Source organism: Stenotrophomonas sp. 78350_Sma (genome assembly GCF_056482105.1).
Map to the genome: position 1 here is coordinate 1,598,519 of NZ_CM151182.1, position 55,417 is coordinate 1,653,935.

At 65.2% G+C, this 55,417-nt stretch carries 55 protein-coding genes, 5 tRNA genes and 2 pseudogenes (2 of these 62 cut by a window edge); 50 read left to right on the forward strand and 12 right to left on the reverse strand.

Annotated features, from left to right (window positions below):
- The 6 genes from ACZK4H_RS07320 to ACZK4H_RS07345 form a co-directional block, all read left to right on the forward strand.
- Positions 1 to 573: the 3' portion of a lytic transglycosylase domain-containing protein gene (locus tag ACZK4H_RS07320; RefSeq protein ID WP_099552705.1), read on the forward strand. It extends 318 nt beyond the left edge of the window; only the last 573 of its 891 coding nucleotides appear in the window; its start codon lies beyond the left edge, outside the window; it ends in the stop codon at positions 571 to 573.
- Between the two features lie 200 nt (positions 574 to 773).
- On the forward strand, positions 774 to 1,394 hold the full coding sequence (gene petA, locus ACZK4H_RS07325; protein ID WP_004151998.1) for a ubiquinol-cytochrome c reductase iron-sulfur subunit: 621 nt from the start codon (positions 774 to 776) through the stop codon (positions 1,392 to 1,394).
- On the forward strand, positions 1,394 to 2,653 hold the full coding sequence (locus ACZK4H_RS07330; RefSeq protein WP_006429450.1) for a cytochrome b: 1,260 nt from the start codon (positions 1,394 to 1,396) through the stop codon (positions 2,651 to 2,653). Before petA ends, ACZK4H_RS07330 begins: the two co-directional genes overlap by 1 nt.
- Positions 2,646 to 3,395, forward strand: a complete 750-nt coding sequence (locus tag ACZK4H_RS07335; RefSeq protein ID WP_099552704.1) for a cytochrome c1 — start codon at positions 2,646 to 2,648, stop codon at positions 3,393 to 3,395. The genes ACZK4H_RS07330 and ACZK4H_RS07335 overlap by 8 nt, the downstream gene beginning before the upstream one ends.
- 134 nt (positions 3,396 to 3,529) lie before the next feature.
- Positions 3,530 to 4,165, forward strand: a complete 636-nt coding sequence (locus tag ACZK4H_RS07340; protein WP_005408842.1) for a glutathione S-transferase N-terminal domain-containing protein — start codon at positions 3,530 to 3,532, stop codon at positions 4,163 to 4,165.
- Between the two features lie 84 nt (positions 4,166 to 4,249).
- Entirely contained in the window at positions 4,250 to 4,702 is a 453-nt protein-coding gene (locus ACZK4H_RS07345; RefSeq protein ID WP_099552703.1) for a ClpXP protease specificity-enhancing factor, read from the forward strand.
- A gap of 85 nt (positions 4,703 to 4,787) precedes the next feature.
- On the opposite strand, the gene ACZK4H_RS07350 is transcribed toward ACZK4H_RS07345, so the two are convergent.
- The 4 genes from ACZK4H_RS07350 to ACZK4H_RS07365 all read right to left on the reverse strand — a co-directional run bounded on the left by ACZK4H_RS07350 (position 4,788) and on the right by ACZK4H_RS07365 (position 7,440).
- The gene (locus ACZK4H_RS07350; protein ID WP_049436544.1) at positions 4,788 to 5,138 is read right to left on the reverse strand and encodes a DUF3301 domain-containing protein; all 351 of its coding nucleotides are present in this window, start codon (positions 5,136 to 5,138) and stop codon (positions 4,788 to 4,790) included.
- A 68-nt stretch (positions 5,139 to 5,206) separates the two neighbouring features.
- The gene (locus ACZK4H_RS07355) at positions 5,207 to 6,208 is read right to left on the reverse strand and encodes a DUF2272 domain-containing protein (RefSeq protein WP_099552702.1); all 1,002 of its coding nucleotides are present in this window, start codon (positions 6,206 to 6,208) and stop codon (positions 5,207 to 5,209) included.
- A gap of 114 nt (positions 6,209 to 6,322) precedes the next feature.
- Positions 6,323 to 7,174 carry a carboxylating nicotinate-nucleotide diphosphorylase gene (nadC, locus tag ACZK4H_RS07360; RefSeq protein WP_099552701.1) on the reverse strand — a complete coding sequence of 284 codons (852 nt, stop codon included), beginning with the start codon at positions 7,172 to 7,174 and terminating at the stop codon, positions 6,323 to 6,325.
- Complete coding sequence (locus ACZK4H_RS07365) at positions 7,171 to 7,440, reverse strand: Trm112 family protein (RefSeq protein ID WP_049432560.1); 270 nt, start codon at positions 7,438 to 7,440, stop codon at positions 7,171 to 7,173. The genes nadC and ACZK4H_RS07365 overlap by 4 nt, the downstream gene beginning before the upstream one ends.
- Before the next feature lie 58 nt (positions 7,441 to 7,498).
- Between ACZK4H_RS07365 and purE the strand changes: the two genes are divergently transcribed.
- From purE to ACZK4H_RS07380, 3 genes are all read left to right on the forward strand, one after another.
- Positions 7,499 to 8,002 carry a 5-(carboxyamino)imidazole ribonucleotide mutase gene (gene purE, locus ACZK4H_RS07370; protein ID WP_005412808.1) on the forward strand — a complete coding sequence of 168 codons (504 nt, stop codon included), beginning with the start codon at positions 7,499 to 7,501 and terminating at the stop codon, positions 8,000 to 8,002.
- Positions 7,999 to 9,147, forward strand: coding sequence for a 5-(carboxyamino)imidazole ribonucleotide synthase (locus tag ACZK4H_RS07375; RefSeq protein ID WP_099552700.1), 1,149 nt, complete (start codon positions 7,999 to 8,001; stop codon positions 9,145 to 9,147). The genes purE and ACZK4H_RS07375 overlap by 4 nt, the downstream gene beginning before the upstream one ends.
- A gap of 112 nt (positions 9,148 to 9,259) precedes the next feature.
- Positions 9,260 to 9,601 (forward strand): carboxymuconolactone decarboxylase family protein, encoded by a 342-nt coding sequence (locus tag ACZK4H_RS07380; protein WP_004152082.1) that lies wholly within the window; start codon positions 9,260 to 9,262, stop codon positions 9,599 to 9,601.
- 114 nt (positions 9,602 to 9,715) lie between these two features.
- On the opposite strand, the gene ACZK4H_RS07385 is transcribed toward ACZK4H_RS07380, so the two are convergent.
- Positions 9,716 to 10,294, reverse strand: coding sequence for a superoxide dismutase (locus ACZK4H_RS07385; RefSeq protein WP_099552721.1), 579 nt, complete (start codon positions 10,292 to 10,294; stop codon positions 9,716 to 9,718).
- A 121-nt stretch (positions 10,295 to 10,415) separates the two neighbouring features.
- Here ACZK4H_RS07385 and grxD point away from each other — a divergent pair, with 121 nt between their 5' ends.
- From grxD to ACZK4H_RS07440, 11 genes are all read left to right on the forward strand, one after another.
- On the forward strand, positions 10,416 to 10,736 hold the full coding sequence (gene grxD / locus ACZK4H_RS07390) for a Grx4 family monothiol glutaredoxin (protein WP_005408852.1): 321 nt from the start codon (positions 10,416 to 10,418) through the stop codon (positions 10,734 to 10,736).
- On the forward strand, positions 10,733 to 11,509 hold the full coding sequence (locus ACZK4H_RS07395) for an SDR family NAD(P)-dependent oxidoreductase (RefSeq protein ID WP_099552699.1): 777 nt from the start codon (positions 10,733 to 10,735) through the stop codon (positions 11,507 to 11,509). Before grxD ends, ACZK4H_RS07395 begins: the two co-directional genes overlap by 4 nt.
- A 232-nt stretch (positions 11,510 to 11,741) precedes the next feature.
- A complete protein-coding gene (locus ACZK4H_RS07400; protein ID WP_099552698.1) occupies positions 11,742 to 14,987 on the forward strand; it encodes a TonB-dependent receptor in 3,246 nt (1,081 codons plus the stop codon).
- Between the two features lie 252 nt (positions 14,988 to 15,239).
- Complete coding sequence (ppnN, locus tag ACZK4H_RS07405; RefSeq protein ID WP_099552697.1) at positions 15,240 to 16,628, forward strand: nucleotide 5'-monophosphate nucleosidase PpnN; 1,389 nt, start codon at positions 15,240 to 15,242, stop codon at positions 16,626 to 16,628.
- A 161-nt stretch (positions 16,629 to 16,789) separates the two neighbouring features.
- Positions 16,790 to 17,305, forward strand: a complete 516-nt coding sequence (locus ACZK4H_RS07410; protein ID WP_099552696.1) for a GspH/FimT family pseudopilin — start codon at positions 16,790 to 16,792, stop codon at positions 17,303 to 17,305.
- Positions 17,302 to 17,802 (forward strand): type IV pilus modification protein PilV, encoded by a 501-nt coding sequence (pilV, locus tag ACZK4H_RS07415; protein WP_099552695.1) that lies wholly within the window; start codon positions 17,302 to 17,304, stop codon positions 17,800 to 17,802. Before ACZK4H_RS07410 ends, pilV begins: the two co-directional genes overlap by 4 nt.
- Positions 17,799 to 18,968, forward strand: coding sequence for a PilW family protein (locus ACZK4H_RS07420; protein ID WP_099552694.1), 1,170 nt, complete (start codon positions 17,799 to 17,801; stop codon positions 18,966 to 18,968). The genes pilV and ACZK4H_RS07420 overlap by 4 nt, the downstream gene beginning before the upstream one ends.
- A gap of 3 nt (positions 18,969 to 18,971) precedes the next feature.
- Entirely contained in the window at positions 18,972 to 19,493 is a 522-nt protein-coding gene (locus ACZK4H_RS07425; protein WP_099552693.1) for a pilus assembly PilX family protein, read from the forward strand.
- Positions 19,494 to 19,504: 11 nt separating this feature from the next.
- Positions 19,505 to 23,293, forward strand: coding sequence for a pilus assembly protein (locus ACZK4H_RS07430; protein ID WP_099552692.1), 3,789 nt, complete (start codon positions 19,505 to 19,507; stop codon positions 23,291 to 23,293).
- 13 nt (positions 23,294 to 23,306) lie between these two features.
- Complete coding sequence (locus ACZK4H_RS07435; RefSeq protein WP_099552691.1) at positions 23,307 to 23,732, forward strand: type IV pilin protein; 426 nt, start codon at positions 23,307 to 23,309, stop codon at positions 23,730 to 23,732.
- Between the two features lie 47 nt (positions 23,733 to 23,779).
- Positions 23,780 to 23,856, forward strand: a tRNA-Asn gene (locus tag ACZK4H_RS07440).
- Positions 23,857 to 23,905: 49 nt separating this feature from the next.
- Here the strand turns inward: ACZK4H_RS07440 and ACZK4H_RS07445 are convergent.
- A complete protein-coding gene (locus ACZK4H_RS07445; RefSeq protein ID WP_099552720.1) occupies positions 23,906 to 24,400 on the reverse strand; it encodes a GspH/FimT family protein in 495 nt (164 codons plus the stop codon).
- Between the two features lie 171 nt (positions 24,401 to 24,571).
- On the opposite strand from ACZK4H_RS07445, the gene uvrB reads away from it, so the two are divergent.
- From uvrB to ACZK4H_RS07460, 3 genes are all read left to right on the forward strand, one after another.
- Positions 24,572 to 26,596 carry an excinuclease ABC subunit UvrB gene (uvrB, locus tag ACZK4H_RS07450; RefSeq protein WP_099552690.1) on the forward strand — a complete coding sequence of 675 codons (2,025 nt, stop codon included), beginning with the start codon at positions 24,572 to 24,574 and terminating at the stop codon, positions 26,594 to 26,596.
- 107 nt (positions 26,597 to 26,703) lie between these two features.
- A tRNA-Val gene (locus ACZK4H_RS07455) sits at positions 26,704 to 26,778 on the forward strand.
- Positions 26,779 to 26,876: 98 nt separating this feature from the next.
- Positions 26,877 to 26,951: transfer RNA gene (locus ACZK4H_RS07460), tRNA-Val, on the forward strand.
- A 95-nt stretch (positions 26,952 to 27,046) separates the two neighbouring features.
- On the opposite strand, the gene ACZK4H_RS07465 is transcribed toward ACZK4H_RS07460, so the two are convergent.
- The 3 genes from ACZK4H_RS07465 to ACZK4H_RS07475 form a co-directional block, all read right to left on the reverse strand.
- Positions 27,047 to 27,379, reverse strand: a complete 333-nt coding sequence (locus ACZK4H_RS07465; RefSeq protein WP_099552689.1) for a hypothetical protein — start codon at positions 27,377 to 27,379, stop codon at positions 27,047 to 27,049.
- 257 nt (positions 27,380 to 27,636) lie between these two features.
- Positions 27,637 to 27,825, reverse strand: coding sequence for a hypothetical protein (locus tag ACZK4H_RS07470; protein WP_005408865.1), 189 nt, complete (start codon positions 27,823 to 27,825; stop codon positions 27,637 to 27,639).
- Between the two features lie 112 nt (positions 27,826 to 27,937).
- Entirely contained in the window at positions 27,938 to 28,507 is a 570-nt protein-coding gene (locus ACZK4H_RS07475; protein ID WP_099552688.1) for a TlpA family protein disulfide reductase, read from the reverse strand.
- Between the two features lie 162 nt (positions 28,508 to 28,669).
- Between ACZK4H_RS07475 and ACZK4H_RS07480 the strand changes: the two genes are divergently transcribed.
- Complete coding sequence (locus tag ACZK4H_RS07480; RefSeq protein WP_173364575.1) at positions 28,670 to 28,810, forward strand: hypothetical protein; 141 nt, start codon at positions 28,670 to 28,672, stop codon at positions 28,808 to 28,810.
- Between the two features lie 42 nt (positions 28,811 to 28,852).
- Here the strand turns inward: ACZK4H_RS07480 and ACZK4H_RS07485 are convergent, their stop codons facing one another.
- Together ACZK4H_RS07485 and ACZK4H_RS07490 are read right to left on the reverse strand one after the other, a co-directional pair.
- A complete protein-coding gene (locus ACZK4H_RS07485; RefSeq protein WP_088025549.1) occupies positions 28,853 to 29,137 on the reverse strand; it encodes a hypothetical protein in 285 nt (94 codons plus the stop codon).
- Positions 29,138 to 29,167: 30 nt separating this feature from the next.
- A complete protein-coding gene (locus ACZK4H_RS07490; protein WP_099552687.1) occupies positions 29,168 to 29,935 on the reverse strand; it encodes a MipA/OmpV family protein in 768 nt (255 codons plus the stop codon).
- A 145-nt stretch (positions 29,936 to 30,080) separates the two neighbouring features.
- Between ACZK4H_RS07490 and ACZK4H_RS07495 the strand changes: the two genes are divergently transcribed.
- The 17 genes from ACZK4H_RS07495 to ACZK4H_RS07575 all read left to right on the forward strand — a co-directional run bounded on the left by ACZK4H_RS07495 (position 30,081) and on the right by ACZK4H_RS07575 (position 47,166).
- Positions 30,081 to 30,752, forward strand: coding sequence for a response regulator transcription factor (locus ACZK4H_RS07495; RefSeq protein WP_057503598.1), 672 nt, complete (start codon positions 30,081 to 30,083; stop codon positions 30,750 to 30,752).
- A 1-nt stretch (position 30,753) separates the two neighbouring features.
- Positions 30,754 to 32,097, forward strand: a complete 1,344-nt coding sequence (locus ACZK4H_RS07500; protein ID WP_099552686.1) for a sensor histidine kinase — start codon at positions 30,754 to 30,756, stop codon at positions 32,095 to 32,097.
- 59 nt (positions 32,098 to 32,156) lie between these two features.
- Complete coding sequence (locus ACZK4H_RS07505; protein WP_099552685.1) at positions 32,157 to 34,556, forward strand: DNA internalization-related competence protein ComEC/Rec2; 2,400 nt, start codon at positions 32,157 to 32,159, stop codon at positions 34,554 to 34,556.
- 3 nt (positions 34,557 to 34,559) lie between these two features.
- Positions 34,560 to 35,222, forward strand: coding sequence for a MotA/TolQ/ExbB proton channel family protein (locus tag ACZK4H_RS07510; protein ID WP_049432517.1), 663 nt, complete (start codon positions 34,560 to 34,562; stop codon positions 35,220 to 35,222).
- A gap of 3 nt (positions 35,223 to 35,225) precedes the next feature.
- Entirely contained in the window at positions 35,226 to 35,648 is a 423-nt protein-coding gene (locus ACZK4H_RS07515; protein ID WP_004152323.1) for an ExbD/TolR family protein, read from the forward strand.
- Positions 35,645 to 37,393 carry a lipid A export permease/ATP-binding protein MsbA gene (gene msbA, locus ACZK4H_RS07520; protein ID WP_099552684.1) on the forward strand — a complete coding sequence of 583 codons (1,749 nt, stop codon included), beginning with the start codon at positions 35,645 to 35,647 and terminating at the stop codon, positions 37,391 to 37,393. Before ACZK4H_RS07515 ends, msbA begins: the two co-directional genes overlap by 4 nt.
- A complete protein-coding gene (lpxK, locus tag ACZK4H_RS07525) occupies positions 37,393 to 38,412 on the forward strand; it encodes a tetraacyldisaccharide 4'-kinase (RefSeq protein ID WP_099552683.1) in 1,020 nt (339 codons plus the stop codon). Before msbA ends, lpxK begins: the two co-directional genes overlap by 1 nt.
- A 74-nt stretch (positions 38,413 to 38,486) precedes the next feature.
- Positions 38,487 to 39,260 carry a 3-deoxy-manno-octulosonate cytidylyltransferase gene (gene kdsB / locus ACZK4H_RS07530; RefSeq protein WP_099552682.1) on the forward strand — a complete coding sequence of 258 codons (774 nt, stop codon included), beginning with the start codon at positions 38,487 to 38,489 and terminating at the stop codon, positions 39,258 to 39,260.
- On the forward strand, positions 39,257 to 39,745 hold the full coding sequence (locus ACZK4H_RS07535; protein WP_099552681.1) for a low molecular weight protein-tyrosine-phosphatase: 489 nt from the start codon (positions 39,257 to 39,259) through the stop codon (positions 39,743 to 39,745). Before kdsB ends, ACZK4H_RS07535 begins: the two co-directional genes overlap by 4 nt.
- Positions 39,742 to 41,154: a hypothetical protein gene (locus tag ACZK4H_RS07540; protein WP_099552680.1), complete on the forward strand. Its 1,413-nt coding sequence runs from the start codon at positions 39,742 to 39,744 to the stop codon at positions 41,152 to 41,154. Before ACZK4H_RS07535 ends, ACZK4H_RS07540 begins: the two co-directional genes overlap by 4 nt.
- Positions 41,151 to 42,995 (forward strand): excinuclease ABC subunit UvrC, encoded by a 1,845-nt coding sequence (gene uvrC, locus ACZK4H_RS07545; protein ID WP_099552679.1) that lies wholly within the window; start codon positions 41,151 to 41,153, stop codon positions 42,993 to 42,995. Before ACZK4H_RS07540 ends, uvrC begins: the two co-directional genes overlap by 4 nt.
- 18 nt (positions 42,996 to 43,013) lie before the next feature.
- On the forward strand, positions 43,014 to 43,640 hold the full coding sequence (gene pgsA, locus ACZK4H_RS07550) for a CDP-diacylglycerol--glycerol-3-phosphate 3-phosphatidyltransferase (RefSeq protein WP_010486073.1): 627 nt from the start codon (positions 43,014 to 43,016) through the stop codon (positions 43,638 to 43,640).
- Between the two features lie 236 nt (positions 43,641 to 43,876).
- A tRNA-Gly gene (locus tag ACZK4H_RS07555) sits at positions 43,877 to 43,952 on the forward strand.
- A gap of 228 nt (positions 43,953 to 44,180) precedes the next feature.
- Positions 44,181 to 44,501: an Arm DNA-binding domain-containing protein gene (locus tag ACZK4H_RS07560; RefSeq protein WP_239503709.1), complete on the forward strand. Its 321-nt coding sequence runs from the start codon at positions 44,181 to 44,183 to the stop codon at positions 44,499 to 44,501.
- An 81-nt stretch (positions 44,502 to 44,582) separates the two neighbouring features.
- Positions 44,583 to 45,407, forward strand: coding sequence for a tyrosine-type recombinase/integrase (locus ACZK4H_RS07565; RefSeq protein WP_478470209.1), 825 nt, complete (start codon positions 44,583 to 44,585; stop codon positions 45,405 to 45,407).
- A gap of 33 nt (positions 45,408 to 45,440) precedes the next feature.
- A complete protein-coding gene (locus tag ACZK4H_RS07570; RefSeq protein ID WP_239503707.1) occupies positions 45,441 to 46,013 on the forward strand; it encodes a hypothetical protein in 573 nt (190 codons plus the stop codon).
- A 145-nt stretch (positions 46,014 to 46,158) separates the two neighbouring features.
- Complete coding sequence (locus ACZK4H_RS07575) at positions 46,159 to 47,166, forward strand: hypothetical protein (RefSeq protein WP_143567644.1); 1,008 nt, start codon at positions 46,159 to 46,161, stop codon at positions 47,164 to 47,166.
- 62 nt (positions 47,167 to 47,228) lie between these two features.
- On the opposite strand, the pseudogene ACZK4H_RS07580 reads toward ACZK4H_RS07575, so the two are convergent.
- Positions 47,229 to 47,645: pseudogene (locus ACZK4H_RS07580) on the reverse strand (SOS response-associated peptidase family protein); the annotation flags it as partial.
- A 365-nt stretch (positions 47,646 to 48,010) separates the two neighbouring features.
- On the opposite strand from ACZK4H_RS07580, the gene ACZK4H_RS07585 reads away from it, so the two are divergent.
- From ACZK4H_RS07585 to ACZK4H_RS07625, 9 genes and pseudogenes are all read left to right on the forward strand, one after another.
- A complete protein-coding gene (locus tag ACZK4H_RS07585; RefSeq protein ID WP_099552676.1) occupies positions 48,011 to 48,238 on the forward strand; it encodes an AbrB/MazE/SpoVT family DNA-binding domain-containing protein in 228 nt (75 codons plus the stop codon).
- 40 nt (positions 48,239 to 48,278) lie between these two features.
- A complete protein-coding gene (locus ACZK4H_RS07590) occupies positions 48,279 to 48,647 on the forward strand; it encodes a PIN domain-containing protein (protein WP_239503706.1) in 369 nt (122 codons plus the stop codon).
- An 84-nt stretch (positions 48,648 to 48,731) separates the two neighbouring features.
- Positions 48,732 to 50,033, forward strand: coding sequence for an RES family NAD+ phosphorylase (locus ACZK4H_RS07595; RefSeq protein ID WP_099552719.1), 1,302 nt, complete (start codon positions 48,732 to 48,734; stop codon positions 50,031 to 50,033).
- Positions 50,034 to 50,233: 200 nt separating this feature from the next.
- Positions 50,234 to 51,232, forward strand: coding sequence for a type II toxin-antitoxin system VapC family toxin (locus tag ACZK4H_RS07600; RefSeq protein ID WP_197577768.1), 999 nt, complete (start codon positions 50,234 to 50,236; stop codon positions 51,230 to 51,232).
- Positions 51,233 to 51,394: 162 nt separating this feature from the next.
- Positions 51,395 to 51,697, forward strand: a pseudogene (locus tag ACZK4H_RS07605) (NAD(P)/FAD-dependent oxidoreductase); the annotation flags it as partial.
- Positions 51,698 to 51,811: 114 nt separating this feature from the next.
- Positions 51,812 to 51,887, forward strand: a tRNA-Gly gene (locus ACZK4H_RS07610).
- 605 nt (positions 51,888 to 52,492) lie between these two features.
- Entirely contained in the window at positions 52,493 to 53,956 is a 1,464-nt protein-coding gene (locus ACZK4H_RS07615; protein WP_099552673.1) for an efflux transporter outer membrane subunit, read from the forward strand.
- The gene (locus tag ACZK4H_RS07620) at positions 53,953 to 55,092 is read left to right on the forward strand and encodes an ABC transporter permease (protein WP_099552672.1); all 1,140 of its coding nucleotides are present in this window, start codon (positions 53,953 to 53,955) and stop codon (positions 55,090 to 55,092) included. Before ACZK4H_RS07615 ends, ACZK4H_RS07620 begins: the two co-directional genes overlap by 4 nt.
- Positions 55,093 to 55,102: 10 nt before the next feature.
- Positions 55,103 to 55,417: the start of an ABC transporter ATP-binding protein gene (locus ACZK4H_RS07625; RefSeq protein WP_099552671.1), read on the forward strand. Its footprint extends 414 nt past the window's final position; 315 of the gene's 729 nt are visible here — the first part of the coding sequence; the start codon lies at positions 55,103 to 55,105; the stop codon falls past the right edge of the window.

A 55,417-nucleotide genomic window follows, 5' to 3' on the forward strand; every position in this document is an offset into this window, starting at 1 on the left:
AGCGGCCAGGTCTATTCCTTCATGAAGGATGGCGTGCGCCACTACACCAGTGCGCGGCCGACCCAGGTGGCCAACCTCGGCCCGGTGCGCACCATCCGTTACAGTTTCATGGAGCGCTGCTACGCCTGCGGCGTCAACCCGCGTGTGGACTTCGGTTCGGTGCGCTTGAACACCACCGCGTTCCAGACCGAGATCACCTCGGCCGCACGCGAGTTCGGCGTCGACGAAGCCGTGGTACGCGCCATCATCCATGCCGAGTCGGCCTACAACCCGACCGCGCTCAGCCGTGCCGGCGCGCAGGGCCTGATGCAGCTGATGCCGCCAACCGCCGCGCGCTTCGGGGTCAGTGACTCCTATGATGCCGGGCAGAACATCCGTGGTGGCGTGCAGTATCTTGCGTGGTTGCTGAAACGCTTCAATGGTGACCTGACCCTGGCCGCAGCCGGCTACAACGCCGGCGAAGGCGCGGTCGACCGCCACGGTGGCGTGCCGCCCTACAGCGAGACCCAGTACTACGTACGCCGGGTCGGGCAGCTGGCCGAACGTTACCGCACCGCATTGACGCACCAGTAGTGTTGGCCGCTGGCCGGCAATCCCAGGGCAATGGCCGGTACTGACCGGCCGCTGGGCGGCAACCCCGCAATCAATGTTGTTGCAATGCGTTGTGTGGCGCGCGACGGTTCCGCTACACTCGCCCATGATTCAATGCGGCTCTGGCCCCCACCGGATCCGCTGGCAGCCTTAAAGCTACCTAATCAATATCGGAGTGCCGGATGGCCAACGATGGGGTACACGATCCAGTCAACACCGGACGTCGGCGTTTTCTTTCTGCCACCACAGCCGTGGTGGGTGCCGTCGGCGTCGGATTCACCGCAGTTCCTTTCATCAAATCCTGGAACCCCAGTGCCCGCGCCAAGCTTGCCGGCGCACCGGTGGTGGCCGACATCAGCGCCCTGCAGGAAGGCCAACGCCTGATCGTGGAATGGCGTGGCCAGCCGATCTGGATCGTCAAGCGGTCCAAGGCCATCCTCGATGCGTTGCATGGGCTGGATGGCCGTCTCAAGGACCCCGAGTCCGGCGAGAAGGACCAGCAGCCGGACTACGTGCTGAAGCAGAACCCCGAGCTGCGCTCGATCAAGCCGGACATCTCCGTACTGGTCGGCCTGTGCACGCACCTGGGCTGCTCGCCGGAAATGGTCGCCGAGATCCGGCCTGAACCCTACGACCCGCAGTGGAAGGGCGGCTACTTCTGCCCCTGCCACAAGTCGCGCTTCGACATGTCCGGCCGCGTCTTCAAGGACGTGCCGGCGCCGATCAACCTGAAGGTGCCCGCGCACCATTACCAGGACGACAACACCATCATCATCGGTGTCGATCCGCAGGGGGCTGCCTGATGGCCAATATCCTCAGCCGTACCGCCAGCGGCGTGGCCGACTGGGTCAACGCCCGCGCGCCCGGCCTGATGCCGGTCTACCGCAAGCACGTCAGCGAGTACTACGCGCCGAAGAACTTCAACATCTGGTACTACTTCGGTTCGCTGGCGCTGCTGGTGCTGGTCAACCAGATCGTCACCGGCATCTTCCTGACGATGCACTACAAGACCAACGCCGCCGAAGCGTTCGGTTCCATCGAGTACATCATGCGGGACGTGGAGTGGGGCTGGCTGATCCGCTACATGCACTCCACCGGGGCCTCGCTGTTCTTCATCGTGGTCTACCTGCACATGTTCCGCGGCCTGCTGTACGGCAGTTACCAGAAGCCACGCGAGCTGGTGTGGATCCTCGGCATGCTGATCTACCTGGTGCTGATGGCCGAAGCCTTCATGGGCTACGTGCTGCCGTGGGGCCAGATGTCGTTCTGGGGTGCCAAGGTGATCATCTCGCTGTTCGGCGCGATACCGGTGATCGGCAACGGCCTGACCGAATGGATCATGGGCGACTACCTGCCCAGTGACGCCACGCTCAACCGCTTCTTCGCGCTGCATGTCATCGCATTGCCGCTGGTGCTGTTGCTGCTGGTGGTACTGCATCTGGGTGCGCTGCACGAAGTGGGTTCGAACAACCCCGATGGCGTGGAGATCAAGAAGGGGCCGAAGGGCAACCGCTGGTCGCCGAACGCGCCGGCCGACGGCATTCCGTTCCACCCGTACTACACGCTCAAGGATGGCGTCGGTGCGGGCTTCCTGCTGATCATCGCCGCCTTCATCATCTTCTTCGCGCCCGGTTTCGGTGGCCTGTTCCTGGAGCATGACAACTTCACCGAGGCCAACCGCCTGGTGACCCCGGAACACATCAAGCCGGTCTGGTACTACACGCCGTACTACGCGATGTTGCGGGTGGTGCCGAACAAGCTGGGCGGCGTGCTGGTGATGTTCTCGGCCATCGCGATCCTGTTCCTGGTGCCGTGGCTGGACAAGGCGCGGGTGAAGTCGGTGCGCTACCGCGGCTGGATCTCGAAGGTGATGCTGGGCGTGCTGGCGGTGTGCTTCGTGTGGCTGGGCGTGATCGGCTCCGGTCCGGGCACCGACGTGCACGAAACCTACATCGGGCGGGTGCTGACCTTCCTGTACTTCGCGTTCTTCATCACCATGCCGCTATGGACACGGTTGGACAAGACCAAACCGGTACCGGAGAGGGTGACCACCCATGACTGATCGCTGGATGGTCCGGCTGGCCCTGACGGCCGCCCTGATGCTGGGCAGTTTCCTGGCCTCCGCCGCCGAAGGTGGCACCAAGCTTCTGCAGGCCGGCAACGACCTGGGTGACCGTGCCTCGCTGCAGCGCGGCGCGCAGCTGTACATGAACTACTGCTCCGGTTGCCACGCGCTGAAGTACCTGCGCTATTCGCGGATGGCGCAGGACCTGGGCCTGACCGAAGAGGAGGTGATGAACAACCTCAACTTCACCGGCTCGGCGATCGGCGACCCGATCCCGGTGGCGATGCCCAAGGAGAACGCCGAGAAGTGGTTCGGCAAGATGCCGCCGGACCTCAGCCTGATCGCGCGCGTGCGCGGCAGTGACTGGGTCTACACCTATCTCAAGTCGTTCTACCTGGACAGCAGCCGGCCGCTGGGCTGGAACAACGCGCTGTTCGCCAACGCTTCCATGCCCAACCCGCTGTGGGAGATGCAGGGCCTGCAGCATGCCGTGCATGGCAAGCCGGAGGCGCCGGGGATGGACCCGCCGGTGACCGGCCTGAGGATCGAAACGCCGGGTTCGGTCGATGCCGGGCAATACGACCAGGCCGTGCGGGACATCACCAACTTCCTCGAATATGCCGGTGAACCGGCCGCGCTCAAGCGCCAGCAGCTGGGCGTGTGGGTGATCCTGTTCCTGGCCCTGCTGACCTTCCTGCTGTACCTGTTGAAGAAGGAATACTGGAAGGACGTTCACTGATTCTGCTGCCGGCCATCGCATGGGCCTATTGGCTTTTGTGATGGTCGGTTGCACACTCGGGGAGGAGTCGATCGCCGGCACGGTGCCGGCGGCGCCGATGCGGCAGGCGGTCTCCTGTCGTGGGAGAGCCTTTGATGGCGGCGAGCGTACGCATGCGCAATACACTGACGCTGTTTTCCTCGAACGACGATGTACTGTGCCACCGTGTACGTCTGGTCCTGGCGGCCAAGGGGGTCACGTTCGACTTCGTTCCGGTCGATCCGCAGAACCCGCCTGAAGACCTGATCGACCTCAATCCGTACCATTCGGTGCCGACCCTGGTCGAACGCGAGCTGGTGCTGTACGCCGCATCGGTGGTCAGCGAGTACCTGGACGAACGTTATCCGCATCCGCCGCTGATGCCGGTCGATCCGCTCTCGCGTGCACGCATCCGCCTGGCGATGCTGCGCATCGAGCACGACTGGGTGCCGCAGGTGCAGGCCATCCAGCTGGGCAACAAGACCCAGGCCGAGGCCGGTCGCAAGCGCCTGAAGGAGCTGCTGACCGCCTCGCTGCCGCTGTTCAAGGCCAGCAAGTTCTTCCTCAATCCGGAAATGAGCCTGGCCGACTGCGCGATGGCGCCGATCATCTGGCGCCTGCAGTCGCTGGATGTACCGCTGCCGAAGGACGGCAAGGCGATCGAGGATTATGGCAACCGCATCTTCCGCCACCCCGGCTTCGTCCGCAGCCTGACCGATCAGGAAAAGAAACTACGCGATCTGCCGGTCTGATCCAGCCACGCGTTACCCGTCTGCACGCCGACCGGCGTGCAGGCGATCCGCCCCGGCGGGCCGCCGGGCGCGTACACTTCACGCATGACCGAAGACTTCTTCCACATGACCAGCCACCGCCCGTACCTGCTGCGGGCGCTGGTGGAATGGATCAACGACAACCAGCTGACCCCGCACATCCTGGTCGACGCCGGCGTTCCCGGCGTGCAGGTCCCGCCTTCGGCGGTCAAGGATGGCCGGGTCGTGCTCAACATCGCCGAACGTGCTGTCGTACGGCTGATGATCGACAACGAGATGGTGAGCTTCTCGGCGCGCTTCTCCGGCACCAGCTATCCGGTACAGGTACCGATCAGCGCCGTGCTGGCCGTCTACGCCCGCGAGACCGGGCAGGGCATGGCGCTGCCGGACGATATTCCAGGCAACGACACCGCGCCGACCAGCGACGAGCTGCTGCACGATGAAGGTACGCCGCCGGACGATACGCCGCCGGCCAATCCGCCGCCCAAGGGCCGCCCGAACCTGCGCGTGGTCAAGTAATGTTTCCGACGCCGCCCCGATGGGCGGCGTTTTCCTTTGCAGGATTTACCGGTGGGTGCAGACCGTTGGTCGGCACTCAAAGCCCTTACACATCCTCGGCATCATCCACATCCGGCCGGATCTGGCTGATCCGCGCCGCCCCCGGGCCGGTGAACGAGATCAGCTGGTCGCCGCGCAGCACCATGCGGCCCACGTGGCGATCGATGCCATCGTAGGAATACTCGAACTTGAAGGTGCGCTCGAATCCGAGCCGTCCATCCTCGCCACGCGACAGTCGCAGGCCGGTGGCATGTACCGCCTGATCCAGCCATTGCACGTCGGCTGCGCGGCAGGCATTGCGCCCCAGCTCGACCGCGCGCTCGGCGGCCGAACGCGCCGCGTTCCAGAAGAAATAGATGATTCCGCCGGCAATCAGCAACAGCAGCAGGGTGGGCATGGCGTCAGCCGTCAGAGGTCGATCCCGCAAAGATGGCGGCGAACGCGCGCTGGATCAAGCGCCTGGCATCAGCGCGTTGGTTCTGGGCCAGTTGAGACCGGTTGAGGCGGTATGACGACCGGTTGCGGCACCGGCGTGGGTTGCATCGGCGTGGCAGTGGGCGAGGGCATCACCAGCGGTGATGTGGCAGTCAACTGCAGCAGCGCTGCCCAGTCCTGCCGGTTGAAGCTGCATTCGTCCTCGCGCCCCGGTGTGCAGCTGGGATCGATGCCGGTGCTGTTGCGTTCGCGTGCCGGAGGCAGCTTGATCAGCCCCGTACGATCCAGCTGCAGCAACCGCATCGCCACGGTGTTCATCACGTTGCCACCGACCAGGTACAGGGTCTGGTCGCCCCCCAGGTTGGCGGCCACCACTACTTCGCAATGCGATTTCCAGTGGCCCACCGAGCCGTTGCCCAGTGCCTGCACCAGCCCGCTGTAGCTAAGCGTGGTGCCGCGGTCGCGCAGGAAGCACAGCAGGTCGCCCGGTGCGGGCTTTGCGGTCGCGGGATCGACCAGCCGGTACGGCACGCCCGAGGGGCCGCCCTGGTACGCGGCACGGATGTAGTCGATGTGGCGTGGCGACGTGTTGAAGCCGGGAACGCCGGACTGCACCATCACCCAGGAAATGAAGGCGGCCGACCACGGGTTGTCGATCAGGAAGGCGCGGCAGTCACTGTCGGTGTAGCGCGTGCCCAGCGGTGCCAGGCAGCTGCTGGCGCCTGCGATGCTGCCCATCGCGTTGAGCGTGCCGCTGTTGCGCCAGTAGCCGGCCACTCGCCGCCAGGCGATCAGGCCGTTGTCGGCCAGGTGATCGCTTTCGGCTTCGGTGACGCTGAGGCTGGCCGCACGGCCATCACGATCGATGAAGGGGCGGAACCACAACCGGTGCTCGTTGCAGGCGGTGTTGCGGATGGCCACCGCCAATGGGCTCAGGCCGAAGCGCGGTGGCACATCGCAGGCTTCGGCGGCAGCCGCAGACAGCGGGGTCGCGGCCAGCAGCAGGCAGGCAGGCAAGAGCATCCGGCGCATGCGCGGCTCCTGTGGGGGATGACCGCAGCGTCGCAGCGCCGTCGTGAACGCCGGGTGTGAGAACGGGGTCAGATCCCTTTTCCACGGGAAAAGGGATCTGACCCCGGCCAGGCCTCAACCCGGCGGCGGGCCCAGCTTCAGGGAAAGATCGATGGCCTGCACGTGCTTGGTCAGTCCACCGATGGAGATGCAGTCCACGCCGTCTTCGGCGATCGAACGCAGGCCACCCAGTCCCACGCTGCCGGAGACTTCCAGCGGAATGCGGCCCGCCGTGATGCGCACTGCCTCGCGGCGCAGGTCGGGGCTGAAGTCATCCAGCAGGATGCGCTCGCAACCGGCTTCCAGCGCCTGGCGCAGCTGGGCCAGGTCCTCGACCTCGACCACCAGCGGCAGCGCGGGCCATTGCCGGCGCGCGGCGGCCACCGCCGCGGCCAGCGAACCGGCGGCACGGATGTGATTTTCCTTCAGCATCACCGTGTCGTAGAGGCCGAAGCGGTGGTTCTCGCCGCCGCCACAGCGCACCGCGTACTTCTGCGCCAGGCGCAGGCCGGGCAGGGTCTTGCGGGTGTCGAGGATGCGCGTGCCGGTACCGGCCACGGCGGCCACGTAGCGGGCCGTAGTGGTGGCGGTGCCGGACAGCGTCTGCAGGAAATTCAGCGAGGTGCGCTCGGCACTGACCAGGCTGCGGCTGCGGCCGTGCAGCAGGGCCAGCACGGTGCCGGCAGTGACCGCGTCACCTTCGGAGACACGCCATTCGATGCGCACGTCCGGGTCGAGCGCGCGGTGGGTGGCGTCGAACCATGGGCGGCCGGCGATCACTCCATCCTGCTTGCACAGCAGGTAAGCGCTGTCGGCCTGGTCGGGCAGCAGGGCGGCGGTGACGTCGCCGCTGCCCAGGTCCTCGGCCAGCGCACGCGCGACATCGGCGGCGACAACGGCCGCATCCGGCGTCGGCAGCGCGCTCATGCGGCCGGGAAGTCGGTGATCTGGGCGGTCGGGATGGCTTCCTCGGCCAGCAGCACCGGAATGCCGTCGTCAACGCGGAACACCTGCTTGCGGTCGCGGGTGACCAGCGCTTCGCGCAGCGGCTGCGCCAGCGGGTTGCCATCGGCCTTGTTCACCGCGCCGGCGGAAATGGCCTTGTTGAGGGCTTCCAGGCCCTTGCCATCCAGCAGGGACAGGGGCTGGCGGGTGTCCGGCGACACCAGCAGGTCGAGCAGCTTGCGATCCATGGTTCTTCGTCTTGCGTGGAAGATGGCTAGAATACGTCTTTAAGGCAGGTGACGGCCAATGACCCCCAACCCGATCGCGCCGCTTGTCGGCATCGTCATGGGTTCCCGTTCCGACTGGGAAACCATGCAGCACGCCGCCCAGAAGCTTGAAGCCCTGGGTGTTCCGTTCGAAGTGAAGGTGGTGTCCGCGCATCGGACGCCGGATGTGTTGTTCAGTTACGCCGAGCAGGCGGGCCCGCGTGGCCTGCGCGCCATCATCGCCGGTGCCGGCGGGGCCGCGCACCTTCCGGGCATGATCGCCGCCAAGACCGCCGTGCCGGTGCTGGGCGTGCCGGTGCAGTCCAAGGCCCTCAACGGCATGGATTCGCTGCTGTCGATCGTGCAGATGCCGGCCGGCATCCCGGTCGCCACCTTCGCCATCGGTAATGCCGGCGCGTCCAACGCCGCGCTGTTCGCCGCTGCGATGCTGGCCAGCGACCAGCCGGCGATCGGCCAGGCGCTCGACGCGTTCCGTGCGCGCCAGACCGAAGACGTGATGGCCCACGACGATCCGCGCCAATGAGCCTGACCGTCGGCATCCTGGGCGGCGGCCAGCTCGCCCGCATGATGGTCCTGGCCGGTGCGCCGCTGGGATTGCGCTTCGAACTGTACGACCCGGCAGCCGACGCCTGCAGCGGCCCGCTGGCGCCGCTTACCGTCGGTGCCTTCGATGACCGCCAGGCGCTGGCGGAGTTCGCTGCCAAGGTCGATGTGGTCACCTTCGATTTCGAGAACGTGCCCGCTGACAGCGCGCAGTTCCTGGCCGACCGCGTACCGGTGTATCCGCCGCCGGCCGCACTGGCGGTGGCCCAGGACCGGTTGAGCGAGAAGACCCTGTTCCAGCAGCTGGGCATCCCGCTGCCGGCCTTTGCCGATATCCGCAGCCGTGACGAGCTGGCTGCGAAGGCGGCTGAGTTCGGCCTGCCGTGCATCCTCAAGACCCGCCGCCTTGGTTACGACGGCAAGGGCCAGTTCCGCCTGCGCAGCGAGGCCGACATCGACGCCGCGTGGGATGCACTGGGTGCGCAGGTCGAGCGTACCGGCCTGATCCTGGAAGGCTTCGTGGCGTTCCAGCGCGAGGTCAGTGTGGTCGCTGTGCGTGGCCGCGATGGCAGCTTCGAGGCCTGGCCGGTCACTGGCAACTGGCATGTCGACGGCGTGCTGTCGGCCAGCGTGGCCCCGGCCGTGCTGGCCGATGCCGAGCAGCAGGCCGCGATCGGCTATGCCCGCCGTGTCGCCGAACACCTGCAGTACGTCGGCGTGTTCGCGCTGGAGCTGTTCTGCCGCGATGGCGAGCTGCTGGCCAACGAGATGGCGCCGCGGGTGCACAACTCCGGCCACTGGACCATCGAAGGCAGTGAGACCTCGCAGTTCGAAAACCACCTGCGCGCCGTGCTGGGCCTGCCGCTGGGCAGCACCCGCATGCTCGGTCATGCCTGCATGCTGAACTGGCTGGGCGAGATGCCCGACCCGTTGCCGGTGCTGGCCCAGGCCAGCGGTCACTGGCACGACTACGGCAAGGAAGCGCGCGAAGGCCGCAAGGTCGGCCACGCCACCCTGCGCGACGATGATGCCGCTGCACTGGCCGATGCGCTGGACCAGGTTGGCCTGGAGCTGGACCGCCAGGCCCAGGTGGCGCCGGCGGTGCACGCGCTGCGCAACCGCTGAGCCCGGTAGTGCCGGCCGCTGGCCGGCAGTGCAACGCTGTGACGCGCCGGTGCAGGCATCGGCGCAACATTCCCGGTGGTAGCGTGGAGCTCCTTTCTCAGGAGTCACCCCCATGCTCGACTGGAATGCCTACCGCAAGGAACTGAAGGGCCGCATCGGTGAGATCGGCAAGCTCTCGCCGGACACGGTCAAGGGCTACGCAACCCTGGCTAACGCTGGCGCGCAGACCAACCACCTCGATGCGAAGACCCGCGAGCTGATCGCGCTGGCGGTGGCGGTGACCACCCGCTGCGACGGCTGCATCACCGTGCACGTCGACGCGGCGCTGAAGCATGGTGCCAGCCGCGAGGAAATCGCCGAGGCGCTGGGCGTGGCGGTGTCGCTCAACGCCGGCGCCGCGCTGGTGTACTCGGCACGGGTGATGGACGCAGTGGCCGCACACGAAAGCGCGTGATGCCACGCTCTGCTTCCCGGTAGTGCCGGCCGCTGGCCGGCAGATTCGCCATCTCTGTACACCGATGGGGATGCCGGCCAGCGGCCGGCACCACCCCGGGGCGGAGCCGTTGCCTCAGCGTAGCTGGCTCTCAGCAAATTCCCAGTTGACCAGCTGCCAGAACGCGTCCAGGTAACGCGCGCGGTCATTCTGGTAGTCGGTGTAGTAGGCGTGCTCCCAGACATCGCAGCACAGCAGCGGCGTGCTTTCACCCGTCAGCGGCGTGCCGGCATTGCGGGTGGCCTGGATGCCCAGCTGCCCGCCCGGATGCTGCACCAGCCACACCCAGCCGGAGCCGAACAGGCCCAGCGCTGTGCGGTTGAATTCCTCGCGCAGGCGCTGCACGTCGCCGAACTGGCGCTTCACCAGCTCGCCCAGGCGACCCTGCGGTTCGCCACCGCCACGCGGCCGCAGGCACTGCCAGTAGAAGCCGTGGTTCCACGCCTGGGCGGCCGCATCGAACAGCTTTCCCTGGGCCTGGCGGACGATCTCCTCCAGTGACGCTTCTTCCCACTCGGTGCCGAGGATGCCGGCATTGACTGCATCCACATAGGCGCGATGGTGGCGGCCGTGGTGCAGTTCCAGGGTCTGTGCGGACAGGTGCGGCTGCAGGGAGCCGGAAAGGTAGGGCAGGGCAGGCAATTCGACAGGCATGGACAGGTTCGTGGCCAGAGGGGCGGCGGCAGCCGGTTCCATCCGCTTACAATGGCGGCTACCGTGGGCAGTCTAGCCGACCACCGCGGTCGGTTTGTCCGGCGAAGCAAGGAGTGAGGTTGTGGCGGTAATGCAGCAAATCCAGGCCGAGGTCGATCGTTACCCGCTCGTGCTGTTCATGAAGGGCACCCCGCAATACCCGATGTGCGGCTTCTCCAGCCGCGCCGTACAGGCGTTGATGGCAGCCGGCGCGGTCACCCTGCGCACCGTCAACGTGCTGGAAGAACCCGAGATCCGCGCCAACCTGCCGCGGTTCTCCAACCTGCCGACCTTCCCGCAGCTGTTCATCAACGGCGAGCTGATCGGCGGCTGCGACATCGTCCTGGAACTGTTTGAAGCCGGCGAACTCAAGCGCATCGTCGAAGAGGCGACCCAGGGATGAGTGCCTGGCCATCGACGTCACCGACCAACGGGGCGCTCGATGGCCGCCCGTTGCAGGATCGCGTGGTGCTGGTTGCCGGCGCCGGTGGTGGGCTGGGCAGTGCGGCAGCCGTTGCCGCCGCCGCTGCCGGGGCGACCGTGGTCCTGCTGGGCCGCAAGCCGCGCCGCCTGGACCGTGTCTATGCCCAGGTCCAGGCCGTCGGCCCGGAACCGCTGCTGTATCCGCTGGATCTTGAGGGGGCGGGCCCCGACGACTATGCCGAACTGGCCCAGGCCCTGCAGCGCGAGCTGGGGCGGCTGGATGGGCTGCTGGTCTGTGCCGCCCATTTCCCCGGATTGACCCCGTTCGAACTGGCCGACCCGGCCAGTTTCGCCCGTGCGGTGCATGTCACCCTGACTGCTCCGGCGTGGCTGGCGCAGGCCTGCCTGCCGCTGCTGCGGCAGCGCGAGGATGCGGCCCTGGTGTTTGCGGTCGATGCCTCCGAACGGGTGGGGCAGGCCTACTGGGGTGGGTACGGCGTGGCCCAGCATGGCCTGCGCGGGCTGATCACCAGCCTGCACGACGAACTCGGCCGCAGCCCGGTGCGGGTCAGCGGCCTGTACCCTGGCCCCTTGCGCACGGCGCTGCGCGCCCGCGCCTATTCCGTCGACCAGGACCCGGCCGCGCAGGGCCCGGAGGTGGCCGCCGCTGCGGCCGTGGCGCTGCTGTCCAGCGCTGGCAGCGCCTGGCGGGGCCAGATTCTCGATGCCAGCGGGGCAATTCCCGGCGAGTGAGCCCCGGGGAAAGACGGAGTGAAGAACCCGTCACGATTGCGTTGCGATCCGGTGCCGTTTGTCGCACAACCGTCACATTGATGGCGTAGCGTGTTAATCTAGTGTTAACCGTTATGGCTGCCTTCAGCCAAGCGGTAGGGAACCCCAGATAAATCTCCGACCAGCCACCCGCAGGGCTGTTTGGATGCGCTTTTTTTCCGCCATCGCCAACTCGCATCGAGGCTACCGAAAAATGACCCACCCACTCCGGATGTCCAAGCTTACCCTTGGTCTCGTGGCCGCACTTGCCGCCGCTCCCGCCTTCGCCCAGAGCACCTCTGCCGGTGTCGGCGGTCAGGTGATGTCCGCCGCAGGCCAGCCTGTCGCCGGCGCTGAAGTCACCATCACCCACACCGAGTCGGGCACTGTTTCGCGTGCCACCACCGATGCGTCGGGTCGATACAACGCGCGCGGCCTGCGCGTGGGTGGTCCGTACACCATCACCATCACCAAGTCCGGTGAAGGCACCAAGACCGAAGAGGGTGTCTACCTGAACCTGAACCAGGTCAACACCGTCAACGCCAACCTGGGCGGTGACCTGGCTGCGACCAACCTGGACGCGGTGAACGTTGTTGCGACCGCCGGCGGCCTGGACCTGTTCAGCGCCAACAAGATGGGCACCGGCAGCAACGTGACCCGCGAAACGATGGACGCGCTGCCGTCGGCCAACCGCAACATCCAGGACTACATCCGCCTGGACCCGCGCATCTCGCAGGTCAGCAAGGCTGACGGCGCGATCTCGGCCGGTGGCCAGAACACCCGCTACAACGCCATCCGCATCGACGGTATCAGCGCCTCCGATCCGTTCGGCCTGGGCTCCAACAACCTGCCGACCGAGCGTCAGCCGGTGTCGATGGACGCCATCCAGGAAATCAACATCGACCTGGCCAACTACGACACCACCATCGCCGGTGGTACCGGTGCGGTGATCAACGCCGTCACCAAGTCGGGTACCAACGAGTTCCACGGCACCGTGTACGGCTCGTACCGCGACAAGGACATGATCCGTACGCGCCTGGAAGGTGACACCACGGACTTCAACGGCTTCAAGGACGAGAAGACCTACGGCATGACCCTGGGCGGCCCGATCGTCAAGGACAAGCTGTTCTTCTTCACCAACTATGAAAAGTACGAGCGTAGCGGCGGCGGCGTGAGCCTCGGCGAAACCCCGTACAACAAGCCGAACGGCATCAGCGACGCCGACATCGCCCGCGTGCAGAAGCGCATGTCCGATCTGGGCTACCCGGTTGGCGGCATCGGTGCGCTGGACAACAAGACCTCGATCGAAGAATACGCGATCAAGCTCGACTGGAACATCAACGAGAACCACCGCGCGGCCCTGCGCTACAACAAGATGAAGCAGGACGTCGTCCGCTTCCCGCAGGTCAACAACAGCGCCATCTCGCTGAGCGACTTCTGGTACACCCAGCCGACCCAGTACGAAACCTGGATGGGTGAACTGTTCAGTGACTGGTCCGAGAACTTCTCGACCGAGTTCAAGGTTTCGCACAAGGACTACTCGTCCAACCGCGTTGCTGCCTCGCACCTGCCGCAGATCCGCGTGCGCTTCGGCAACAACTCGCTGTACCTGGGTACCGAGCAGAACACCCACACCAACATCGTCGAGTCGAAGGAACTGAGCGCCTTCGGTGCCGGTACCTGGTACATCGGTGACCACACCGTCAAGTTCGGTTTCGACTATACCGACAACGACCTGATGAACTTCTACGGCCGCAACCTGTACGGCGCGTACGAGTTCGCCGACCTGGCTGCGTTTGAAGCCGGTACCCCGTCGGCCTACCAGGTGCGCGTGCCGCGCGCCGGCGGCAGCGTTGACGACATTCCGGCCAAGTTCCACCTGAAGAACACCGGCCTGTTCATCCAGGACACCTGGGCGATCAACTACAACCTGAGCCTGATGTTCGGTATCCGTATCGACATGCCGGACTTCAGCACCCAGCGCCTGTACAACCCGCGCATCGAACAGCTGTACGGCTTCAACAACACCCAGCTGGTCGACAAGAAGCTGTTCCAGCCGCGCGTCGGCTTCAACTACACCTTCGACACCGATCGTCCGACCCAGCTGCGCGGTGGCGTTGGCCTGTTCGGCGGCGCTGCTCCGAACGTGTGGCTGGCAGGTGCCTACCAGAACACCGGCCTGAACTACTCCGAGTACAACCTGACTCGCAACCCGGGTGGCTTCAGCTTCGACGCTGACAACCCGTACATCCCGAACCCGTCGCTGGCCTCGGCCCGCCAGAACGTCGACCTGATCGCTCCGGGCACCCGCCTGCCGTCGGTGTGGAAGGCCAACCTGGCGTTCGACCATGAGCTGCCGTGGTACGGCATCGTGGCGTCGGCTGAAGTGCTGTTCACCAAGGTCAAGGATGGTCTGTACTTCGACCGCCTGGACGTGATGTCCCCGAATGCCAAGCGTTCGGTCGGTCAGGATGGTCGCGCGCTGTACTGGAACGACTACGGCATGAACGGTGCCAATGCCGGCCCGAACGGCATGCAGGCTGGCCAGAAGAATGGTCGCGCCTGCTCGGCGACCGATCTGACCTGCCCGGGTGACCGCGTCAACCGTCCGGGTGACATCGGCGACGTGATCCTGCTGCGCAACACCGACAAGGGTCGTGGTTCGCAGGCTACCTTCTCGCTGGCCAAGCCGCTGACCGAGAACTGGGGCTGGTCGCTGGGTTACACCTACACCCAGTCCAAGGAAGTGAGCCCGCTGTCCAGCTCGCAGAACACCTCGAACTGGAACAACACGCTGAGCCTGAACGCCAACGACAACGTTGCGTACAACTCGCGCTACGCGATCAAGGACCGCATCACCGGCACCCTGGAGTGGAAGCACAACTTCTTCGGTGACAATGCCACCCGCGTTGGCCTGTTCTATGAAGGCCGTTCGGGCCGTCCGTACAGCTACGTCTACTACAACGACGTGAATGGCGACGGTGCCGGTACCAACGACCTGTTCTACGTGCCGAAGGGCCCGGGTGACGTGATCTTCACCGGCGGTGCCGACATGGAGAAGAAGTTCTTCGAATGGCTGGCGCAGAATCCGGAGCTCGAGGCCTACCGTGGCAGCGTGGTCCCGGCCAACTCGCACCGCGCCAAGTGGGTCAACAGCTTCGACGTCCGTATCAGCCAGGAATTCCCGGGCTTCGTGAAGGGTCACAAGGGTGAAGTCGCCCTGGACATCATGAATGTCGGCAACCTGCTGAACAAGAAGTGGGGCCTGATCGACGACTACGGCTTCTACGCCACCCGTCGCGTTGCCAACTACTCGGGTATCGACCCGGCTACCGGCAAGTACCTGTACAACTTCACCGGCCGTACCGACAATTCCTCGATCCAGGAAAACAACAACGACAAGGGCAACACCGCCGTGTCGCGTTGGTCGATGCAGCTGACCCTGAAGTACAAGTTCTGATCCGTCAGAGCCTGACGCAGTAAGTGAAAACGGCCGGGGAAACCCGGCCGTTTTCCGTTCAGGCGAAAGTCCTTGCAGGCCACTCTGCATCGGCGTAGCATCCAGAAATGTGCGCGGTGCCAACGCCGCCGATGCGGTCCCGGAAAGGCGAACGCGGGGAGCACACATCCAACGGTCGGGCTTCCCGGCCGTTTTGCTTTTTAAGGGGGCGGCAGTACAGTCGGAAACCTTGAAGGAAGCGAAAAATTGGATATGACCACGAACGAAAAATCAGCCCGCGCACTGCCGGTGCAGGACGCGCGGATCTACCCGCGCGGTGGGCTGGATGTGCTGTCGCGGGCCGAAGTGGCCCGCCTGCGCGATGCGTCTGCCGGCGGCATGCACGAGCTGCTGCGCCGCTGTGCGCTGGCCGTGCTGACCAGTGGCAGCGCCTCTGACGATCCGCGCGCGGCACGCGATCTGTATCCCGATTTCGACATCCAGGTGGCGCAGCAGGATCGCGGCGTGCGCATCGACCTGGTCAACGCGCCGGCGATGGCCTTCGTCGATGGCGAGATCATCCGCGGCGTCGCCGAACTGCTGTTCGCGGTGGTGCGTGACCTGGCCTACATGGCCATCGAGATGGGCCCGGCCTACGCGGCCGAACTGGAGTCGTCCGAAGGCATCACCAATGCCGTGTTCGGCCTGCTGCGCAATGCGCGCATCCTCAATCCGGGCGACCCGAACCTGGTGGTCTGCTGGGGCGGCCACTCGATTTCGCGCGACGAGTATCTGTACACCAAGCAGGTGGGCTATGAGCTGGGCCTGCGTGGTCTGGACATCTGCACCGGCTGCGGCCCGGGTGCGATGAAGGGCCCGATGAAGGGGGCCACCATCGCCCATGCCAAGCAGCGCAGGACGGTCACCCGTTACATCGGCCTGACCGAGCCGGGCATCATCGCCGCCGAGTCGCCGAACCCGATCGTCAACCACCTGGTGATCATGCCGGACATCGAGAAGCGCCTTGAGGCCTTCGTCCGCATCGGCCACGGCATCATCGTGTTCGCCGGTGGCGTCGGTACCGCCGAGGAAATCCTGTACCTGCTCGGCATCCTGCTGCGCGAGGAAAACAAGGACCTGCCGTTCCCGCTGATCCTGACCGGCCCGACGGTGGCGGCGCCGTACTTCGAGCAGATCGACCGCTTCATCCGCCTGACCCTGGGTGATGAAGCCGCCGAGCGCTACGAGATCATCATCGGCGACCCGGTTGCGGTGGCGAAGAAGATGGCCAATGGCATCAAGCGCGTGCGCGAGCACCGCCTGGCGCAGAAGGACTCGTTCTTCTTCAACTGGTCGATCGAGATTCCGTGGGAGTACCAGCAGCCGTTCGTGCCGACCCACGAAGCAATGGCCGCGCTGGACCTGCACCACGGGCGTGCGCCGCATGCGCTGGCGGCGGACCTGCGCCGGGCGTTCTCGGGCATCGTCGCCGGCAATGTGAAGGAAGACGGCATGCGTCGCATCGAGCAGTTCGGGCCGTTCCAGATCCATGGCGACCCGGACATGATGCAGGCCCTGGACGGGCTGCTGCGTGCCTTCGTCGAGCAGCGCCGGATGAAGATCTCCGGCGAGTACCAGCCCTGCTACCAGGTGCTGGCCTGAGCCCGCGCCGGCGCGATGGGGATCGCGCCGGGACAGGTAGGGGAGGGCGGGCCGTCAAGGCGTTGACGCCCGTCGCCCCGGATTGACCGTTCATCCTGCCGCCGCTTGCCGGTGGCGGGACGATGGCCCATCGTGGCCATCAACACGCTGGGGAGCGTCCAATGTCTTTGCGCCGGCAAAACGGCTTCACGCTGGTCGAGTTGATGATCACGCTGGTCATCCTGGTCATTCTGGCCAGCATCTCCTATCCCAGCTTCCGCACCGCGATGCGCTCGAACCGGCTGACCACCACCAACAACGAGGTGATCGGTCTGTTGTCGCTCGCCCGCAGCGAGGCCATCCGCAACCGCCATGGTGGCGGGGTCTGCGGCAGCAGCAACGGCACGTCCTGCGACGGCGAGTGGAGCAAGGGCATGCTGGCCTGGGGCGATGCCGATGGCGATGGCTCCATCAGTGGCAGCGAAAGCGTGCTGCGCTTCTCCAAGGGCAGCAGCAGCCTGGCGGTCGAGGCTCCCAGCCCAACCGTCATCACCTTCGATTCCCAGGGGCGCCGCCGCGCGTCCGCCGACCAGATCGTGAGCCTGGTGCCGCAGGGCTGCAAGGCGGGTGACCCCATGCGGACCCTGACCGTCCTGTTCTCGGGCCAGGTCCGCTCTACCGCAGGAACCTGCAAATGAAACGTCTTCGTTCCGGCATGGGCGGGCCTGCCCGCAGTCGTGGCTTCAGCCTGATCGAGGTGCTGATCGCGCTGCTGGTGCTGGCGTTCGGCCTGCTTGGCTTTGCGCTGCTGCAGACCATGAACGTGCGGTTCGTGCAGAGCGCCAGCCAGCGCACCCAGGCCACCAGCCTGGCCTACGACCTGATCGAGCTGATGCGCGTGCAGCGCAGCGAAACCCTCAACGGTGGCGAATACACCAAGGCCTCCTTCACTGCCGGCTCGGTCACCGCGCCGGCTGGCCCCTGCACCTGGCCCAACAGTGCCGACGTGACAGCCTCCAAGGCGAACGTGGCGCGCTGGCAATGCCAGGTCGTCAAGGTGCTGGGAGGCAAGGCCAGCGCCAACGTGACCGTCAACGATGGTCTGGTCACGGTGGGCATCGGCTGGGGAGACGAGCGATGGAACGCGGCCAATCCCGACAGCATCACCACGTTCACCCTGGTTACCCGTCTATGAAGCGCGCGCCTTCCCTTGCCAGCCATGCGGCAGGCCTTTCGCTGGTGGAACTGCTGATCTCGCTGGTCATCGGCCTGGTGCTGATGCTGGGCGTGACCCAGATCTTCATGGCCTCGCGGGCGGCCTCGCAGCTGTCCGAGGGTGTCGCGCGCACCCAGGAAAACGCTCGATTCGCACTGGAGTTCCTCGAGCGCGACATCCGGATGGCCGGGCACATGGGCTGCGTGAACGACCAGGCGCATCTGGTGCGTGCCCAGGACAGTGTCAAGGTCAACATTGCCGGCGTGAAGTCGGGTGATGGCAGCCCGATGGACTTCTCGGTGCCGATCCAGGGTTACGAGGCGCAGGGTACCGCGCCTGGCAACAAGCTGACCCTCGGCGCGAGCTGGGGGGCGGCCGGCAGCACGCCGTCGGCGATCACCAATCTGAAGCCCAAACCGCTTGGCGGCAGCGACATCATCGTGATGCGCTACCTGGCGCCGGAAGGCTCGCCGGTGCTGTCCATCGGTTCCGGTACTTCGCCGGACATCACGATCGCCAGTGACGCGGCGGCCCGCCTGTCGGCCGGTGCCGTCACCACGCCCTCGGCGTTTGCCGTGGCCGATTGCAGCAAGGTGGACGTGTTCGCCGGAAAAATCGCCGGCAGCACGATCACGGCCAGCAAAGCCGATCTCTCGGCCTATTCGGCCAACAACGCGGTGACCATGGTCTATCGGGTGGAATCGATGGCGTACTACGTGGCCACCAATACCGCCGGCGAACCCGCGCTGTACCGCGCGCGTGGCGCTGGCGACAACACCTTCGCCACCGGTGAGGAGCTGGTGGAGGGCATCGAGAGCCTGCAGTTCCTCTATGGACAGGATACCGAGACGGCGATCAGCAGCGCCGCGCCGCCGACCGGGGTAATCGCCTTCCAGAAGACTGCCAGCGGGGTCAGCACCGGTACCGATGCCGCCGCTGTCGCTGCGTGGCGGCGGGTTGGCATGGTGCAGTTCGGGCTGCTGGTGCGCAGCCCGCAGCGGGCCGCTGCGGAGCAGGCCAATACGGCGGTGGCCCAGCTGGGTGTGCTCGGCGTTGGCTTCAATCCGCCCACGACCTACGACGATCGCTACCGTGCCTCCTACGAGGTGTCCGTGGCGCTGCGCAACCGACTGTTCGGGAACTGACCCATGAAGCCCTCCGTCTCCCGTCGATTCCAGGGGCGCGCGCAGCAGCGCGGCGCGGTGCTGTACGTGGCCCTGATGCTGTTGATCCTGCTGTCGCTGATCGGCGTGGTCGGCATGCAGGTGGCCAGCATGCAGGAGCGCATGTCCTCCAACTACCGGGCCGCCAACGTGGCGTTCCAGGCCAGCGAACGAGCGGTACGTGATGCCGAGCGGTCGATCGAGGAGATTGACAACAATACCGGCGATGGCGGCGCGTTGAAGGCTGACGCCATCAAGCGCATCTGCGACGACGGCTTCGATCCCACCCGCTGGGTGGGTGAGCAGAAGCTGTCGGCGGCGCCGGTGGTCAGCGTGCGCCGCATCGACGCCTGCATCCAGGGCGAATCGACGCTGGGCATGGGCACGCCGGAAAGCGAAGAGCCCACCCGCGTCTACCAGATCACCGCGTTCGGCTCCGATCGCGATGCCGCCACCAGCAACGAGGGTACCTCCTCGGCGGCTGTCGACACTGTTTTCAAGCTTTGAGGAATCCGGTCATGGCGACCCGAAAGATCAAGATCCTGGCCGGCTCCGGGCTGCTGCTGGCGGTGGCGGGTGGTACCTGGCTTGCGATGAACCTGTTCGCCGCGCAGGCGCAGGGAACGTTGTCACAGCACCCGATGAACCTGAAGGTCTCCGCGCCGCCGTCGTTCATCATGGCGGTGGATGATTCGGGTTCGATGACCTTCCAGACCCAGTTCCCGGGGCAGGATGGTACGGCGTGCTGGCACTACGGAAGAAGGAGTTTCTTCCGATCGGCCGGGGTGCTCAATACGCCTGAAGACGTGCCCGTAACCTATGACCGGTGGGGAAATGCCATCCAGACTGGTGAGTGCAGTTACTTCTATGTGCTGCCCGGCGCACGGATCAACAGCTACAACGGCATCCCGGCGCTGGATGTCTTCGGGTTTGCCCGATCGGCGGCCTACAACCCGACCTACTACGACCCTGCCATCAAGTACGAGCCCTGGCTGCGGATCGTGAACGAAGAAGTGCAGTCGTATCCAGTGGCGAGTACGTCGGCCACCCTCATCGATCCTCGTGAGACGGATACACTGGCGATCGCCAGCAGCTATCTGGGTACCTCGTCCTGGGACGTCCAGAGGATGCAGGAAGGGATGACGGTACCGGCCGGGCAGACCTACAGGACTGCAAGCAGGGCCAATGGTGGTTTTGGCAGCGAGAACGCCAATACGAGAGGCGCGATCTGGAACTCGGCGGGCTATGCGTCGCTGCGTTATGTGCCCGCTACGTTCTACATGCCGTACACAAGTGAGGGCGACGCCTATCCGCAGTTGCCGGGCACTGCCAATGCGTATGCAGGTATCCAGCGAACCAAGGTTACCGGCGCCTGCGGTTCGGGATGTGACATGTGGAAGTACGTCATCGGCACCGGTGATGCTGCCGCATTGCAGAACTTCGCCAACTGGTACTCGTACTACGGTAACCGCAACCGGGCGATGATCGCCGGCATGACGCGTGCATTGAATGTCAATGACATGTATGTCGGCTACTTCCGGATCAACGATTTCCAGGATTACAACAGCTCGACGGACTCCAACAAACGGCTTGCGATCCGGGACATGAGCGTGATCGGGCAGAAGTCCGCGCTCTACACCAGCATGATCGCGCTGACGGCCAGTGGTGGTACGCCGAATCGACATGCCGTCAACGCCGCGGGCCTGCAGTTCATGCGGACCGATGACAATGCCCCCATCAAGCTGTCCTGCCAGAAGAATGCGGTGATGCTGTTCACCGACGGCTACAGCAACAATGGCAACAACCTTTCGTCATCCCTGGCGCCTGCCCCGGGCAACGTGGACGGAGACATGGGGACTCCCTTCTCGGATGGCAATTCCAACACCATGGGTGATATTGCCGCGTACTACTACGTGAACCCGTTGCGAACCGATGATCGGATGCCCCGGGGACAGGTGCCGGTACCGGAGCAATGTGCGACCAGTACCGACAAGTCGCTGGACTGCAACAAGGACCTGCATATCAACTTCTACGGGATCACGCTGGGTGCGCGTGGCAATCTGTTCGACCCGAACAGGCAGCAGAACCCGTATACCGATTCGGCGGTCTACAGCAACTGGCCGAGTCGCCAGAACGACAATCCCAGTACCGTGGATGACATCTGGCATGCCGCGACCAATACCCGCGGTGAGTACATCAACGCGCGTACTCCGGCAGACATCACCACGGCCATGCGCCGGGTGCTGTCGTCGGTCACCTCCGGGCCAGCGCCTTCGGGCAGCCAGGGCCTGACCGGCGCGCGTATCGGTACCGGATCGCTGGCGGTCACGCCCCAGTTCGAAGTGGCCAACGAGGAAACCGATTGGTTCAGCCGCCTGAAGGCATCCAAGCTCGCGGTCAACGACAAGACGCAGCAGACCGAGTACACGCAGGTATGGGAAGCGGCCGAGAAGCTGGGGGCGCAGCGTTCGCGCACCATCGTCGCCACCAAGGGCAATGCTGCGGTTGACTTCAGCAGCACCAACATCGCCTTCACCGACCTCTGCAACAAGGACGAGAAGCAGTATCCGGGCATTGCGCGCTGTTCCGCGACCGAGGCTGAAAAGCTGGGCGGCGACATCGCCACGGCCATGGCTTATCTGCGCGGCGACGCATCACGCGAAGTACGCAACTCGGGGGGCATCTATCGCACGCGTACCACCGTGCTGGGCGACATCGTCAATTCCAGTCCGGTGATCAGTTCGCCCCGCGACGACTATGGCTACCAGCGCATCAGCACCGCGATGGCGACCTCGTATGCCACGTATCTGACCCGCAAGCGCAACAATGGCCGCTACATGGTCTATGTCGGTGCCAACGACGGCATGCTGCATGCCTTCGACGGTGGCATGAACGGCAACGGCGTAAGTGACAGTGCCGGTGGCAGCGAGACCTTCGCCTACGTTCCTGGCACGGCGCTGGGCCACATGGCCAACCTTCTGTACCCCTACGTGGCGGCCAACAAGTCCGACCAGCGCTTCCGTCATCGCTACTACGTGGATGGACCGATCGCGGTGGCGGACGCACAGATCGGTGGCAACTGGGCCACGGCGCTGGTGGGTACGGCGGGCGCCGGTGGGCGCTCGGTGTTCGCGCTGGATGTAACCACGCCGTCCAGCTTCGGCACCGGTAACCGCCTGTGGGAAATCAGTGACGTGGCGCCGGGGCTCGATAGCACCGTGAAGGCGAATATCGGTCATGTCCTTGGAAAGCCGGTGATCGTGCCGGTGAAGGAAGGGACCGGGGTGGCGTGGAAAGCGATCTTCGGCAACGGTTACAACAGCCTCAGCCGCAAGGCCGTGCTGTTCGTGGTCGACCTGGGATCGGGCGCGGTGCGGATGATCACTGCTACCGAGGCCGCGGCAACCGCACCTGCCGGTGACAATGGCCTGGGCAACATCGTGGCCGTCGACCGTTGGCGCGCCGACAGCGCCGGTGGGACGGGGCGTGTACGTGGCCGTGACGGACTGGCGGACACGATCTATGCGGCCGACCAGCGCGGCGCGCTGTGGAAGTTCGACCTGGAAAGCACGGCGACCTCGGTCACCACGCCGGTGTTCACCACGGCGCGCCAGACCAACAACAACAACCAGGTGTACCGCCAGCCGATTACCGGCGGCATGACCGCAGTGACCGGACCCGGTGGTGGCGTGATGCTGGTGCTGGGTACCGGCAGCTTCTCCTTCGACAATGACCCGCAGGATCTCACCGCGCAGTCGCTGTACGGTGTCAACGACACCAGCAAGGACCAGCCGGAGGCCACGATCGTGCCCGCCAATCTGCTGGCCTATACGGTGACCACCACCAACAAGTTGCGCACGGTCACGGCCACCCCCTTCTCCGGGGCGGCGCGCGGGTGGAGCATTGCATTGCCCGGCGCAGGTGAACGTTTTGTTGGTAATCCTGCAGTGGCGTCGGGAACGGTGTTCATGCCGACCTACATGCCCACCGCGGGTGGCCGTGGCTGTTCGACCGAGGGAAGCAACTGGCTGTTTGGCCTCAATCCGATCTCGGGTGTTGCATCGCTGGAGCAGGCACGGGTCGGGTCCATTACCGGCACGCCCTATGGAGCGGGCACGGCCGGCGTCAGTCTCGATACCGGCGGCACGGCACCGGTGAAGGACGTCAATGTCTCGGTGATGCCGCGCCTGGCAAAGGGTGCCGATCGAGGCGGACGCGCCTGCTGGATGGCGGTCAACGTGGCGGGTGCTCCGACGATGTACGTGCCTTATCCCTGCGGTCGCCAATCCTGGCGCCAGATCCAGTAACGAAGACAATCCCATGAGCCTGAACACTCTTTCCCGCACCCTGCGTCGTCCCGGCAAGCAGCACGGTTTCTCCCTCATCGAATTGATGATCGTAGTGATCGTGCTCGGCATTCTGGCCGCGATTGTCGTTCCGTCTTACCAGCAGTACATCCGCCAGTCACACCGGGGCGTGGCCAAGGCGGACCTGGTGGAGTACGCACAGCGCGCTGAGCGCTACTACTCGGTGAACAACACCTACTCGGGCTTCGCGCTGCCCAGCAAGGTGTCGCCGCGCGAGGGCGGGACCACACGCTACGCAGTCACGTTCGATGGCAAGGCGTCCTCGTTCACGCTGACGGCGACACCCCAGGGCAACCAGACCAAGGACAGCTGCGGGACGCTGAGCGTGGACCAGGCCAACCGCAAAACGGCCAGCGGCACGGTTTCCGATTGCTGGTAAATCAGGTGTTGATCTTCCTCTGAACGCCCAGTACAATGCGCCTCCCCGCCCGAATAGCTCAGCCGGTTAGAGCACTTGACTGTTAATCAGGGGGTCGTTGGTTCGAGTCCAACTTCGGGCGCCAGATACTGCAAAAGCCGCGAGAAATCGCGGCTTTTGTCTTTTTTGGTCTGTCAGCAGGGGAGGGTGCGGTCGACACGCTCGCTGCGGATGCGGCCGCCGTTGTTGATGACCAACCTGCCATGCAGCCGGTTTCCTGCGCAGATGCGTAGTGTCAGATTGGCGCCGGGACTGCGGCCATCAGGCTGGAAGAACAGCAATGGCCGTCCACTGCTGGCCTGGGCGACGATCGCGATGTCGGTCCGGCCCTGGTGGTGGGTCAGGATGTCATCGGCGGATGCCGGTGTCCCCCGGTGCCTGCCGCTGCGATAGATGATCCACCCTGCGCTCCAGTCGCGGGAGCACTGCTCACCGTCGTCGCTGGCGCACAGCCCGATCAGTTCGCGGCGCTTCAGGGCCTCGCTTCGGGCGCTGGAAAGACTGGCATGCAGGGCCAGTTGCAGGGCGTCGGCGCGATGCCGCAACAGCAGCGGATGCAGGGCTGGCCAACCCACGGCCACCAGAACGGCAAGGACGGCGATCACCACCAGCATCTCGACCAGATGCATGCCGCGTGGCGCCGAACGATCGGGACGGGGGATGCGGTGCATGGTTTCAAGCTTCTCGCCCCGGCGGCAGTGCCGCCATCAGGCACCGCCGCGCCGGCCTGCCCGGAAACCCCTCAGCCGGCCGTCACCCCTTGCCCCGTATACTTGTCCTTCCCGGGAACTGGCAACACCATGAGCGACCGTTTCGAACTCGTCTCGCCGTATTCGCCGGCGGGCGACCAGCCTGATGCCATCGCGAAGCTGACCAGCAACTTCGAAGCGGGCATCGCCAAGCAGACCCTGCTGGGCGTCACCGGCTCGGGCAAGACCTACACCATCGCCAACGTCATCCAGAACGTGCAGAAGCCGACGCTGATCATGGCGCCGAACAAGACGCTGGCGGCGCAGCTGTATGGTGAGTTCAAGGCGTTCTTCCCGCACAACGCGGTCGAGTATTTCGTCAGCTACTACGACTACTACCAGCCGGAGGCCTACGTGCCTTCGTCGGACACCTTCATCGAGAAGGACAGTTCGATCAACGAGCACATCGAGCAGATGCGGCTGGCCGCGACCAAGACTCTGCTGTCGCGCCCGGATGCGATCGTGGTGGCCACGGTGTCGGCGATCTATGGCCTGGGTGCGCCCGAGGACTACCTGTCGCTGCGCCTGATCCTGTCCAAGGGCGAGCGCATCGACCAGCGCGACCTGATCAATCACCTCACCCAGCTGCAGTACACGCGCAACGAGTACGAGCTTCAGCGTGGCACGTTCCGCGTGCGTGGCGAAGTGATCGACGTGTTCCCGGCCGAGTCGGACAGCGAGGCGCTGCGCATCGAGCTGTTCGACGGCGAGGTCGAGAAGATCACCATGTTCGACCCGCTCACCGGTGAGACGATGCGCAACATGCAGCGTTTCACCGTCTACCCCAAGACCCACTACGCCACCACCCGCGAGCGCGTGCTGGCCGCGGTGGAAACCATCAAGGTGGAGTTGAAGGAGCGGCTTGAGCAGTTGTACGCGGAAAACAAGCTGGTCGAAGCGCAGCGCCTGGCGCAGCGCACCCAGTTCGACATCGAGATGATGGCCGAGGTCGGGTTCTGCAACGGCATCGAGAACTACTCGCGGCACCTGACCGGCAAGAACGCCGGCGAACCGCCACCGACGCTGTTCGACTACCTGCCACCGGACGCGCTGCTGGTCATCGACGAATCGCACGTGACCATTCCGCAGATCGGTGCCATGTTCAAGGGTGATCGCTCGCGCAAGGAAACCCTGGTCGAGTTCGGCTTCCGCCTGCCGTCGGCACTGGACAACCGACCGCTGCGTTTCGAGGAGTGGGAGGAGCGCTGCCCGCGCGCGATCTACGTGTCCGCCACGCCAGGCCCGTACGAGTACCGCGAGGCCGGCGACGAGATCACCGAGCTGGTGGTGCGCCCGACAGGCCTGATCGATCCGGTGGTGGAAATCCGCCCGGTGGGCACCCAGGTCGACGACCTGATGAGCGAGGCCAATGCGCGCATCAAGGCGGGTGACCGTGTGCTGGTCACCACGCTGACCAAGCGCATGGCCGAGAACCTCACCGAATACCTGACCGAACACGGCATCCGCGTGCGCTACCTGCACTCGGACGTGGACACGGTCGAGCGCGTGGAGATCATCCGCGACCTGCGCCTGGGCAAGTTCGATGTGCTGGTGGGCATCAACCTGCTGCGCGAGGGCCTGGACATGCCCGAGGTGTCGCTGGTGGCGATCCTCGACGCCGACAAGGAAGGCTTCCTGCGCTCCACCGGATCGCTGATCCAGACCATCGGCCGCGCCGCCCGCAACGTGCGCGGCAAGGCGATCCTGTATGCGGACAAGGTGACCCGCTCGATGCAGGCAGCGATCGACGAGACCGACCGCCGCCGCGCCAAGCAGGTCGAGTACAACGAAGAACATGGCATCGTGCCGCGCTCGGTCGCGCGCCCGATCGTCGACGTCCTCGAAGGCGCGCGTTCGGACGCCGCAGAGAAGGAGGCCAAGAAGGGCAAGGGCAAGGGCAGGGCGGGTGTTGCCGAGGAAGGAGCCGATTACCGTTCGCTCGGCCCGGCCCAGCTGGCGGCCCGTCTCAAGGCGCTGGAACAGCAGATGTACCAGCACGCCAAGGACCTGGAATTCGAGGATGCCGCACGCGTGCGTGACCAGATCCGGCAGCTGAAGGAAGCGAGTCTGGGCTGAACGCGGCGGTGCAGCATCTTCTTCACAAAAGTGTTGCGCTTCACGGCCGGCATCCGTAATATACGCGGCCTGCACCGACGCAATCGCGGACGTTCAGAAGCAAAAACGGGCGGTTAGCTCAGCGGTAGAGCACTACCTTGACATGGTAGGGGTCACAGGTTCGAACCCTGTACCGCCCACCACGAAGTCTCCGGAAGGGGGCTGTCGTGAACTGAAGAGCCCGGCCCTGGCGCCGGGTTTTTACGTAGCAAGGCCAGCTTTCGGGCGGCAAGAACAAGATGGGCGGTTAGCTCAGCGGTAGAGCACTACCTTGACATGGTAGGGGTCACAGGTTCGAACCCTGTACCGCCCACCACCTGGCTCCCGGCATTGCCGGTGCAGCGGTGGATCACGATGAAAGCCGGCCCTGGGCCGGCTTTTTCGTTTGCGACGGTCGCCGGCGCCCCAGAGTCAGCGCTGGGCAACCCATTCGTCGATGCTGATCATGCGCTGCAGCCGCCAGTGGCCGTCCACGCGTTCCCAGACCTGCGCGAAGCGTGTTGAACCGGCCTGATGCTGCTGGCCGCTTGCAGGCAGGCGCTGGTTACCCACGCGCAGCACGCGGTCCTGGCGCAACCGATACAACTGCAGGGCCGTCGGCTCCGGTGTCTGGTCATGCGCTGGGGACATGCCCGCATGCCCGGTGTCGGCCTGCAGGATCTGGCTGCGCAGGGAGGCATCCCCGGCGTCGGGATCGCGGCCGAACAGGCCAGCGCACAACAGCAGCAGGGCAAGCATCGGCATGGCACGGTGCTCCGGAGAAGGGAATCCAGCGTGGCACTGCCCCCTGCGGTGTGAAACCGGTATGCGACGAAAGCCGGTAAAGCGCGCGTCAAGTCGCTGCGGGAAGGATGAATCCGGGCCGGGAAGTGCCGGGCCGCGCTTCAAGGCGGCCCGGCGTGGTGGGTCACTGCGGGGTGGCCCGGTCATGGCCGCGGCGCTGGCTCAGCTCCGCGGCGGGTGAGACAGGTCAGCGATGCCGACCCCATGGACGGATCCGGTTACAGCGGGTCGCAGCACAGCAGCTGGCCGTGCTTGCCAGCGTTACCGAACGGGCACTGCGGGTGCGGTTCGCAGCCCGGTGCATATCCGGTCTTGGGCGAGACGGCGAAGGCCTGGCTGGCGCCGAAGGCCATGGCCGCGACAACGACGATACCGGCGACGGACGAAAGCACTTTCTTTCCGATCATGTGTATCTCCTTGGTTGGCGTTGTGGAGTTGCAGTTGCCGAAGGCACGGGAGTGCCGGTTGTGGCGCGAATGCAGTAACAGGGCGCCGCGACGTGATGCGCGGCATGCGGGATCAGGGCAGCGCCGGCTTCGGTGCGAGCGACGCCACGGCGGCCTGCACGACCTGGGCGTCGAGCTGGCCGACATGCTTGTAGGCAACGCGGCCATCGGCGGCCAGCACCATCAGCATCGGCGTGACGGTGGCGCGATAACGCGTGGACGCAGCGGCTTCGTTGTCGATGGCGATCGGGAAACGCAGTGCATGCTTGCCGGCGTAGTCCGCCAGCTGGTCGTATGGCGGCAGGCCGACACCGACCAGTTCGCTGTTGCCGCGGGCCGCGGCGATCTGTTGCAGCTGCGGTACCGAGGCCAGGCAGTAGCGGCATGCAGTGGAGAAGAAATAGAGGATCTGCGGAACGTCGCGCGCACCGCCGATATCGACGAAGGTCTGCTGCGTGGTGCGCAGCGCCAGTGCATCCGGGCGACTGCCCAGCTCGAGGCCATGTGCTTCAAGGCGCATGTCCTGCAGCTGCGTGGCCATCTGCTCGTTGATCTGCCGCAGCTGGCGGTTCTGCCATCCGAGCGCGATGACCAGCACGGACAGCAGCAGGGCGACAACAGGGAGCAGGACGCGCTTGAGCATCGATCATCCTTGAACGCAGCGTTGGGTTGAACATACCCGAACTGGCGCGGAGGGTGTTAAGCGGATGTTCCCGGCACATCCGCCGACGGCGCACCTGTACTAGAGTGGTGCCCGCACAGACATGCGTGCATTCCCTCCACCCATCACCAGGATCTTTCACCCATGAGCGATCATGTGCCGGTTTCCAAGCCCAATCCGTTCTTTGAACTGCTGTTCGGCGGCAATATGCTGGAAGGTACGTTCAAGGCGGTGATCTGGGTCGCCCTGTTGTCCGCTGTGCTGGCCTGGACCACGTTCCGCTGAGCGGGTGCGCGGTGCTGCGGCACCGTTGCCGATGGCCTGTGCTCAGGCGCTGAAGGCCTGGCGCAGGCTGCGCAGGGTGGCCTGCCGATGCTCCTTCGCGCTGGCCTCGCCCATCTCAAGTTCCTGCAGGCGCAATCCCACCAGCGTCATCGACAACGCATAGCCGCGTGCCGCATCGGCAGCACGCGAAAGGCCCAGTGCGCGGCGCGTCAGCGCGTTCACGTGTTCCAGGTCGGGCAGCAGCCCCAGGTAGGCGCGCTCGGCGCTGTCCAGGTCCGGGGCACGCAGGATCGCGTGTGCTTCAGCAGCAGGGGAGACGGAGGCCATGGGGGGTCCTTGTCCGTTGCGGGCGCTCGATCAGAACGAGCGCATCAGGGAAACGAAGGCCGACGTCTGCGTACCGCGACGGGCCATCGGGCTGTCCTTTACGGCATCGCCGAACCACTGGTTGGCGACGACGCCGGTCGCGCGCCACTTCGTGCCCAGGGGCGTGCTGACCGCGATCTGCAGGCTCGGTGATGTCGCGCTGCCCGGGTTGTAGGCGGCCAGTCCCGAGCGCAGCGCTTCTTCGTCGGTGATGCCGTAGTAGTAGTCGAGCAGGCGCGCACTGGAGTGCACTACGCCGACCTTGGGCACCCAGGTGAAGCGACCGGCCTGGATCGGATAGCTGTAGTGCAGGCGCGCCTCCATGCCACCTCCGTGCCCGGTGACCTCGCGCATCACGCTGGCCTCGACGATGCCCCAGTCGGCGCTGTATTCACCATTGATGCCGGCCATGGCGGACATCTGCCGGCTGTGCAGGCGACGCAGCTGAGGATCGTTCACGTCGTCGGTCTTGAAGCGCAGCGTGTAGGGCGTGACCGCCGCCGACAGGCGCAGGCCCTCGCGCTTGTACAGGTACATGCCCAGCGAGCCGGGGCTGGCGAAGAAGCGCTCGCCCTGCCAGGCAATGGACGGCACGAACAGCGGCTTGACGTCGTAGTGGGCGTACGCCCCTGAGGTCGCGCCGGCACTGATACCGGCCTGCACCCCCGGGTTCTGGTCGGCGGCGTGGGCGATCAACGGCAGGCCGATGGCAGCGGAGAACAGCAACGGGCGCAGCAGGGTCGGGGACAGCGACGGCATCGATCAGCCACTTTGCGGGGGATGGCTGCGCATGGTGGGGGCACAACATTGTCAGAACATTGCGCCTTGGCAATCGGCACGCGAAGGCGCCCAAACCCAGCGCCAGGCACTATGATCGGCACCGTTTCCGGTAGCCGAGCCCCTGATGCGCATCCTCCTGGTCGAAGACGATCCCGATCTGTCCCGTGCCCTGCAATCGGGCCTGGAGCGGCAGGGCGTGGTCGCCGACGTGGTCGGCAGCCTGGCCGAAGCTGCGGTCGCGCTGCGTGAGCCGGTGCACCAGCTGATGCTGCTCGACCGCCAGCTGCCCGATGGCGATGGCGTGGCTTTCGTCGCCACCGCGCGTGCGCTGCGCCCGAACCTGGCGGTGATCATGCTGACCGCCAAGGGCACGCTGTCGGACAAGGTCGAGGGCCTGGATGTCGGTGCCGATGACTACCTGGTGAAGCCGGTGGCGATCGAGGAGCTGATGGCGCGGATCCGGGCTGTCTCGCGGCGACCCTCGGCGATGGTGACGCCAAGCCTGCATCTGGGCCGGCTGGAATTCGACTTCGAATCGCTGCAGGCGCAGGTGGAGGGCCAGCTGCTGGCGCTGCCCCGGCGCCAGGTGCTGGTGCTGCAGGCGCTGGCGATGCGCCAGGGGCGCACGGTCACCCGCAGCGCACTGGAGGCGGCAGTGTACGGTTTTGATGATGAGATCCAGTCCAATGCGCTCGATGCGCACATTTCCAAGCTGCGCAAGGCGCTGCAGCAGGCCGGGGCCGGTGTGGAGATCCACGTGATCCGCGGCGTCGGCTACCTGCTGGCGGAGGCCTGAGATGGCCCGTCCGATCCGCTCCATCACGCTTGGCCTGGCCTGGCGCCTGTTCCTTGCACAAGCCTTCACCGTGCTGTTCGCGGTGGTCGCGCTGATCCTGACCTGGGGTGACAAGGACACCTGGGGCATGGACATGTTCATGGCCGAGGCAGTGGCCAAGGCGGTGCACAGCGAGGGTGGCCGGTTGGTGCTGGACCAGGCGCGCTGGGAAAAACTCGATGCCAGTGCAGGCGGCAACCTCTGGTTCGCGGCAGTCGACGACAAGGGAGGCTGGCTGGAGCGCGGCACGATTCCGGCGATCCACGCGCCGCTGCTGGCGCGGTTGCCGACGCTGGGCGCGACCGAACTCGGTTCGCTGGTGCCGCCGTACCTGGATGTGGCGCGGGTGATGATCCGCAACGAGGATGGGCGGCGCATCACGGTGATGGTGGGCGGGGCACCGAAGGGCGGGCTGCTGGATGGCGCGCTGATGGTGCTGCGCCTGATCGGCCTGTGGTTCTTCCTGCCGTTGATCGTGGTGACGCTGCTGGTGATGCCGACGGTGATCCATCGCGCGATGCGCGGCGTGCGCCGCTCCGCGCAGCAGGCCAAGGAACTGGACATCGGCCAGCCGGGCGCGCGGCTGGATGCGCAGCTGGTGTCGACCGAGGTCGCACCACTGGTGGAAGCGTTCAACGATGCGATCGACAAGGTGCAGCAGGGGTATGCGGCGCGTGACAAGTTCCTTGCCGATGCCGCGCACGAGTTGCGTGTGCCGATTGCAGTGGTGCAGGCACGCCTGTCGCAGCTGCCGCAGGGCGAGTTGAAGTCGCAACTGCTGACCGACGTGGCGCGGCTCGGCAACGTCGCCGAGCACCTGCTTGACCTGCAGCGACTTGATCGCAATGTCGGCGCACTGCAGCGGCTGGATCTGGCGTTGCTGGTGCGTGAAGCGGCCGCCGATCTGGCGCCGCTGGTGGTCGGTGCCGGTTACGGCTTCGAAGTGGATGCGCCCGGGATGCCGGTGTGGATCCATGGCGACAGCCTGGCGTTGGGGCGGGTGATCGCCAACCTGGTGCACAACGCCATCGTCCACGGCGGCGGACGCGGCACCATCTGCGTGCGCCTGGATGCACGTGGCCTGCTGGAGGTCAGCGACCAGGGCGCCGGCATTCCGGTCGGTGACCGCGAAGCGATCTTCGAGCCCTTCCACCGCCTGCGTGCTGCCGGCAGCGGCAGCGGCCTGGGCCTGCACCTGGTGAAGGAAATCGTGCAGCACCACGGTGGCTCGGTCAGCGTGGGTGAAGCGGCTGGCGGCGGCGCCAGTTTCAGGGTCAATTTCCACCGCGGCACCGTACGGCGCTGACAGCGACGCGAGGAAAGGCCCGATAGGCAGCCTGCCACCTCCGGCGGCAGGCTGGGGGAATGGCTCCCGAACAATCCGCCCCGGCCCTGTTTGGCCCCGGCTGCGCCGCCGGCCTGGTGCTGGGGGCGCTGGCCTGCGTGCAGATGCCGATGTTGCTGCCGCTGTGGCTGAGCGCGCCGATGGCAGTCGCCGGCGCCAGCGGCTGGCTGCTGCGCTGGCGCGGCCGTGCGTGGGCCGCGACCTTGCTCGGCCTGGCATGGGCAACACTGCACGGGCACTGGGTCCTGCACGGCCAGCTTGTGCCCGGCGCGCCTCCGCAGGATGTGCAGGTGCGGGGCCGGGTTGCCGACCTTCCGCAGCGTGGGCCGGGCTACACGCGTTTCGTGTTGCACGTCGAAGAGGCCGACGCGCTGCCAGCGCTGCGTGGCAAGCGCCTGCAGGTGACCTGGAACGATCCGTGGCGCGGGCCTCCGCAACGTGGCCTGGGCGCTGGACGCCATGCGGTTCGCGCCGGGGCGTACTGGGAACTGTCGTTGCGTGTGCGGGCGCCGCGTTCACGGATCAATCCCGGTGGCTTCGATGGCGAACGCCACGCCGTGCTGCGGGGCATCTCCGGCAATGCCTCGGTGCGTGATCCGGCCAGCGCGCGCGAGTGGCTGCCGGCGCGGGGCCTGCAGGCCTGGCGGGAACGCAGCAGTGCCGCGATCGCCGTGCAGGTGGCACATCCTGCCGCACGGTTCGTGCAGGCGTTGGCACTGGGCGATACCCGTGGTCTGTCCGATGCCGACTGGGAACACCTGCGCGCGTTGGGCCTGACCCATCTGGTCGCCATTTCCGGTTTCCACGTGGGCGTGGTCGCTGGCTTCGGCGTGCTGCTGTGCCGCCTGTCGTGGTGGCTGTGCCCGCTGCTGGGACGGTACTGGCCGCGGCCGCAGGCGGCCGCATGGGGAGCGGCACTGGCCGCAGCCACCTATGCCGTAGCGGCCGGTGGTGCACTGCCGACGGTGCGCGCGGCGCTGATGATCGGGCTGGTCGCACTGGCCAGGGCCGGGCGTCGCCCGGTTGGTGCAGGGCAGGGGCTGGCGTTGGCCGCGATGGTGATGCTGTTGCCGGCGCCGCTGTCGGTGCTCTCGGCCGGGTTCTGGCTGAGCTTCGGTGGCGTGCTGTGGTTGCTCTGGTGCCTGCCGAGGACGGGGCCGGAGGGCATCGGTGGTGGGCTGCGCGGGTTCCTTGCCGCGCAGGGTGTTGCCAGCCTCGGCCTGCTGCCGCTGTGCGTTGCCTTGTTCGGCGGGACCGCGCGGTTGGGGCCGCTGGTCAATCTGCCGATCATCCCGTGGTGGACAATGCTGGTTGTTCCGCTGTCGCTGCTCGGTACCGGCCTGCACGTGCTGCATGACGGCGCGGGGCGTTGGGCCTGGCGCGCCGCGGCCTGGCTGTTCGAGCTCAGCTGGGAGGCCCTGCAGCCGTTGGCGCTGCATCCGCAGGCGATGTGGTGGCTGGCCGAGGCGCCGCGCTGGGCGGTACCGGTGGCCTTGCTGGGGGTGTTCTGGTGGCTGCTGCCGCGCGGCGCCGGCGGTGGCCTCGCTGGCCTGCTGTTGTGCCTGCCGCTGCTGTGGCCGGCCCGGCATGCCCCTGCCGAGGGCGAACTGGAGCTGCTGGTGCACGATGTCGGCCAGGGCACGGCGGTGCTGGTGCGCACGGCCCGGCACGCGCTCTGGTACGACGTTGGGCCACCGACCGGTGGTGACGGCAACGAGCGGATCCTGATTCCGGCGTTGCGTGCGCTCGGTCAGGGGCCGCCGCAGCAGGCGATGCTCAGCCATGACCACCTGGATCACACCGGCAGCCTGCCCGGCCTGCGCCGGCAGCTGGCCGGGCTGCAACTGCTGGCGCCGCCCGGCAGCGCCATCGCCGGGGCTGCCCCCTGCCAGCAGGGGACGCGCTGGCAGTGGGATGGGGTCGATTTCCAGGTCCTGCACCCCGCGCCGGGCAGCCGGCAAGCCGAAAACGAGGACAGCTGCGTGCTGCGCATTGCCAGCCGCCACGGCGTGGTGCTGCTTCCCGGCGACATTGGTCGCCCGGCCGAGGCGGCGCTGCTGCAGGGGTATCCGCACGCGCTGAAGGCGGACGTGGTACTGGTGCCGCACCATGGCAGCGGCGGCAGCTCCAGTGCGCCGTGGGTCGCGGCGGTGGCGCCGCGGCTGGCGGTGGTCTCTGCCGGGCACCGGAACCGCTTCGGCCACCCGCGCCAGGAGGTGGTCCAGCGCTGGCAGGCGCAAGGCGCGGAAGTGCTGGCCACGGCCGACTCCGGGGCGATCCGCGTATGGCTTGGCGCACAAGGCCTGCAGCTGCGTGAACAGCGCATCCATGCATCCCGGTGGTGGGATGCCGCTGGGCGGGCGCGGTCGGCTGCTATCCTATCGCCGATCGAACAAGCGGCCGTTGGGCCGGAGGGTTGAAACGTGTGGGAACTGGTCAAGGCCGGTGGCTGGCCGATGGTGCCGCTGCTGCTGTTGGGCGTACTGGCTTTGGCGATCATCCTGGAGCGTTTCTGGTCCCTTCGGCGGACTGAAGTGCTGCCGCCCGGCCTCGGCCAGGAAGTGCGCAACTGGGCCGCTCGCGGCAAGCTCGACCCGGCCCACCTGCAGACCCTGCGGGCGAATTCGCCGCTGGGCGCGCTGCTGGCTGCCGCACTGGAAGCCCGCAACCGCCCGCGCGACCAGATCCGCGAGCGCATCGAAGACACCGGCCGCCACCTGGTGCACCGCATGGAGCGTTTCCTGAACGCACTGGGCACCATTGCCTCGGCCGGCCCGCTGCTGGGCCTGCTCGGCACGGTGATCGGCATGATCCAGATGTTCCTGGGCATCCTCGACCACGGCGTGGGCGACGTGAACCAGCTGGCTGGCGGCATCGGCAAGGCGCTGGTGTGCACGGCCACTGGCATGATCGTGGCGATCCCGGCGCTGATGTTCCATCGCTACTTCAAGGGCCGCATCCACGGCTACGTGGTGGAGATGGAGCAGGAAGCCAGCGCCCTGCTGGATACGCTCGATGGCCGCCCCGGGGTGATGAACCCGGCCCCGGCCGCGCGCCAGGCCGGCGCCGCCACGGCGAAGGCCTGATCGATGCGTATCGGCAACGACCGATCCCAGGATGAGCCGCATATCGACCTGGTGCCGCTGATCGACGTCATCCTGGTGCTGATCATCTTCTTCGTGGTCACCACCACCTTCGACGCGCGTTCTACGCTGCAGGTGCAGCTGCCGACCGCAAGCCAGCAGCAGACCAACGAGCCGCCACGCTCGCTCAGCGTGCTGATCAACGCCGAAGGCCGTTACTTCATCAATGACCAGGAAGTGCTGCGCAGCGACGTCGAGTCGGTCAAGCAGACCATCGCCGCCGTGGCCGGCAGCGATCGCGAGCAGACCGTGCTGCTGCGCGCCGACGCGCGCACTCCCTACCAGGCCGTGGTGACCGCGCAGGATGCGCTGGGTCAGCTCGGTTTCCGCCGTATTGCCATTGCAACAGCACCCGAGGTGCGTCCATGAGTTCCAATCACGCGCCGGTGTGGCCGATCTACAAACGTCTGCTGGGGTACACCCGCGCCTATTGGGTGTTCATGGTGGCCGCGGTCATCGCCATGGTGGTCGAAGCCCTGGCGGGCTACCACTTCACCAAGTTGATGGAGCCGCTGGTCAACCGTGGTTTCGTCAACCCGGAACCGCGCATGGCGGTGATCCTGCCGCTGACCATCCTCGGCCTGTTCCTGATGCGCAGCCTCGCCACCTGGGTGAGCGACTACGCGCTGGCCAAGACCGGCCGCAGCGTGGTGCGTGACCTGCGCGAACAGGTGCTGGCCAAGTACCTGCACCTGCCATCCTCGCACTTCGATACCGAAGCGACGCCGGTGATGGTCAGCCGCCTGAACTTCGACACCGAGCAGGTTACCCAGGCCAGCGCCGACGCACTCAAGACCGTGGTGGCCGACACTCTGACCATCATCGCCATGCTGGCGGTAATGCTGCAGATGAGCGTGAAGGTCACCGTGGCCATGCTGGTGGTGGTGCCGCTGATCGGCGTGATCGTGTCCTACGTGGGCAAGCGCTACCGCCGCATCAGCCGCGGTATCCAGGACGGCATGGGTTCGATGGCGCAGACCGCCGAACAGTCGCTGGCGGCGCAGCAGGAAGTGAAGGTGCACGGCACCCAGCAGCATGAGATCTCGCGCTACTCGCGCCTGGCCAACCGCATGCTGTCGCTGAACATGAAGGTGGAAGTCACCCGTGCGGCGGCGTCCAGCGTGGTGCAGTTCCTGGCCGCACTGGCGCTGGCGGTGATCGTCTGGGTATCGACCCGCGAAGCGCTGGCCGGTCGCCTCAACGCCGGCCAGTTCATGGGCCTGATGACCTCGATGATGGCCATCATTCCTTCGCTGCGCCGCCTGACCAGCGTGCAGACCTCGATCTCGCGCGGTGTGGCCGCCGCAGAGCGCCTGTTCGGCATCCTCGACATGCAGGTCGAGCGTGACGAGGGCCGCAACAGCGTGCAGCGCGTGCGCGGCGAGCTGGCCTTCGACCACGTCATGCTGCGCTACCGCGAGGACAGCGGCATTGCCCTGGACGACATCAGTTTCGTGGCGAAGCCGGGCACGGTCACCGCCATCGTGGGTCGTTCCGGCAGTGGCAAGACCAGCCTGATCCGGCTGGTGCCGCGCTTCTACGAGCCCAGCGGTGGTGTCATCACCCTCGATGGCGTCGCGCTGGATGACTATCCGTTGGCCGACCTGCGTCGCCAGGTGGCGATGGTCGGGCAGAAGGTCATGCTGTTCGATGACACCATCGCGGCCAACATCGCCTATGGCATGGAAGCGAGCGAGGAGCAGATCCGTGCGGCGGCCGAAGCGGCCAATGCGTGGGAGTTCATCGCGCGCATGCCGCAGCAGCTGCAGACCCCGGTCGGCGAGAACGGCGCACTGCTGTCCGGCGGCCAGCGCCAGCGCCTGGCGATCGCCCGCGCGATCCTGCGTGACGCGCCGATCCTGATCCTCGACGAAGCCACTGCGGCGCTGGACAACGAGTCCGAGCGACTGGTGCAGGATGCGCTGCAGCGCCTGATGCCCGAACGCACCACGCTGGTCATCGCGCATCGCCTGTCGACCATCGAGCATGCCGACCTGGTGCTGGTGATGGACCACGGCCGCATCGTTGAGCGGGGTACCCACAAGGAGCTGCTTGCCATGGGTGGCCTGTACCAGCATCTGCACAGCATGCAGTTCCGCGAAAGGCAGGACTGATGGCTGGCAAGGGTACCCAGACCCCGCCGTACTGGTACGACGGCAGCCCGGTTCCGTGGGCGATGCGGTTGCTGGCGCCGCTGTATGCCGGCGTCACCGCGCTGCGCCGCCGCGCTTATCGGCGGGGATGGCGCAAGCGCTACGCGCTGCCGGTGCCGGTCATCGTGGTTGGCAACATCACCGCCGGCGGCACCGGCAAGACGCCGCTGACCATCGCCCTGGTCGAGCGCCTGCGTGCGGCCGGCTGGAAGCCGGGCGTCGCCAGCCGTGGCTATGGCCGCGAAGACGCCGACAAGCCGCTGTGGGTGCAGGCCGACACGCCGACCGCCAAGGGCGGTGACGAACCGGTGCTGATCGCCTGGAAGACCGGCGTGCCGGTGCGCGTGGACCGTGACCGGGTTGCCGCAGGCAAGGCACTGATCCAGGCCGGATGCGATGTGATCGTCTGCGATGACGGCCTGCAGCACTACCGGCTGGCGCGCGACATCGAGATCGAAGTGGTCGATGCCCAGCGTCGCTACGGCAACGGCCGGATGATTCCTGCCGGACCGCTGCGCGAGCCGATCAGCCGTGCCAGCGAGTGCGACTTCCGCGTGGTGAATCTCGGCCAGGCCGATGAGGAATCTGCGGCCCAGGCCTGCGGTTTCGGCCAGTGGCCGATGGCCCTGCACATCGACAGCGCGCAGCCGCTGGCCGGTGGCCGCGCGCGCCCGTTGCCGTACTTCAAGGGCCAGCGTGTTCACGCGGTGGCCGGCATCGCCCATCCACAGCGCTTCTTCGACATGCTGCGCGCGCGTGGCATCGGCGTGGTGCCGCATGCCTTCGCCGACCACCAGGCCTACCAGCCGCAGGACCTGTCCTTCGGCAGCCAGCTGCCGGTGCTGATGACCGAGAAGGATGCGGTGAAATGCCGCGCATTCGGCAACGATTGGCATTACGCGGTGCCGTTGCGTGCCGAGCTGCCTGCCGCGTTCTGGGTGGCGCTGACTGACCGCCTGGACAAGCTGCGACCGAACTGAGTGGCGCGGTGGCGCTTGCATTCACGCGCCACCGGCCGCATCCCCGTTGTAACGAGCCTGCCGAGTATCGCCCCATGACTGAATTCGTTGTCGCCATCCCGGCCCGCTATGCCGCCTCGCGGCTGCCGGGCAAGCCGCTGCGTCTGCTGGGGGGTGAGCCGCTGGTGCTGCACGTGGCGCGCCGCGCGCTGCAGGCAGGCGCTGGCGAGGTATGGGTCGCTACCGACGATCAACGCATTGCCGACGCGCTGTCCGGGCTGGCCGAGGTGAAGGTAGCGATGACCGCCACATCGCATGTGTCCGGTACCGACCGCCTGGCCGAATGTGCGCGTATCGTCGGCTGGGCAGACGACACCGTGGTGGTCAACCTGCAGGGGGACGAACCGTTCGCGCCTGCGGCCGGCATCCGTGCGGTGGCCGAAGCGCTGGTCGGCGGCAACGCGCCCATGTCGACCCTGGCCACCTCCGTCGAGGACGCGCAGACGCTGTTCGACCCGAACGTGGTCAAGCTGGTGCGCAACGTGCGCAACGAGGCGATGTACTTCAGCCGCGCACCGATCGCCTGGCACCGCGATGGTTTCGCGCGCAGCCGCGACACGCTGCCGGAAGGGCATGCCTGGCTGCGCCACATCGGCATCTACGGCTACCGCGCCGGTTTCCTGCAGCAGTTCGCGGCGATGCCCCCGGGCCAGCTGGAGCAGGTCGAATCGCTGGAGCAGCTGCGCGTGCTGGAAGCGGGCCATCCGATCAGTGTGGCGATCTCGCCGGAACCGTTCCCGCCCGGCATCGACACGCCCGAAGATCTGGAACGCGCTGAAGCGCTGCTGCAGGCGCTGGCCGCGCGATGAGGCTGCTGGTCGTCTGCCTCGGCAACATCTGCCGTTCGCCGATGGCCGAGGGTGCGCTCCGCGCACGCCTGGACGCTTCGCCGCTGGCGGGGCGGGTGCAGGTGGATTCGGCCGGCACCGGCGACTGGCATGTCGGCGAGCCACCGGACCGGCGCGCGATCGCCTGTGCGGCCGGGCATGGCGTGGACATCGGCGGCCTGCGTGCGCGCCAGCTGCAAGCCGCTGATTTCGACCGCTTCGACTGGACCCTGTGCGCCGACGAGGCGAACCTGCGGGACGCCGGCCGCCTGGCCACGCCTGCCCAGCGTGAGCGGCTGGCGCTGTATCTGCCCTGGTCGGGCGGGGAGGGGCGGGTGGCGATCCCCGATCCCTATACCGGCGGCAGCGATCACTTCGAGCAGGTCTGGACGCTGGTCGACAATGCTGCAAAACGTGCAGTGGCACGACTGTTGCATGACGCCGACTCCGGCATAATCGGGCCATGAACGTCCAGCCCGTCCCGGACCTGCCCGAGTTCGCCACCTGGCTCAACGCCGCCCCCTGCACCCTGACCGAACTGCGCGGTCGGCCGGTGGCGCTGTTGTTCGTCAACGCCGCCTCTGCCTGGAGCGCGCAGCGCCTGGCCGAATTCGGTCAATGGCTGTCGCGTCACCCCGGCATGCTGCAACCGCTGGTGTTGCAGGTACCCCGTTTCGATTTCGAGCGTGACGCCGGCGCCGCACTGAAACTGCTGCGTCGCCAAGGGCTGTCAATGCCGGTCCTGCTCGATGCTGACTGGGATGGTTGGCGTCGCTTCGGCGTCACATCGTGGCCGACCGTGGTGCTGCTGGATGCGCAGGGGCGCGAACAGCAACGGCTGGTCGGGCTGGGTGCTCCGGGAGACCTTGAGCGCGCGTTGAATGCGCTGTGCCACGGCGCGCCGTCGGCACCGCCGCGCGGCGGTACCGAGCTGCACCCGGAGCCGCGGCAGGCACTGCGTTTTCCGCTGGGCCTGGCGGTCAGCACCGAACGCCTGTACATCGCCGACAGTGGCCATCACCGCATCCTCGAATGCAGCCACGGCGGGCGCATCCTGCGCCAGTTCGGGTTGGGGACGGCCGATTTCATGGACGGCAACCTCGCCGAAGCGGCGTTCCATCGTCCGCAGGCGCTGGTGCTGGAGCGCGACGCGCTGTACGTGGCCGACACCGGCAACCATGCTGTGCGCCGCATCAACCTGCTGACCGGCATCGTCGACACGCTGTGCGGCAATGGCCGCCCCGGCGCGCCGGTGGAGGGCCCGGTAGCGCAGGCGCGGCAGGTCTCGCTGGACCACCCGGTCGGTCTGGCCATCGCCGATAACCAGCTGCACATCGCCATGGCCGGCGACAACCGCATCTGGAGCTACCACCTCGGGCAGCGCAGCCTGCAATGGCGCGCCGGCAGCGGTGCCATCGACGAGCGTGATGGCAGCGGCCATCTGGCTGCGTTCGCGCAGCCGACCGCACTGGCCGTGGTGCAGCAGGTGCTGTACGTGGCCGATGCGCTGGGCTCCTCGATCCGTGCACTGCAGCTGCGTGGGGATCTGGTGCAGACGCTGGTCGGGCAGGGCCCCTGGCGTTTCGGCGATGAAGATGGCCCGCGCGCGCAGGCCAGCCTGCAGTTCCCACAGGCGATCGCGCTGAGTCCGGATGCACCGCTGCTGTGGATTGCCGATACCGGTAATGGCCGCCTGCGCACGCTGCGTCTGGGCGGTGGCGAACTGACGACCCAGCCGCTGCCGCGCCGCCTGCATGGCCCGGCCGGACTGGCCGTGGGTGCCGGTGCGGTGTGGATCGCCGAGACCGACGCCCACACCGTGCTGCGATTCGACCCCGAAAGCGGCGTGCTCAGCGAAGTGCCGATCAGCGAATGACCGACGTTCCCGCCCCGGCCTTCGACGGCAAGGCCTTCGCGGCCCAGCTCAGTACCGCCCCCGGTGTGTATCGCATGTACGCTGCCGACGACACCCTGCTGTATGTCGGCAAGGCGCGTGCGCTGCGCAACCGTGTCGGCAGCTATTTCAACGGCAGCCCGAAGAATGCGCGGATCATGTCGATGATCTCGCAGATCGTGCGCATGGACGTGACCGTCACGCGCTCGGAAGCCGAAGCGCTGCTGCTGGAAAACCAGCTGATCAAGTCGCTGTCGCCGCGTTACAACGTCTCGCTGCGCGACGACAAGACCTATCCGCATGTGCTGCTGACCCGCGAGGACTGGCCCCGCATCGCCCTGCATCGCGGCCCGCGTGCCATTCCCGGGCGCTATTTCGGGCCGTATCCCGGCGTCACTGCGGTGCGCGAAACGCTGAACCTGATGCACAAGCTGTTCAAGCTGCGCAGCTGCGAGGACAGCGTGTTCCGCAACCGCTCGCGGCCGTGCCTGCAGTACCAGATCGGCCGTTGCAGCGCGCCCTGCGTGGAGCTGGTGGCGCCTGCCGAGTACGCTGAATCGGTGCGCCGCGCCGCGCTGTTCCTGGAAGGCAAGAGCGACGAGCTGACCCGTGAACTGGGCGAGCAGATGCAGGCCGCCAGCGAGGCGCTGGAGTTCGAACAGGCCGCGCGCCTGCGTGACCTGATTTCCTCGCTGCGCAGCATGCAGACCCGCCAGTATGTGGACGGCCGTGCCGCCGACCTGGACGTGCTGGCAGTGGCCATGCAGGGCTCGCAGGCCTGCGTGCTGCTGCTGGCCTTCCGTGATGGCCGCAACCTCGGTACCCGCCCGTTCTTTCCGCGTACCAATGGCGAGGAGAGCCCGGAGGAAGTGCTGGCCGCGTTCGTCTCGCAGTACTACATCGAATTCGAGCCGCCGCGCGAGATCCTGCTGGACCGCGAGATTCCCGACGCCGACCTGCTGGTCGCCGCGCTGTCGGCCTCGGCCGAGCGCAAGGTGCAGCTGAAGTGGAACGTGCGCGGCGAGCGTGCCGGCTACGTGGAGCTGGCCAGCCGCAACGCGCAGCTGACCCTGGCCACCGAACTCAACAGCCGCAACGCGCAGCACGCGCGCAGCGATGCATTGCGCGACATGCTGGGTCTTGCCGAGCCGGTCAAGCGTGTCGAATGTTTCGATATCAGCCACACCCTGGGCGAGGCCACCGTGGCGTCGTGTGTAGTGTTCGACGCGGCAGGCCCGGTGCGCGCGCAGTACCGCCGCTTCAACATCAGCGGCATCGAGCCGGGCGATGACTACGCCGCCATGCGCCAGGCCATCGACCGCCGCTTCCGCCGTGCGGTGGAAGAGCAGGGCGTGCTGCCGGACGTGCTGCTGATCGACGGTGGCGCCGGCCAGCTGGCACAGGCCCAGGCCGCACTGGCCGACCTGGGCGTGGAAGGCGTGCTGCTGGTAGGCGTGGCCAAGGGCGTGGAGCGCCGCGCGGGCCACGAAGCGCTGGTGATGCCCGATGGCCGCGAGCTGCGCCCGGGCGCGGCCAACCCGGCGCTGCAGTTCATCCAGCAGGTGCGCGACGAGGCGCACCGCTTCGCCATCACCGGCCACCGCGGCCGCCGCCAGAAGGCACGGATGACCAGCAAGCTGGAGGACATCCCCGGTATCGGGCCGCGCCGCCGCGCCAGCCTGCTCAAGCATTTCGGCGGCCTGGTGGGCCTGAAAGCCGCTGGCGAAGCGGAAATCGCCAAGGTGGAAGGCATCAATGACGCCCTCGCGGCACGTATCTACGCTAACCTGCACGGGTTGGCCACGCCTGATGCGGCCGAGTAGAGAGAGAAGCACGCAAGCATGAAGTTGACCCTGCCCACCTGGCTGACGTTGTTGCGGATCGTGATGATCCCGGTGCTGGTGCTGGTGTTCTACCTGCCCTACACCTGGACCAACTTCGCTTCGGCGGCGATCTTCGGCCTGGCCGCGATCACCGACTGGCTCGATGGCTGGATCGCCCGCCGCTACCAGCTGGAGTCGGCCTTTGGCGCCTTCCTCGACCCGGTCGCGGACAAGCTGATGGTGGCAGTGGCGCTGTTCCTGATCGTGCAGGGCCACCCGACGCCGTGGATGGCGTTCTGGGCGGCGGTCATCGTCGGTCGTGAGATTGCAGTATCGGCGCTGCGCGAATGGATGGCCGAGCTGGGCCAGCGCGCCAAGGTGCGCGTGGCGATGATCGGCAAGGTCAAGACCACCGCGCAGATGGTCGCGCTGTTGTGCCTGCTGTATTCGGTGGCCCCCAACGTGCCGGTGGAAGACATCTGGATGGGCTGGCCGGTGTTCCACATCGGTGACTGGACTTTGGCGATTGCTGCGGTACTGACCCTGTGGTCGGGTCTGCAGTACCTGCACGCCGCATGGCCGAGCCTGCGCGAAGACGAACGCGCCGCACGCGAGCGCTCGCGGCAGAAGAAGCTGGGCAACTGAGCCCCGGGGGCGGATCCCTTTCCGCAGGGAAGGGCTCTGACCCTATTGATGCGCCTATCCACGCATGGCGTGGATCTACTGGAAATGCTGCATCCACGGAGGATGCGGATCAATCGGTTTGCGGGGACGCCGTGGTAGATCTACGCCATGCGTGGATACGCGGTGCAAGGCGCCTCGCAGACCCTGAAAAAAGCGCTTGACGCAATCCTTGGAACAGGTAAAATTTCGCCTCCCAAGCGGGAATAGCTCAGTTGGTAGAGCGCAACCTTGCCAAGGTTGAGGTCGCGAGTTCGAGTCTCGTTTCCCGCTCCAGATTCTGATCTACAGGATTCCAAGGAATTTTGTAAGTCGTTGAAAGCAGGGTTGAAAGTCCCTTTTTTCGTTCCAGTGCTAGCCACTGGAATCCAGCAGTAGCTGGCGCTTTTTTAGTCCATTTTTTAGTCCATCAATACGGACACTGGCTAAGGCGCATTGTTGCTGGGTGGTAGCGGGCGATATGTCGACCATCTGTTCCTGAATCCAGGCACAGAGGAGTTGAGCATGGCACTCTCCGACACAACCATTCGGCAAGCGAAAGCCAAATCCAAAGCCTATACGATAGGCGACACCGACGGTCTCTCACTGGCCGTATCCCCCGAAGGCGGCAAAAGCTGGCATTTCCGGTACAGCTGGAATGGCAAGCAAAGACGGCTATCTCTCGGGACCTATCCCGAAGTCTCCCTCAAAGAAGCTCGTACCCGGCGCGACCTCGCTCGCGAACTGGTTGCTCGCGGAATCAACCCACGCAGGCACCGCAATCAGGAACGCCGCATGGCCTTGCTTGCCGAGGAGCATACCTTCAGGAGGGTGTTCGAACAGTAGTTCGAGTTCCGCAAGCTGAGCCTCAAGCCGGGCCGACAGAGCACCCAGGAGCAAATCCTGCGCATCTTCGACAAGAACCTTCTGCCCACTCTCGGATCAAAGTCCGTGTACGAGATCCCTCGTCCTGATCTCCTGGAGGCTCTTGAGAAGATTGAGCGCCGCGGAGCTCTCACAACAGCTGAGAAGTGCCGGACGTGGCTTCGCCAGTTGTATCGCTACGTGCTGGTGAAGGTCGCCGATCTTGAACACAACCCGGCATCCGACCTCGATGTTGTGGCGGCACCCAAGAAGCCAGTCACGCACAACCCATTCCTACGGATGGCGGACCTCCCCGAGTTGCTGCAGAAGCTACGCCCGTACTCGAGGACGCTGCAGATTCAGCTTGGGGTGCGGTTGCTGCTGCTGACCTGCGTTCGGACAGGAGAGCTTCGTCTGGCGACCCCGGGCCAGTTTCAACTTGATCAAGGCCTCTGGATCATCCCGCCTGAGGTGGTCAAGCAACTGCAGGTGGAAATGCGCAAGGATTGCAAGCTGCCCTCGGATATCCCTCCGTACATCGTCCCGCTTTCCGTGCAGGCGCAGGAGATCATCCGCCATTTGCCGGCGCAGCGCCGGCCCTCGCTGAAGTACCTGCTGGGTCACCAGAACAAGTTGAGCGAACGGATTAGCGAAAACACCCTGAAGGCCGCGTTGCGACGCATGGGATACGTCCGCCTACTGACCGTCCATGGAATTCGAGCGACCATATCGACAGCATTGAATGAGGTTGCCTACCCGAAGGTCTGGGTTGACGCCCAGCTATCGCACACGGATCCTGACAAGGTTAACTTCTCCTACAACCACGCCGAGTATGTCGAGCAACGCCGCTGCATGATGCAGGACTGGGCAGATCGCCTCGATCTCTGAGAGCAGGGGTTGTCAGAGGCAGCTAGCCTGCACTTGAATCTGACCGTGCAGTTTGATGCGATGCCGCTGTTACCGAACCAGTTAAATGCCGAAGTACGCCCCGACCCAGAGTCGCCCAGCACCGAGGGCCAGGAGCTGGCTGTCAGCCCATCGCTTGCCGCCGCTGCTCTGCGGTTGCCGGCCGTTCCGATCCGGGAGGCCCCTCCGGCACCAGTGGAGCCCGAGCTCTCCCCGTATCAACGGGAGCATACCGACAAGCTGGAGGTGTATGAGGCTCCGCGCAATCTGCCTGTCATCACGTTCGCCAAGCTCGCCGGCAAATCCCGCGATCAGGTGAACCGCGACATCAAGGCTGGACGCTTGCTAACGCTCGCTCTCGGGAGCCGCGGGCAGCGCGCCCCGGACTGGCGGCCGGATGGTGTGCGCCACAAGCTCACCCAAGCGCTCCTCAAGCAAGCAGCGGACGCTATGGACGAGCGGGCAATCTATCGCGCACTTTCTCAGCCACATAGCGAGCTGGGCGGGCGACCGCCGATCGATGTTGTTACCCAGACCTCTGTTGATAGAATCAGCGCGCTTCTCTGTGGGGCTTGGGCGGAAGGCTGAGATTGATCGTATGCCTGAGTGGGCGGACCGCCTGGGGTCGCAGGTCGACTCCGCCCCTCTCCACGACCCCGTAGTTACAACAAGCATTCCTCGAAAGGATAACTGACACCGGCTGAGCCGCGTTGAGTGAATTAGGAGATTGTTGGTGAGCAATAATTTGGATTGGCTGAATGGATTGGCAGAGGGACAGGCTGACTTCGATGCAGCGATTCGGCAACTGGATTCCAAATTTTCTGGGGTGTCGAACTTTCTTGCTTGGAGAGAGACCGTCTTGATGGCTCAATCCAAGTATCCGAGCGACATGCCTGGCGTATCAGCCCCTCCGTTGTATGTGGCTCATCGCTGGCTCCAACTTGCGGAAGCAGGCTGCTTGGACGTGAGAGTGGATCCTGCACGAGGGTTGATTGTTGAGGAGAAGCTGGGTGATGATTCTGCGCGGCTTGGTCCTTCAAGTGAGGTTATCCGCAATCAGATCAGTAAGCTGATCTTCAAGAAATTGAATGAGCTTCCCGATGGGCGCATGCTGCAAATCTACGAACTTGCCCACGCGTTCCAGACGGCTACCAAGAAGAGATTGGCCGACTACCAGCAGGAATTGGAAGAGGTCATAGAAGATCTGAGCGAGAAGTCGTACATCCAACATCGCACGAGGGGTCTGGGTGGAATGATCCTCTTCTGCAAGGGAATTGATTTTGACGTTTGGCAAGACGAAATCATGTCAACGCGCTCTCGACCGGCGGCTGCACCATCACCATCACCATCACCATCACCATCACCTATACCGGCTCCTGCTGCACCCGCAAGCCATACCTACATTTTCCATGCTCCCGTAGCCTCTGTTCAAACCGGTGCCAATGCCGTGGCACATGTTCAGCAGACTGCGGATCAGAGCCAGTTCGCAGAGTTGAAAAGTGCCCTTGAGGCCGTTCTTGCTGAACTGGCTAAGTCGAATCTTCCTGCGGACGAGCGGGAGGACGTGAGAGAACTGGTCCGGACCACCATCACTGAAGTCGAGAAGGAAAAGCCGAACAAACTGACAGTGCGCACCATGCTGGGTGGTATTGCGACTACAGTCCAGACGCTTGGCTCATCTTCCGACGCCTACAAGGTTTTCAAGGCGGCAGCAGCCGTCGTAGGCGTTACGCTTCCGTAAATCCGGCCGACTTGACTGTGCCCGGCGCAAAGGCTTTGGCGATAGCCGTCGCGACATTGCTGTCAGGCGGCTAGTCGATGCTCGTAGTACGGGTGCTGCCGATCATCAAGAATTTCGTAAAGCGCGGGCAGATTCCGCGGATCTGTATTGAGCCAGCGCTGCACGTGCTTAGGCTTGATGTTGATGATGGTCCTGTCGTGGCCGACTGCGGCCACCTCAGGCTCCGGCTCATCAGTTATGGCGGCGAAGGACAACAGCTCTTCGTCGGGCCCATTCCGCCGGGACCATAGGCAGGCGATCAGCATCGGCTCGCCAGTGCGCGGACTGAACTGCACAACTTGGCTGGTGCCGTCGTCCCGGGTGACGTTCTCATAGAACGTATCGGCGATGATCAGACCATGCGTGAAACCGAACTGGCTCTTCCAGAAACGCTCCAGGTTGTCGCTGCGAGCGTTATACGTGCCACTGATGGAGCCATCCTGGGTCTGGCTGGCCGTGATGAAGGGGACATCCATCCCTTTGGGGATTTTCGCGTCACTGCCTTGCGAGCGCTCCCAATACAGCCGGACAAACTCGGGCTGGAGGCCGAGGTGGCGATGATCCCCAACCCGGAGAACATGGATGCACGGCACCTCTATGTCGCCCTGACGCGCGGTTCGACCCGCCTCGTCGTGTACTCGAGTACGCCGGAGCTTGTGCCCCAGAGAGCCTGAGTCGCAGGATGCCGTATCCTGCCTCTGCGCGCCTGAGTGACTGAACGCTTCGGCGCACGATCTTTTGCTTGCTACGTCATTTCCTGGATATACACTTGTCTTTTTGTATATCCGGCAAAGAGGTATGTTTCGTGCAAGTGGCCAAGTGGGGCAACAGCCTAGCCATCCGGCTGCCCGCCAGTGTCGTCGAAGTGCTTGAGTTGCGTGAAGGCGATGACATTGAAGTCGTGGTCGATTCGCCGCGCACGTTCGCCATCAGCAAGAAGTCCGGTGCCGACGAGCTACTGGCGCGCCTGCGCCGGTTCCGCGGCAAACTGCCGGCCGACTTCAAGTTTTGCCGGGACGAGTCAAATGGGTAGGTCCGAAGTGGGATTGCCCAGGTTCTTTGTCGACAGCAGCGTGATCCTCAATCTGATGTCCGCGGACGCGTCTAGGGCAGGGAGCGCAGAAGCGCTCATTGCAAGGCGGCCTGTGATCAGTGTGCAGGTCCTCAATGAAGTTGCGCATGTCTGCCGTGACGAGCTACGCATGACCTGGAGTGAGGTGGGGCAGTTCCTGGATGAGGTGAAGGCTCTGTGCGATGTCGTGCCCATGACCATGGAAGCTCACGACCTGGCGCGCAGAATTGCAGATTGGCATGGCCTGTCGTTTTGTGATGCCTCCGTTGCGGCCACCGCCACCATCGAAGGCTGCCGCTCTCTGTACACTGAGGGCGTCCACGGTCTCATTCTGGAAGAGAGCCTGACCTTCAGGGATCCGTTTGCGTGACGCTTCCTGCGACACCGTAAAGAACAAGAACAAAGGCCGTCACAGATCGGGATGGCCAAGGATAGCGAGGCACAGGACGTACCTATGATCTGCATCGATTGCGTAACACCGGCCCCACTCAAGAAGCTGTTCGAGACATATGGGCAGGAAGGTGACTGCGAGTACTGCAATCGCACTGGCTCCACCATAGCGCCTCAGCGGTTGTTCGAGTACATCTACGCTCGCGTTCTGGAAAACGTCGCCACCAAGGATGACATGTCCGACTTCGAGCTGAACATGTTGTATGAAGGCGGATCGGACTCCATTCCACTGACCGAGGCCGATATCGTTCTCTCCGAATGGTGCAACTTAGGAGAAGAGCCGTACATCGAACAGCTACTGGCAGCTATGCCCGACCATATTCGAACCGATGACGAGACTGGGTGTGACAGGCATTTCTTCGGGGATGACGGGTCCTTGGAGCGCAACTTCTACGAGGAACGCTGGGAATCATTCGTCGAGAATGTCCGTCACAGGCACCGCTTCTTCAATGCGGAGGCTGGCAGATTCCTGGGGTCCGTGTTCTCGCTATTGGTCACCGATGGCGGTGCACTCAAGCCAGAGGTGGTTCGGACCCTCGCCAACGGCGATCTGCTCTACCGTGCAAGGCTTGCGCAGACTCAGAAACAAGCTGAAGACATTGTCGCCAATCCTGCTGGTCAGTTCGGAACCACCCCAAAGTATCTTGCCAGCAGCCAGCGCATGACCCCGAATGGCATTTCTGCCCTCTACTGTGCATTGGAACGGGGGACCTGCTTGAGCGAGATCCGCTCCATCACCGGGGACCACGTCGTCAGCGCCGCCTTGACGCCCAACGGCGAACTAAAGCTTCTGGATCTGACCGCTCTGGACCGTCTCGAACCGCCGCCGCTCACGCTGCTGGATGAGGGGTTCCGTGAGGCATGGCATAGAAAGGTTTTCCTAGGTTCATTGGTCAAGAAGATGTCCCGACCGAAGGCGCGCCATGATGAGCTGAGTTATCTGTCCACTCAGGTGGTCTTCGAATACCTGCAGGTGCGCTTTGGCGACCAGGTGGACGGGTTGGTGTTTCCTTCCGTGCAAACGGGCGAGGCGGGCACCAACATCGTGGTGTTTCCCGAAGCCTGCCGACTCTCCTATGAGCCGCCAGCCGATGCTGACCCGGCAGACGGTCCTGCCCAAGTGGCCGTGCCGGTGGAAACTCCGTTCTATCCACCCGCGAAGCTGGCGGTGGTGGCCGGCTCCATCCGCTTCCACAAGGTCATGGCGATCGAGACCCGAGCTCGTGAGTATCGCCACAGCTACGACTTGTTCATGTGCGACCTGACACGTAAGCGCTTGGGGTTCGATCGCGATGAGCCCAGTTAGTGAGCAAGAGCCGAGGTCGCCTAGCGGGCAACGGGCCTCATCCTTTTCCTCCACTCGCGCTTTCCAGCGCGCCGGGCACTTTCTTACCCTGTTGGACGGCGCTCATGCATCCTGCGCATGGAAAGCGAGCGCTATGCTGACCGCGCCTGAAATTTTGACATAGCTTCTGCATCGCCCTTCGGCGTATGTAGTCGAGTGAGATGCAACGCTGGAGTGGTGGTGAAATGAAAAAAAGAAGGCGAATCCTGCTCGACACAAATGTATGGAGCTACGCCTCTGAACTGAACATGGGCGATGCGCTAAGTCGAGCCGCAAGGGAAGCGGCTACCGAAATTCTTGTTTCGCCTACCGTGGTGGAGGAGCTCAAGAGAATACCTGACGTCAAAAGACGGCAGGCAGTCTTAAAACTTGTTACGCGGCCCGGCTGGAAGCGGCTTATGCCAGAGGCCTACAGTGAGTGTCTGGAAATGAAGGCCGAGATCAAACGGCTACGACCGCAATGGGCAATCTCGAATCCGACCTTCATCGAGGTGAATCGACTTCGCTACGACTGGGTAAGAAGGTCGGGCGGATTCTGGGAGCGAGCTGCAAAAAGCATCCCCGACCCAGTCACGGACGAGAGCATGCGGGCAGAAGAAGAGCTTAAGCTCGCTCGGCTCGAAGCAGTTGAGGTCCGCGATAGGGTCAAAAGCTCTAACCAGAACCTTGGCCATACGCATCTACAGCAAATTGCGCACGAGCCGAAGTTTGACGTACGAGGTTGGAATGGCACGCCGGTGGACTACTGGCGGGCTCCCAGTCTGTACGTTTTCGGTGCAGAGCTCGAGATCTATGCCAGTCCCTATCGGGAGTGGTTGGACAACGAGGTGGACGTTATGTCTATGCTGAATGATCGAGAATCCATGAACCGTCTTTGGTATCACGAACTTGACGCTCGCAATGTTCCAAGGCAGTGGATGAGAGGAGCCTTCGAGTTTCTAATGGCGTGGCACAAGGTTACTCCTGGAACCCCGGGCGATTGTGCACTTGCAACCTATCTACTGGACGCTGATGTGGTTGTCTCTGCCGACAAGAATTTTGTTCATTTCGCAGATCGCTGCCATGCAGAAGCTCCTTTTCAAAGCGCTAAAGCCGTCAAAGTTCGAGGAGGCGAAGGAGCCATTGAAGATCTCCTCGAACTTGTGATGGGTGGAACCTAGATTCCTCGCCAGCGTCACCTCAGATGGTGGAGCCATCAGCGGACCCACAATGCTCTTACGCAATGAAACAGCGACCTCGGCCGCCCGACTTTGCTTTAGCGACGCCCAGTGCTCACGCACCGGCGTCGCTACCGCATGGGCTGAACTTTCCAACATCACTCCGTCGAATCGACCGGCGACGCGGCGGGCACCGTCTCGCCGCTGTCCGCCGGGGGGGGCATCCACTCCTCATGGCGGCATGGCTGGGCGGTCGGCGAGGCGATTGCACGGCATCTGCGTGGGCAAGGGCCGGAAGCGGAACGAGTGGCGCGGCAGGTAGCGCCGGCATTCCATGGCAAGCGCCTGCTGCGTTGGGCGATGGATCATCTGCAGGCCGACTGGCCGCTCAACGCAATGCTGCACACGGCGGCCACGCGGCGCCTCGCCGAGCAGGCCTACTTCCACCGCCGTGGCCTGCGCACGTGAAGAGAGCAGGCAGCGGCCTGAACGCCGTCCTCTTGCCGCGGTGAAAATTCCTGTTGACGCCGTGCAGCAATATCGACACAATAGCGCTCCTTCGACGCAGGTCGAACGGAATCTGCGGGAATAGCTCAGTTGGTAGAGCGCAACCTTGCCAAGGTTGAGGTCGCGAGTTCGAGTCTCGTTTCCCGCTCCAGATTCAAGAAGAACGCTCCCGCAAGGGGGCGTTTTTCGTTTGTCACTTCGGTTGCACCACTGCCGCGCTGGCGTGGCTTGCCGGGCAGGGCGCTGCACCAGGTCCGGGCATCCTGCCGGTCGAAACCAGGGCAGCGGTTGTCCTGCGGAATGTAGACGTAGGGAACGTCATCTTCGTAGGTGAAGTGGTAGTAGTAGCTCCGGTCCTTCCCGTACAACCAGTAGTTCGACGAGCCCTGGTTGATGGCATACGGCTCGAAGGTGAAGATCGAGGATTCACCGGGGATGAAGTTGCTGCGCTCCATCCGTAGCTGCAGGGCGTTCGAGACCAGTGGGGTGGTCAGGACGAGCACGATCACACCGACAGTCGCTGTCGTGATCGAGCCAATCAGCAGCCGGTGGCGGGGGTGTTTCACGGTCGGGCAGCATCGAAGCAGGACAGTGCTGCAATGTGCAATACGCCGTAAAAGTCGTCCAGTGTTCCGTGCCGGGAACGCATTGAAAGCGTAGTGAAAGACTGGGTCGGCGTTGCCTGAACCGCACGCGTGCTGTGACCTTTTTCGGACGATTTCTCCATGTTCGCTCCACAATCGCACGGTAGCCTTCATGCTCCTTCTACACGTTGGCGGGCTGGTGGTCAGGCGTATCACTCCAGTGGCAGTGCCCAGGACCGGGCGCGGACTCTCCCTGCATGCAGTGCTGCGCCCTGGCGCGTTGTTGGCAAGCCTGGCCCTGGCTGGCTGCATGTCGGTGCCGGTGCCGGACCTGCCTGACCGCACGCCCAGTACCTGGACCCAGGTGCCGCAGGGGCAGGGCGTGGCGGTGGATGCCAGGCAGTGGTGGAAAGTGCTGTCCGCCCCGGCGCTGGATGGCCTGGTCGATCAGGCGGTCGCCGGCAACCTGGACCTGCAGCAGGCGACGCTTCGCCTGCAGGCCGTACGCATCGTCGCCGGTACGTCCGACTCGCGTTTCCTGCCGGAAATCTCGGCCAGCGCCAAGCAGGTGCAGGACGCCGCCGCAGTGGATACCTACTTCCATGCCGGCATTGAAGCGATCTGGGACCTGGGCCTGTTCGGCGCCGCCGAGAGTGCGCAGCTGAGCGCGCAGGCCTCGGCCGGCAATGCCGAGGCGCTGCGCAATGCCGCGCAGGTGGCGGTGATTGCCGACGTGGTGCGCAGCTATCTGGACCTGACCGTGGCACAGGCCCAGCAGGACCTGCTGGCCAAGCAGCAGGCCGTGGATGACCGTGGCGAACAGTTGGCCCTGGTCCGCCAGCGCCTGCGCCTGGATGAGCCGGGCGAGCTGGATCGCCTGCGTGCACGCCAGGCCGCCACCCGCGCCGCAATCGCACAGGCTCGGGAAAACGCCGACAACGCGGCCCGCGCGCTGGCATTGCTGCTGGGCCGTGACGGTCCGGACCCGGCCTGGCGCGCCTACCGCACGCCGCCGAAGCTGGGCACGTTCTCGCTGCAGCAGGTACCCGCTGATCTGCTGCGCCACCGTCCGCAGATCCTGCTGGCCGAATCGGAGGTGATGCAGGCCGCGGCCAGCAAGGGCGCGGCGCGCGCTGCGATGTATCCGCGGATCAGCCTGGGTGGTTCGATCCTGTACGCCTACAACCTCACCCAGAACGCCCGCTCCAATTCCGATTCCAGTCCGTCGATCGGCCCGTACGTCGATATTCCACTGTGGGACTGGGGCCAACGCCGCGCGCGTTTCCATGCCGATGAGAAGCAACTGGACGCCGCATTGCTCGGCTACCGCAAGGCCGTGCTGGAAGGCGTGAGCGAAGTGGAAGGTGCGCTCGGCAGCCTTGCACGCCAGGACAGCAGCATCCAGTCGCTGCGCGCGGCCAACGATGCAGCCGGACAGCAGGTCAAGCGCCAGGCGCGGCAGGTGCAGCTGGGCCTGTCCAGCGAATTCGACGGGCTGGACACGCAGCGTGCCGCGCTGGCCTCGCAGGCCGACCTGATCGGTGCGCAGGGCGCACGCGTGCTCGCCTTTGCGTCGCTGTACCGCGCGCTTGGCGGCGCACCGCTGCCGGTCGAGGGTGAGGGCGAACAGCAATGATCGCGTTGGCCCGCAAGACCCTGGCCTACGAGTGGCGCCGGTTCCTGCCGGTAGTGCTGGCGATGTGTTTCGCCGGCGTGCTGTTGATCGTGCAGGCTGCACTGGTGCTGGGCATCTTCGGCACCGCGGCGATCTACGTGAAAGCATCGTCGGCTGATATATGGGCCGGTTTCCCCGGCACCCAGAGCGTCAACTACGGCCATGCAATCAGCGCCGACGTCGAAAGCCACCTGCGCATGGATCCGGATGTCTCCCGCGTCGAACCCTATGAGTGGGTTGATGGCGAATGGCGCTCCAGCGCGCAGGGTACGGGCAACGTGTCGGTGTATCTGTCCGGCATCTCCACCCGCGACGACGCGATGATGTTCGCGCACATCCTGCCCGCCGACCTGCGTGCACAGCTGCGCGAACCGGGCGCCGTGATCGTGGACAGCGCCGACCTGGATACGCTGGGCGTGGATCTGCAGAACAATCGTGCCTGGATCAACGGCAAGGCCGTGCGTGTGGTTGCCGCGCAGCCCGGCCTGCGTGGCCTTGGTGGCGTCAACGTGCTGGCTTCGCTCGACACCGCGCGTGCCATCGCCGGCACTGACCCGCATGAGGGCAGTACCTATTTCGTGGCCGGCCTGCGCTCGCCGGACCTGGCCGACCGCGTGCGTGATCGACTGGCGGCGTCGATGGGCCAGGCCACACCGGTCGAGTTCTGGACCGCGCCGGAATTCGCCAGCCGCTCGCAGCAGCACTGGCTGTTCGATACCGGCGCGGGTATCGCGGTGTTGTTCATGGCCGTGATCGTCTGCTTCGTCGGTGCGGTGATCACCAACCAGTCGTTCGCCTCGGTGGTGGCCGGCTCGGTGCGCGAGTACGCCACGCTCAATGCACTCGGTGCGGGTCGCTATGCGCTGGCGCGCGTGGTGTTCGAGCAGGCCTTGCTGATCGGCGGCGTGGGCATGTTGCTGGCGGCAGCCTTCAGCACCGTGGTGCTGTTGATCGCGCAGACCCAGCGCGTACCGGTGCAGCTGACGCCGATGGTGATCTTCGGCTGCGTGGCGCTGGTCGCGGTGATGGCCATGCTCTCCAGCATCATGGCGGTACGCAGTGTCGTCCGCTCCGATCCATCGTTGCTGCTGCGTTGAGGGCCGGCCGATGACTTCTACTCGCGCTGTCGCCCCGACCCTGCAGGCCGACGCACTGGAAAAGGGTTTCATGTCCGGCGATGTGCAGGTGCCGGTGCTGCGTGGCCTGTCACTGGACGTCTATCCCGGCGAGCTGACCCTGGTATCCGGCCCGTCCGGCTGCGGCAAGAGCACGCTGTTGTCGCTGCTGTCCGGCCTGTCCGCACCCGATGGTGGTCGCGTGCATGCACTCGGCCAGGATGTGGGCCACATGAGCCGCAGCGAAGTGGAGCGTTTCCGCCTGCACCATGTCGGGTTCGTGTTCCAGGGCTTCAACCTGTTCCCG

Coding starts and splice junctions, on each gene's coding strand:
- ACZK4H_RS07620 (WP_099552672.1), top strand. CDS start 53,953: ATGATCGCGTTGGCCCGCAAGACCCTGGCCTACGAGTGGCGCCGGTTC.
- ACZK4H_RS07335 (WP_099552704.1), top strand. CDS start 2,646: ATGACTGATCGCTGGATGGTCCGGCTGGCCCTGACGGCCGCCCTGATG.
- ACZK4H_RS07500 (WP_099552686.1), top strand. CDS start 30,754: ATGGCCCGTCCGATCCGCTCCATCACGCTTGGCCTGGCCTGGCGCCTG.
- msbA (WP_099552684.1), top strand. CDS start 35,645: ATGAGTTCCAATCACGCGCCGGTGTGGCCGATCTACAAACGTCTGCTG.
- ACZK4H_RS07595 (WP_099552719.1), top strand. CDS start 48,732: ATGATCTGCATCGATTGCGTAACACCGGCCCCACTCAAGAAGCTGTTC.
- nadC (WP_099552701.1), bottom strand. CDS start 7,174: ATGAGCGCGCTGCCGACGCCGGATGCGGCCGTTGTCGCCGCCGATGTC.
- ACZK4H_RS07385 (WP_099552721.1), bottom strand. CDS start 10,294: ATGCCTGTCGAATTGCCTGCCCTGCCCTACCTTTCCGGCTCCCTGCAG.
- ACZK4H_RS07560 (WP_239503709.1), top strand. CDS start 44,181: ATGGCACTCTCCGACACAACCATTCGGCAAGCGAAAGCCAAATCCAAA.
- ACZK4H_RS07535 (WP_099552681.1), top strand. CDS start 39,257: ATGAGGCTGCTGGTCGTCTGCCTCGGCAACATCTGCCGTTCGCCGATG.
- ppnN (WP_099552697.1), top strand. CDS start 15,240: ATGACCACGAACGAAAAATCAGCCCGCGCACTGCCGGTGCAGGACGCG.
- ACZK4H_RS07475 (WP_099552688.1), bottom strand. CDS start 28,507: ATGCTCAAGCGCGTCCTGCTCCCTGTTGTCGCCCTGCTGCTGTCCGTG.
- ACZK4H_RS07410 (WP_099552696.1), top strand. CDS start 16,790: ATGTCTTTGCGCCGGCAAAACGGCTTCACGCTGGTCGAGTTGATGATC.
- ACZK4H_RS07495 (WP_057503598.1), top strand. CDS start 30,081: ATGCGCATCCTCCTGGTCGAAGACGATCCCGATCTGTCCCGTGCCCTG.
- ACZK4H_RS07600 (WP_197577768.1), top strand. CDS start 50,234: ATGCAACGCTGGAGTGGTGGTGAAATGAAAAAAAGAAGGCGAATCCTG.
- ACZK4H_RS07540 (WP_099552680.1), top strand. CDS start 39,742: ATGAACGTCCAGCCCGTCCCGGACCTGCCCGAGTTCGCCACCTGGCTC.
- uvrB (WP_099552690.1), top strand. CDS start 24,572: ATGAGCGACCGTTTCGAACTCGTCTCGCCGTATTCGCCGGCGGGCGAC.
- kdsB (WP_099552682.1), top strand. CDS start 38,487: ATGACTGAATTCGTTGTCGCCATCCCGGCCCGCTATGCCGCCTCGCGG.
- ACZK4H_RS07330 (WP_006429450.1), top strand. CDS start 1,394: ATGGCCAATATCCTCAGCCGTACCGCCAGCGGCGTGGCCGACTGGGTC.
- ACZK4H_RS07430 (WP_099552692.1), top strand. CDS start 19,505: ATGGCGACCCGAAAGATCAAGATCCTGGCCGGCTCCGGGCTGCTGCTG.
- ACZK4H_RS07490 (WP_099552687.1), bottom strand. CDS start 29,935: ATGCCGTCGCTGTCCCCGACCCTGCTGCGCCCGTTGCTGTTCTCCGCT.
- uvrC (WP_099552679.1), top strand. CDS start 41,151: ATGACCGACGTTCCCGCCCCGGCCTTCGACGGCAAGGCCTTCGCGGCC.
- lpxK (WP_099552683.1), top strand. CDS start 37,393: ATGGCTGGCAAGGGTACCCAGACCCCGCCGTACTGGTACGACGGCAGC.
- ACZK4H_RS07365 (WP_049432560.1), bottom strand. CDS start 7,440: ATGGATCGCAAGCTGCTCGACCTGCTGGTGTCGCCGGACACCCGCCAG.
- ACZK4H_RS07515 (WP_004152323.1), top strand. CDS start 35,226: ATGCGTATCGGCAACGACCGATCCCAGGATGAGCCGCATATCGACCTG.
- ACZK4H_RS07425 (WP_099552693.1), top strand. CDS start 18,972: ATGAAGCCCTCCGTCTCCCGTCGATTCCAGGGGCGCGCGCAGCAGCGC.
- ACZK4H_RS07380 (WP_004152082.1), top strand. CDS start 9,260: ATGCTCGACTGGAATGCCTACCGCAAGGAACTGAAGGGCCGCATCGGT.
- ACZK4H_RS07445 (WP_099552720.1), bottom strand. CDS start 24,400: ATGCATCTGGTCGAGATGCTGGTGGTGATCGCCGTCCTTGCCGTTCTG.
- ACZK4H_RS07615 (WP_099552673.1), top strand. CDS start 52,493: ATGCTCCTTCTACACGTTGGCGGGCTGGTGGTCAGGCGTATCACTCCA.
- pgsA (WP_010486073.1), top strand. CDS start 43,014: ATGAAGTTGACCCTGCCCACCTGGCTGACGTTGTTGCGGATCGTGATG.
- ACZK4H_RS07465 (WP_099552689.1), bottom strand. CDS start 27,379: ATGCCGATGCTTGCCCTGCTGCTGTTGTGCGCTGGCCTGTTCGGCCGC.
- ACZK4H_RS07350 (WP_049436544.1), bottom strand. CDS start 5,138: ATGCCCACCCTGCTGCTGTTGCTGATTGCCGGCGGAATCATCTATTTC.
- ACZK4H_RS07505 (WP_099552685.1), top strand. CDS start 32,157: ATGGCTCCCGAACAATCCGCCCCGGCCCTGTTTGGCCCCGGCTGCGCC.
- ACZK4H_RS07375 (WP_099552700.1), top strand. CDS start 7,999: ATGAGCCTGACCGTCGGCATCCTGGGCGGCGGCCAGCTCGCCCGCATG.
- ACZK4H_RS07345 (WP_099552703.1), top strand. CDS start 4,250: ATGACCGAAGACTTCTTCCACATGACCAGCCACCGCCCGTACCTGCTG.
- purE (WP_005412808.1), top strand. CDS start 7,499: ATGACCCCCAACCCGATCGCGCCGCTTGTCGGCATCGTCATGGGTTCC.
- ACZK4H_RS07435 (WP_099552691.1), top strand. CDS start 23,307: ATGAGCCTGAACACTCTTTCCCGCACCCTGCGTCGTCCCGGCAAGCAG.
- ACZK4H_RS07395 (WP_099552699.1), top strand. CDS start 10,733: ATGAGTGCCTGGCCATCGACGTCACCGACCAACGGGGCGCTCGATGGC.
- pilV (WP_099552695.1), top strand. CDS start 17,302: ATGAAACGTCTTCGTTCCGGCATGGGCGGGCCTGCCCGCAGTCGTGGC.
- ACZK4H_RS07420 (WP_099552694.1), top strand. CDS start 17,799: ATGAAGCGCGCGCCTTCCCTTGCCAGCCATGCGGCAGGCCTTTCGCTG.
- ACZK4H_RS07400 (WP_099552698.1), top strand. CDS start 11,742: ATGACCCACCCACTCCGGATGTCCAAGCTTACCCTTGGTCTCGTGGCC.
- petA (WP_004151998.1), top strand. CDS start 774: ATGGCCAACGATGGGGTACACGATCCAGTCAACACCGGACGTCGGCGT.
- ACZK4H_RS07470 (WP_005408865.1), bottom strand. CDS start 27,825: ATGATCGGAAAGAAAGTGCTTTCGTCCGTCGCCGGTATCGTCGTTGTC.
- ACZK4H_RS07485 (WP_088025549.1), bottom strand. CDS start 29,137: ATGGCCTCCGTCTCCCCTGCTGCTGAAGCACACGCGATCCTGCGTGCC.
- ACZK4H_RS07340 (WP_005408842.1), top strand. CDS start 3,530: ATGGCGGCGAGCGTACGCATGCGCAATACACTGACGCTGTTTTCCTCG.
- ACZK4H_RS07480 (WP_173364575.1), top strand. CDS start 28,670: ATGAGCGATCATGTGCCGGTTTCCAAGCCCAATCCGTTCTTTGAACTG.
- ACZK4H_RS07355 (WP_099552702.1), bottom strand. CDS start 6,208: ATGCGCCGGATGCTCTTGCCTGCCTGCCTGCTGCTGGCCGCGACCCCG.